The sequence below is a fragment of the Caballeronia sp. GAFFF2 genome (genome assembly GCF_023631485.1).
Lineage (GTDB): Bacteria > Pseudomonadota > Gammaproteobacteria > Burkholderiales > Burkholderiaceae > Caballeronia.
The window spans coordinates 285012-342292 of record NZ_JALQDA010000030.1; the positions used below are offsets into that span (position 1 = coordinate 285012).

Here is a 57281-nt window from a genome sequence, read left to right on the forward strand (position 1 = left end):
GGTCGTAAGCGAGCGGTTCGGCAAGATAGCCGCGACGATGAACGCGGACGCCGCGCCGATAAGAATCTCCAGCACGCGATGCAGCGGCCGCTGAAACAAGGGCCCGCCGCCTGTCGGAATCAGCACGACAATGACAAGCGTGATGCATGCAAGCCGCAACGCGGGCCGCGCCGCAGCAAGCGTGGCGAGCGGCACGAGTTCGATGGCGAATACGGCGAGCGGCGCGGCGCCATGCTGGATGGCGATGAGCCCAATTACCCCCGCCACCGCGCCGATGCAAGCGCCGACGATCTGATCGCGCGCGGCTCCCAGCGCCTGCGTGAGGCTGGGCTGAGTGACCACGACGAGCGTGGTGATGAGCGCCCAATAACCTTCGGGAAGCGCGATCAGTTTTGCGGCGCCGTAACTAATCGCGCAGCCCAGGAGCGTACGTGCAAGCCGGCGCCCCTCGGGGACGCTGAACATGCCGCGAGGTCCGCGACGGATGAAGGTCAACGCGTTCATGCGGTCCCTGGACGACGATATTTTGTATGCATTATGCCAACGGAGCGCGACTGGTCGATTGATCTCGAGAGAGGATTCGAGCGCGTCAGCCGCCGCCCGCTGCGCTATTTTCGTGGACAGCCCGGTTCCGGCCTGCGCGTTTCGCACGGTAGAGCGCCGCATCCGCGTTGTTCAGCAACTTGAGCGCGTCATCGCTATGGCGCGGATGGGCCGTCGCGCAGCCAATGCTCACGGTAAGGAAGCCTCTCGGCGAACCGCTGTTCGGAATCTCGAGCGCTTCGACCATCATCCGAAGACGTTCAGCAAAGGTCACCGCGCCTTTCTCCGCCGCTGAAGGCAGCACGATCACGAATTCCTCACCGCCGTAGCGCGCGACGATATCGCCCGGTCGCTTGACTGAATGCTGTATGCAATCGGCCACGGCGACGAGCGCATCGTCGCCCATCGCATGGCCGTAGGTGTCGTTGTAGAGCTTGAAGTGGTCGACATCGACGAACAATGCGGAAAGCGGCTGATCCGCCCGCCGCGCACGTCGCCATTCCTCGTCGAGACGGCGATCCAGCGCACGCCGGTTAGCGAGACCGGTGAGTGAATCGGTCCCTGCGAGCCTTTGCAACTTTTCCTGAGCGATGGCGCGCGAACGCAGCGAGATCGCAAGCAGCCACGACAGAACGATGAAGCCAGCGCCGAACATGAGAGTCAGGCCGCCGATCATCGTGCTGCGTTCGCGCCAGCCTTGGAGTACATCGTCTTCCGCAGGCGCGACCGCCGCGATGAGTTGCGTGCCCGGCACATGCGCAAAGGTATAGATGCGGCGCACGCCGTCCAGGGGCGAAGTCGAAATATAAGAGCCGTTGAGTTGATCCGTCATCGACGAAAAGGTAGGCGAGCGAACCACGGTGCTGGAGGCGCCAGCGGGCAAGGGAGGCTTGCGGGCAAGCATCAGGCCGTCTGGCTGCACGATGAAAACGGAGCCCGCTCGGCCGACATTGACGCGCGAGAGTAATGCCTTGAGATAGTCGATATTGAGCGCGATCACCGCCACGCCCGCAAACGAGCCATCCGGTGCGTTAATGCGGCGGCTTAGCGCGAGCGAATATGCGCCGTTGCGCAAGCGCGATTGATACGGCTTTGAAATATAGAGCCCGACGTCGGCTCTTGCTGCGTGCGCCGTGAAATAGTCGCGGTCTTTAAAGCGCAATTCGTTAGGAACGGACGCATCGCGCTCGACTACGATACGTCCTTGCCCGTCCATCACGAATGCGCCGCCTATGTAATTCGTTGCGGTTGCGCCATCGAATAGGACGAGCTTGCGCAAGTCGTCGGACAAGGCCATCACGGCCGGATTTTCCATTCCACTTACGATGGTGCGCAAAGAAAGATCGATGGATTCGATATTGCGTGAAATATCGGCAGTGAGCGTCGCGACAACATTGGCGGACGCCTCATGTGCGTTCTGCAACGCCTGCGCACGGCCTTGCCAAAGCGCGGCAAAGGAAAGCACCGCCATGGAAATAGCGATAGCCGTGCCGATCAGGCCGGCAAGCAATGGAAAGCGCGAGAAGGCATCTGCCACGCGCATCGTGGCGCTGCTATTGCGTCGGACTAGCCGACGCCGGACCACACGGCCCGTTTTGCGCACGACGTCGAATCTCGGGGACATTCATCTCTCCGCATGAGACACGCTTCGCTCAGGCGACGCCATTAGCACGACGCTGCCAGCGTGAAACTTTCGAAAACCCCACAAAAACAGGGTTCAAATACGCGCTTGGAGAGCGGCGCGCTCGTCAACAGGATTGTAATCGGAAGAAGAAATTCGCTTAAGCTTTACCGCCGCGCTTAATGACGCGCTTGCGAATCTCTGAATCGAGTATGAGCCTGCCGCGAATTTTGCCCTTCATGCGTTTGACGTAGCGCGGCGCTTCCGTCATGTGTATCACCATCAGTTCGCGTACTTTTTCAGCGTCGCGCGCACGTGCTGCTTCGGTGATGGCCTTGTGAATCTTGACGTTTGCACGGCCGAAACGTTCGTGCTCCGCTTGCGGTGTATCGTTTCGAAATTCGATCAGTTGCCGGATCATCTCGTTGATCAGCTCGCAGCTAAACCGCAAGAACGGATTGGGATTGGCCGCAGCGAGAATGTCGTGGAAATTCACGTCTTCCTGACGTTGCCTGACGATATCCCGGCTCTCGTGCGCGCAAGCGGGTTCGTCGCAACTCGCTATATTTTCCTCGAGCGCGGCCAAATCCTCTTCCGTCAAATGCGGCACTGCCCCTGCAGCAAGTTCGGGTTCGAGCAACTGACGCACCGTATAGATGTCGTCGATGCTTACGTCCTTAAAGAACAAATAATTTTGCAAGAGCTGAAGGGTTCTATCCAGCGGCACTTCAACGATGGTGCCGCCGCCCGAAGGACCGGTCGTGACCTTGATAAGCCCTTGCACTTCGAGAGACTTGAGCGCTTCGCGAATCGTGCTCTTGCTAACGGAAAACAACTGCTGCAACTCGACTTCGCGCGGCAGCTTGTCGCCCGGCTTGAGATCCTTTTCCGTAATGAGCCGTTTGATTTCCTCAGCGACGAGGTCTGCGCGCTTGGGCTGCTTGATGGGCTTGGCAAGCGGCTGCCTTGAGACTTCCTGTTGAGTCGGGTCGACTCCGGCCGCCGCGCTGGCGCGCTTAGCACGGTCCATCACCATATCGATGCTCCTTTACACACCCCGGAATATTGCCTTATTGACACCCGAATTTATTGTACCTAGCATCGGATTCATCCTATTTATCATGATAAATAGGATGAAGCTAAACCGACGCATGAACGTACCACGAAAAAAACGCAAGGTGGCCGCGCAGGTCTTCTTCTCAAGGAGCGTCAATTTTGAATCGCCGAAATATGTTGAAGCTGGCCGCGCTGTCGGCCGTTCCCGGATCGTTAGAGGCGCTCGTGTCGCGCAGCGCGCTCGCTCAAGGTTCGCCGATTCAGTTTGCCTGCCCGGTGCCGATGTCCGGACCCTTTGCGGCAAACGGCAAATACGCCGATCTCGGCATGAAGCTCGCGATCGAACAGTATGGCAAGGTGCTCGGTCAGCCGCTCGCGTATACCACGCTCGATACTGAAGGCAAGCCCGCGACCGCGGTGCGTCGCGTTCAGGAAATAGCCCAACAGAAAAATGCGCGCTATTTTGCAGGCGGCATTCTTTCGTCCGAAGCGCTTGCAATGGGTAAGGAAGTGGAGAAGGCCGGCGGCATTTTCATTACTACGGCGGGCGCCGACGAGCTCACGGGGAAAGACTGCAATAGCGCGACGTTTCGGTGGTCGGTGCCGACCTTCGGCGCGATAGAGCAGACGGTTCGACCGCTCATTCAGACGTTCCCCAAGGCCAAGCGTTGGTACACCATCACGCCGCAATACGTCTTTGGCGATGGTCTTTTATCCGCTGCTAAAGCCATCTTCAAGGAAAAGGGCATCGAGCATGTGGGCAACAGCTATCACTCGCTAAACGAAAAAGAATTCAGCGGATATCTGACCAACGCTGTCGCGGCCAAGCCGGACGTCCTGCTTATTCTGAACTTTGGCTCACAGTCGTCGGATACGTTGCGACAAGCCGTGAGCTTCGGCATGAAGAACAACTGCACGATTCTCATGGCCTGGGCGTCCGGTCTGGAGCAGTTCGAAGCGCTGGGTCCGGACATCTGCGAAGGGGTGTATTTCGGCGCGCAGTACTGGCACGCAATTGATTCCCCGCTCAATCAGGATCTCGTCAAGCGCGCCAATTCGGCCTTCAAGGCGAACCCGAACTACAGTCTTGCGGGATCGTATATCTGTACCAAGATTTTGCTGGACGGCATCGTCAAGGCAGGTACGGCAGACCCCAAGAAAGTCATCGCGACGCTGGAAGGAATGAAGTATTCAGGTCTGACGGGCCCTGAGGAAATCCGCGCAGGCGACCATCAGGTGCTCAAGAATTATTATTTGCTCAAGGGTAAGCCCAAGAGCAAGATGAAAGACAAGGACGACTACGCCGATATCGTCAGTTCAGGACAATCGTTCCTTCCGCTCGACAAGACGCAATGCAAGATGGCTTGACAATGCTTAGGCACAAGCTGGAAGCGAATGCGCTTGAAGCGCGTTCGCGCCGTTTCTCTTTTGAGCCAAGGCCATGAACGTTTATCTGTTGCAGGTCGTGAACGGCATCGGCGTGGGGATGCTGTATTTTCTGCTCGCGGTCGGCTTGTCGATCGTATTCGGGCTCCTGCGCTTCGTGAATTTCGCGCACGGCGCGTTCTACCTTCTTGGTGCGTATTTTTGCTATCAGGCGATGCAGTGGTCAATGAGCTTCTGGATGGCGCTCATCGTCGTGCCGGTTGTAGTAGGCGTGCTTGCGTGGATAGTAGAAAAGATCGTATTGCGGCACGTCTATGCGCAGCAGCACGAGTTTCATATTCTCGCGACAGTGGGCCTCGCACTCGTGCTGCAGGAGTGCGCAATCATCCTATGGGGACCGCTCGGCGACAACGTAGCGGTGCCGGATGTGCTGAATGGCGTCGTGATCTGGGGCAGCTTCGTCTATCCGAAATACCGCCTTTTCGTGATCGGATTCACGGCTGTGCTCGCGGCCATTCTCTGGTGGGTACTCGAAGGCACGCGGCTCGGTAGCGCCGTTCGCGCGGGCAGTGAATCCAGTGAGATGGTGTCCTTGCTCGGTATCAATGTGACGCGGGTCTTCAGTCTCGTGTTCGCGCTCGGCGCGGGCACGGCAGCGCTTGCAGGCGTCCTTGCCGCACCCATACGCGGCGTCGATCCATTCATGGGTATCGAAGCTTTGGGCGTGGCCTTCGTGGTTGTCGTGGTGGGCGGCATGGGTAATTTCCTTGGCGCGCTTGTTGGCGGCTTGTTGGTCGGTATTGTTCAGAGCGTGATGAGCACGTTATGGCCCGAAGGCGCGCGGCTCATGATCTATGTCGCGATGGCCGCTGTCCTATTGCTGCGTCCGAACGGATTGCTCGGGAGGGCAGTTTGATTTCCAAACAGGATTCGAACGCGCTGGACGTCGACGCGCCGCAAAGCTCGTCGCCCCGGCAAGCGCTTCATCGCTATCGCTTCTTGCTGCTTGCCTTATTGGTCGTTTGCATATTACCCATGACGATACGTTCGGGTTCGCTTGCGACCGAAGTACTTGTCTACGCGCTTGCGGCCTTGGGGTGCAATCTGCTCCTGGGACACACAGGGTTGCTCTCTTTTGGACAAGGCATTTTCTTTGGACTAGGCAGCTATAGCGCGGGTCTCATCCTGACGAAATTCGGTCTACAGGCTCCCGTCGCCTTATTAGGGGCGGTGCTTGCCGGAGCGGTTGCCGCAGCCATCGTCGGATGGTTTTCCATCCGTCAGCGCGGTGCCTATTTCGTGATGTTGACGCTCGCATTCGGCCAGATGTTTTACTTTCTCGCCTACACGACGCCCGATCTAACTGGCGGTGACAACGGTCTTCTCGATATCCCCCGTCCCGCTTTGTCCATCTTCGGCAAGACGCTCTTTTCGATAACCTCACCCTGGCAGTATTACGCGTTCGTGGCGGTGCTTTTCTTGCTCGCATTCTGGCTGATGATGCGTGTCTCGCATTCGATATTCGGTCGCACATTGCTGGCTATTCGCGACAATGAAGCCCGAGCGGCCGCGGTTGGGTACGACGTCAGGCGCTTCAAGCTCGCGGCCTTTGTCATCTCCGGTGCGGTCACGGGTTTGGCGGGCGCGCTGCACGCCATGATGACCGGTATCGCGCCGCTGTCTAACATCGACTATCACACGAGCGAGATGATTCTCGTGATGACGGTGATCGGCGGTACGGGAAATCTGTTTTCATCGGTCCTCGGTGCGGCCTTCTATGTGCTGTTCGCTGATTGGTTGAGCACGCTTTGGCCGCGCTGGCTGCTCCTGCTTGGGCTCGTGTTGATCGCTGTAAGTCTTTTCATGCAGCGTGGCTTGTGGGGCCTTGGCGAACGCGTCTGGCGCGCCGTCAGGCGCAATCGGGGAGAGGCAACATGAGCACGGCCCTTCTCGAAGCAAGGAATGTCGTCAAGCGCTATGGGAAATTCGCCGCCTTGACCGAGGTGAACTTGCGTATAGCGAGCCATACGGTCCATTCGGTCATCGGTCCGAATGGCGCGGGCAAGACAACGCTATTCCACGTGCTCACGGGCACCGTGCCCATCACCGCAGGCAATATCGTTTTCGACGGACACGATGTCACACATGAGCCCGATCATCGGCGCGTGAAGCGTGGCATCGCGCGATCGTTCCAGGTAACGAGTCTCTTCGCCAATCTGACCGTGCGCGAGAATCTTCGCCTCGCGGCGCAAGGCGTGGACGCAAAGCGCGCGCTCAATGCGTGGACGCCGCCGCGTGGTGCGCTTGAGCATCGCGAGACGGTGGATGCCGTGCTTGAACGCCTTTCTTTGCAACGTTTCGCGTCGACGTTCGCAAGCGCGCTTTCGCATGGTCAGCAGCGGCGACTTGAAGTAGGCATGGCGCTCGCGGCTCGTCCCAAGGCAATTTTTCTCGATGAGCCGACTTCCGGGATGGGAATCGACGATCTCGACGACATGAAGCAACTGATCCGCAGTTTGCGCGACGACTATACCGTCGTTCTCATCGAGCACAACATGGATATCGTGATGGATATCTCCGACACGATCACGGTCATGCAGCAGGGGCGGGTACTGGTCGAAGGCAAGCCTGGCGATATTCGCGGCGACGAGCGCGTGCGTACCGCATATCTCGGCAACATGATTACCGGAGGCCGTGCCTGATGCTCGAAGCACAGAATATCCACGGATACTATGGGAAAAGTCACGTCTTGCAAGGCGTGACGCTTAGCGTTCGGGACGGCGAGACTGTCACTTTGCTTGGCCGCAATGGCGCGGGAAAGTCGACGACGTTAAAGAGTATTGCCGGCGTCGTAACCCCGCAACAGGGCAGTGTGAAATTCAAAGGCATTGAAGTAGCGAAAATGCAGCCGCACAAGATTGCCGCGCGCGGGATATGTTTTGTTCCGGAGCATCGCGGTATCTTCAAGCTGCTTTCAGTGGAAGAGAATCTTCGTCTTGGCGCCCGTAAGCAATCGCCTTGGCAGTTGACGGACATCTATCGCATCTTTCCTCGTCTGAAGGAACGCCGCACGAATGGCGGTGGTCAACTGTCGGGTGGTGAGCAGCAGATGCTGGCGATCGGCCGTGCGCTCATGAATCATCCGCGGCTTCTGATGCTCGATGAACCCGTCGAAGGCCTTGCCCCCGTGATCGTCGAAGAAATCGTGACGCAACTCAAGCTGATTCGGGAAGCGGGCGTGGCAATCCTGCTGGTCGAACAGAATCTCGAGGTCTGTACTCAGCTTGCGGATCGACATTACATCATCGAGCAAGGCCGTATCGTGTACGAAGCCAGCAACGACGTCTTCATTGCCGACGACTCCGTTAAAGACCGCTATCTAGGTGTCGGCGTCGTTTGAGTGCATCGAAGGCTAAAAATTTTCATCTGCAACTATCGAAGGAATTCCGATGCAAGTGCTCGATCTGCCAGCGCATGCTGGCTTGCGCGTCGACGGCGCGCGACTTTGGAACAGCCTGATGGAACTCGCGCGCATCGGCGCGACGCATAAAGGTGGCGTGTGTCGTCTGGCGCTAACCGAACTCGACAAGAAAGGGCGCGATCTCTTCGTCGCTTGGGCGAAGGGAGTTGGATGTACGGTGCGCATCGATGCAATCGGCAACATCTTCGCGCGTCGTGCGGGCTTGCGTGACGACCGGCCTCCCGTTATGACCGGCAGTCATATCGACACACAACCGACAGGCGGAAAGTTCGATGGCAACTATGGCGTACTCGCCGGCCTCGAAGTCCTGCGCACCCTGAACGACAACGATGTACGCACTGTCGCGCCGCTCGAAGTCGCGGTCTGGACCAATGAGGAAGGGTCGCGCTTCGTTCCAGTCATGATGGGCTCAGGCGTCTTTGCTGGCGCGTTCACGCTCGATTATGCGCTGATGCAAAAGGATCGCGAAGGCATCTCCGTGCGCGATGCGCTCGCGTCGATCGGTTATGAGGGTGAACACGTCGCGGCGCATCGCGTCGGTGCTTATTTCGAAGCGCATATCGAGCAAGGGCCAGTGCTCGAAGCGAATGACAAAGTGATCGGCGTGGTGCAGGGAGCGCTCGGTCAACGATGGTACGACGTGACCATTGAGGGGATGGAGGCGCATGCAGGACCCACGCCGATGGAACTGCGCCGTGACGCGTTGCTCGTGGCAGCCGATCTTATCCGCGAGGTCAATCGCATTGCGATCTCGCATGCTCCGCATGGACGCGGTACGGTCGGTTGGGTGGACGTACATCCGAATTCGCGCAATGTGATCCCGGGCCGTGTGAAGCTAACCGTCGACTTCCGCGCTGCCGACGACGCCACGCTCGATGAGATGGATGCCGCCCTGCGTGACATGTGCGCCAAGTCGTCGTTGCCTGTAGCGGTAGACGAAGTGGTCTACTTTGCACCGCAACCGTTCGATGCATCGCTGGTCGATTCGGTGCGTGACAGCGCCAATGCACTAGCTTATACGTCGATGGATGCGATAAGCGGCGCGGGTCACGATGCGGTGTACCTTGCGCGCGTCGCTCCCGCTGCAATGATCTTCGTGCCGTGCAAGGATGGCATCAGCCACAATGAAATAGAGGATGCGCAGGCCGATCATCTCGAAGCAGGCTGTAACGTGCTGCTTCAAGTCATGCTGCGTGCCGCAAATGCACCGGTTCAAGAAGGAGCGCAAGCATGAAAATTCTGATCGCCCGGATGAATCACGAGACCAATACTTTCTCGCCTGTGGCGACACCGCTCGAAGCATTCGGGCGCGACGGCCCTTGCTATAACGAAGCCGCATATCAGGAAAACGCGGGTATGCGCACCGCGATGTCTGCTTTCATCGACGCCGCCGAACGCGTAAAGGCGGAGATCGTCACGCCTATCTCCGCATCGGCGAATCCTAGCGGCCCGGTCGCCGCAGCAGCTTACGACGCGATATGCGCATCTATCGTCCAAGCCGCGCAAGGATGCGACGCAGTGATGCTCGACCTGCACGGCGCCATGGTTGCGGAAAATTCGCCGGACGGCGAAGGCGATTTGCTCGAACGTGTACGCAAGGCGGTGCCGCACGCGCCCATTGCGGTCTCGCTCGATCTGCACGCGAACGTCACGCAGAAGATCATCGACAATGCAAATGTGATCGTGAGCTTCAAGACCTATCCGCACGTGGATATGTATGAAAGCGGCGAGCACGCGGCCCGCCTGCTTTTCAATCTCATCGATGAAAAGGTGACCCCGGTCATCGCGTGGGCGCAACCGCCGCTCCTCACGCATACGTTGAGAAGCGCGACGGCAAGCGGTGCGATGAAGCGCGCCATCGAAGCGGCACGCGCAGCGGAGGGAGAGGAAGGAGTGCTCGCAGTCTCGGTGCTGTCGGGCTTTTCTCTCGCGGATATCGCGTCGCCTTGCATTAGCGTAGTCGTGGTTACAAATGGCGACATCGACAAAGCGCAAAAAGTCGCGAACCAGATCGCGCAGCAGATCTGGAATGAACGCGAGGCCTTCGTTTATCGCAGCGCACCGCTTGCAGCATCTATCGCGGAAGGCGTGAAGCTGGCGCAAGAAGCCGACAAGCCCGTCTTGCTGCTCGATCACGGCGACAATTGCATGTCGGGCGGCACGTGCGACACCACCGACGCATTCGAAGAAGCCCTTGTACAAGGGCTCGATGGCATCGTCGTCGGCCCGCTATGCGACCCGCAAGCAGTGGCAACCTTATTCGATGCTGGCATCGGCGCGACGGTCACAGTCGGCATAGGCAACAAGCTCCCGAGCGTCGCATCGCGCGGCAAGCCTCCGCTCGAGGTGACAGGCGTGGTGCGTGCCCTGACGAATGGCGAGTACATCATCAGCGGTCCGACTTATACCGGCCAGCGCGCTTATATGGGCCGCGCCGCCGTCATCGAGACACCGGCCGCGCGCATTCTTGTCACCGAACGCACGCATGAGCCTTGGGATCTCGGTGTATTCGAGAGCGTCGGTATCGATCCGCGCGGTGCGCGCTTTCTTATCCTCAAGTCGCGCATGTATTGCCGGCCGGTGTTCGTGCCGGTTGCCGGTGGTCTGGTGGAGTGCGACAGCCGGGGCGTCACGAGCTCGGACTATGAGCTCTTCTCGTTCAGCAATCTCAAGCGGCCGGTTTTTCCATTGGATTCGAACGCGACGTTCGACGCTTGAGCGTTATTTCACGAGATTGAGCCGCTTGGTGACGATGGTTCCCGTCTTGCGATCGATGAGCCAGACGGCATCGACGCGACCATGCAGCGTGGATGTCCTACGCGTGATGTCGGTCGGCTCTTCATCCGTGGGGTCGTTATGTTCGACGCGGTCGATCAAATACGGCGGCTCTAGCGTGCAGATCAGCAGAATCGCAAAGTCGCCGTCGCCGTGCGTCTTATCGAAATCGGCCAGGATTGCACCGCCGCGCACGTTCGTTCTTGCGCGGCCTTCAACGCCAAGCTGTATCACGTCGAAAGTCTGGACGAAGCCTTTAGCCTTGGCCTCGGGCGCCACGACCAGTTTGCGACCGCTCTGGCCCTTCACCGTCTCCTTGAGCAGGATGGCGTCCGGTTGCGTGGGCGCGGCAAGGGAGACGTTCACACTAAGCAGCTTCTTTTTCGTCTGGTATCGGACGCCGTAAGACGCTGGAATAACGAATGCAAAAGTGGGATCGGCTTGCGCATTTGCCTGTGCTTGCGCCGCTGTCTGCGTCGCGGATGCGGATTGCGTGGACTTGCGCAAGCGTTGCAGCGGACGGTCCAGAAAGCCGCGCAGGCGGCTAGTAATGGAAGGCGGCTGGCTGGGCGACGGCTTGCCGCTAAGCGCGTCTCTGACGTGTTGAGGATCGTCGCCGGTGAAGTCGGCAGGGAGTGCGTCCGCCGACAAAATGCCCGCGCCGCTCGCAACGCCTGCATCGGCCGAAGCACTCCACGCGCAAGGTGCATGCAAAATAATGGATACACTCAGCAGCATGCCAGCCGCGCCGATAGCCGTCTTACTCTTTCTCTTCGATAAAAGCACTTCGCTTCCTCTGGCGCACGCGCTGAGTCTGATGAAGCGGCTATCTTAAAATAAAAGCCGCTCAGCTTCACATTCGCGCGGCCGCCGCATGCTCCCGTTCGCTCTTCGCCTTGCGGCTCAACATCAGCGTGATGACCGCCGACATGGCGAGCGTCGCGCCCACGACGTACAGGCCCGCGGCATAGCTACCGGTTGTATTCTTTAGCCAGCCGATGGCGAACGGTCCCACGAAGCCACCCAGGTTGCCGATGGAGTTGATCATCGCAATGCCTGCCGCCGCGCCTGCACCGGAAAGGAACATGCTCGGCATGGCCCAGAGCGGAGCCTTGGCGGCGCTGATGCCCACGTTGACTACGATGAGCGCGAGTACGATAAAGAGCGCCGTCGTCGCCTGACCTGCAAAGAAGAAGCCGACGCAAGCCAGCGCACACGGAATGACCACGTGCCACGTGCGTTCCTGCGTACGGTCCGAATGCCGGGCCCACAGGATCATCGCGATGACGGCGATCACGCTCGGAATGCCGTTGATGAGCCCCGTCTCAAGCGCGCTGAAACCGTACTGACGGATGATGAGCGGCGCCCACAATCCGAGCGTATAAAGACCCGCCGACGTGCCGAAATAAATGAGCGCTAGCGCCAGCACACGCGGATCGCGTAATGCATTCAAAGCGCCTTCCGTATGCCCCGCATTCGCTTGCTTCGCGTCGGCTTCGCTTTTCAGCCTTGCAATGAGCCATTCGCGCTCTTCGCTCGCGAGCCAATGTGCCTGGGCGGGCGTGTCGGTCAGATATTTGAGGACGACGAAGCCGAGCACGATAGCCGGAATCGCTTCGATGATGTAGAGCAACTGCCAGTCTGCGAGCCCAAAGATCGGCGGCATCTGCATGATCGCGCCAGACAACGGCGAGCCGATGGCGGTCGAGATCGGCGCGGCTGCCATGAACCATGCGGCGGCCACGGCGCGCTGCTTGGCCGGAAACCAGAGGCTGAGATAAAGAATCACGCCGGGGAAGAATCCGGCCTCCGCGACGCCGAGCAGGAAGCGCAGGACGTAGAAGCTCGTCGGACCTGCCACGAATGCGGATGCAACGGAGACGATGCCCCACGTGACCATCACGCGTGCAATCCAGATGCGCGCGCCGACTTTATGCAAAATTAGATTTGACGGAACTTCGAACAGAAAGTAGCCGATGAAAAACAATCCGCCGCCCAGTCCGAAGGCGGTGGGCGAGAGGCCGATGGCCTTGTTCATCGTCATGGCGGCAAAACCGACGTTGACGCGGTCGAGAAAGCTGATGAAGTAAAGCAGCATCACGAACGGAATGATGCGCAATGCCAGCTTGCGATTGACGCGGGCTTCCACGCCGGACTCGGATGGGGTATGCATGTGTCTCCTCCTTGGGAGGCGAGCGGTGCTCTTCTAAGGAACGGTGCGGAAAGACTCAGGCGTTAGGCGCGAGCGTCCTGTTGCCGCGATGTGCGTTGCATCGCGGTCAAGCGCCCCGGCACGCGGCCGGGGTCCATCGCATACAAAATGCGGATTCAGGCGGCTGCGGCTTCCACGCGTTCGACAAACGCGCACACGGCAGCCGTCACTTGCGCTGTCGTCGCCTTGCCGCCGAGATCGCCGGTATGCAGCGATTCATCGGCTGTCACGGCTTCGACGGCATCCATCACACGCTTGGCGGCTTCCGTTTCGCCCAGATGTTCGAGCAACATGACGAGCGACCAGAACGTGCCGATCGGGTTGGCAAGCCCCTTGCCCATGATGTCGAAAGCGGAACCGTGGATCGGCTCGAACATCGACGGATAACGGCGTTCCGGGTCGATGTTGCCGGTCGGCGCAATGCCGAGGCTGCCCGCGAGCGCGGCGGCCAGGTCGCTCAGGATGTCGGCATGCAGATTGGTCGCGACGATCGTATCGAGCGTGGCGGGACGGTTGACCATGCGCGCGGTGGCGGCATCGACCAGTTCCTTGTCCCACTTCACGTCCGGGAATTCCTTTGAAATCTGCAGCGCGATTTCGTCCCACATCACCATGGCATGGCGCTGCGCATTGCTCTTGGTGATGACCGTAAGCAGTTTGCGCGGCCGCGACTGCGCGAGTTTGAATGCAAAACGCATAATGCGTTCGACACCGGCACGCGTGAGGATGGAGACGTCGGTCGCCGCTTCGATCGGATGACCCTGATGCACGCGGCCACCCACACCCGCATATTCGCCCTCGGAGTTCTCGCGCACGATCACCCAGTTGAGGTCCTCGGGCTTGCAACGCTTGAGCGGCCCGTCGATGCCGGGAAGAATGCGCGTCGGGCGCACGTTGGCGTATTGATCGAAGCCCTGGCAGATCTTCAGGCGCAGGCCCCACAGCGTGATGTGATCGGGCACGCCGGGGTCGCCTGCCGAACCGAAGAGAATTGCGTCCTTGTCGCGGATGGCATCGAGGCCATCGGCGGGCATCATCGAACCGTGCTGACGGTAATAGTCCGCGCCCCAGTCGAAGCTCTCGAATTCGAATGCAAAATTACGCGACGTCTTGGCAAGCGCTTCGAGCACTTGCTGGCCAGCGGGGATGACTTCCTTGCCGATGCCGTCGCCGGGGATGGTTGCGATGCGATAAGTTTTCATGTCTCCGTTCCTCGATGTGGGTGTGTGAGATCACTCTACCCAACTTAAGGATAAGAAACCGGTGCTAAACTCAAAGCATCTTTAACTTTGATTCACAAGTGAGGGCGCATGGCCGAGACCGTTCAGCCGGCCGATCTGAGCTTTTTCTCGACGCTCGCGACATCGGGCAGCCTGAGCGCAGCGGCGCGGGAACTGGGCCTCACGGCAGCGGCAGTAAGCAAGCGCCTGACACAAATGGAGGCGCGGGCAGGCGTGCCACTCGTCAATCGCACGACGCGCCGCATGATGCTCACGCCCGAGGGCGAGCTTTATCTCGAGCGCGCGCGGCGCATTCTCGACGAAATCGACGAACTTGCGGAGCTGCTTGGCAGCGCGAAGAAGAGTCCAAAGGGCCTGCTTCGCGTGAATGCGACGCTCGGCTTCGGGCGCAGTCATGTGGCGCCCGCCATTTCTCGATTCGTTGCGCGGCACCGCCAAGTGTCGGTGCAATTGCAGTTGTCGGTCGCGCCGCCGCCGCTCACCGACGACACGTTCGACGTTTGCATTCGCTTTGGCGAGCCACCGGATACGCGTGTAGTCGCGCGGCGTCTCGCGTCGAATCGTCGGCTGCTATGCGCGGCGCCGGGCTATATCGCCACGCACGGTTTGCCTGCGACGCCGCACGATCTCACGCGGCATAACTGCATCGGCATCCGGCAGGGCGACGAAGCGTACGGCGTTTGGCGGCTGACGAGCGGGCGGGGTGCTGCGCAGAAGACGGAGGCGGTGCGCATCAAGGGCAATCTCACGACCAACGATGGCGAAATCGCCGTCAAATGGGCGCTCGAAGGACACGGCATTCTGATGCGAGCTGAATGGGACATTGCAGACTATCTGGCGGATGGCCGGCTCGTCGCCGTATTGCCCGATTACGAGACGCCCAATGCGGACATCTACGCCGTGTACTCCGGACGGCATCAGATGTCCGCGCGCATAAGGGCTTTCGTCGATCTCATTGCGCTCGATCTCAAGCATGCGCGCGGCACTTGAATTTCCGACTATGCGTTAAAGGCATGGCATTTTGTAGTCGGCATACCGCATGCAAAATTCCGTCGACCCAGTAAAGGCAATGAAAGCGGGCGGCCTGCGGGCGCTATACTGGTTGCCTGTCCATTGCATGACGACCCACGACCGGACAGCCGTCCCCAAGCGGCTCCAAGGTCACCCGCGGCGCGACTCCAGATAAATTGGCTGAACACGATTTAGACAAACTCAAGATCGACCGCAGTCCCGCTGCCGTCGTCCCGCGACGCAGGCGTCCGTGGCTTCGCTATGTGCTCGTCGCTGCGATCATTCTCGTACTCGTGGGCCTCGGCTTGCGCTTTGCCGGGCCGCAAACGGTGGAGACCGCTACGGTCACGTCGGTTTATCCATCGCAAAGCTATACGCTTCTCAACGCGACCGGCTACGTCGTGCCGCAACGCAAGGCGGCGGTCGCATCGAAGGGACAGGGCCGCGTGGAATGGCTTGGTGTACTCGAGGGTACGCCTGTAAAGGAAGGCCAGGTGATTGCGCGGCTCGAACGCGATGATGTGTCCGCTTCGCTTGCACAAGCCGAGGCGCAAGTTAAAGTCGCTCAAGCCAACCTCGAGTTGCAACGCGCCGAGTTGAGGGACGCAGAGATCAGTCTCAAGCGCTCCGATATCCTCGCTCCCCAAGGCGCGATTCCCGCGTCTCAGCACGACAGCGACCGCGCCCGCTTCGACAAGGCCAAGGCAGCCGTGAATAGCGACGCAGCCACGATCGTGTCGGCGCAAGCCAATGCGCTCGCGGCGCGCGTAGCCGTCGACCAGACCATCATTCGTGCGCCTTTCGATGGCGTCGTGCTCGAAAAGCATGCGACCGTGGGCGATAACATCACGCCGTTCTCGTCGGCATCGGACAGCAAGGGTGCGGTCGTGACGATTGCGGACATGAAGACGCTCGAAGTCGAGGCGGATGTCGCGGAGTCGAACATCGGCAAGATCATGGTCGATCAACCATGCGAAATGCAGCTCGACGCGCTGCCTGATGTTCGCTTCTCGGGACGTGTATCGCGCATCGTGCCAACGGTCGATCGTTCGAAGGCCACGGTCCTCGTGAAAGTGCGCTTCGTCGAACACGATCCACGCGTGCTGCCCGACATGAGCGCGAAGGTCGCGTTCCTTTCGAAGCCCGTACCGCCCGAACAGAAGAAGGCGCTGGTGGCCGTTCAGCCCGCAGCAGTGGTCACGCGCGATGGCAAGCAGGTCGTGTTCATCGTCGAGAACGACAAGGCGCTTCAGAGGCCCGTGACAACGGGTGAACATATCGGCGACCTGCTCGCGGTGCAAGGCGTCAAGCCAGGCGATACGCTGGTACTCGCGCCAAACGACAAGATCAAAGACGGCACCAGCGTTACGCTGGCGAAGAAGTAACGTGAGCACCGCACCTCTGGTCCAGATCAGTCACGTCGTAAAGTCATACCGGCGCGGCGTGCAGACGGTGCCCGTGCTGACCGACATCTCGTTGTCCATCGCCGAAGGGGACTTCGTCGCGTTGATGGGACCGTCCGGCTCGGGCAAGAGCACGTTGCTCAATCTGATCGCGGGCATCGACCGACCGGACAGCGGCGAGCTTCTTGTCGGCGGGCTCGATATCACGCGTTTGCCGGAGTCCGCGCTTGCCGACTGGCGCGCGGCTCATGTCGGCTTCATCTTCCAGTTCTATAACCTGATGCCGGTGCTCACCGCATTCGAGAACGTCGAATTGCCGCTGATGCTCACGCGCCTCTCGCGCGCCGAACGGCGTGAACGTGTCGCGATGGTGCTGGACATGGTCAACATGAGCGAGCGCACGACTCACTATCCGTCGGAGCTATCCGGCGGCCAGCAGCAGCGCGTGGCGATTGCACGCGCCTTGATTACCGACCCGAAGCTGATCGTCGCCGATGAACCCACGGGCGATCTCGACCGCACTTCTGCGGCCGAAGTCCTGACGATGCTGCAACGCCTGAATGAACGCGTTGGCAAGACCATCATCATGGTCACGCACGACGCGCATGCCGCCAATGCCGCGAAGGCGCTGGTGCATCTTGAGAAGGGCGAGTTGATCGACGGCGCGGTGCGCTGAATCATGTTCGTCTTCAAGCTCATTCTGCGCAATGCCACGCGTCACAAGCTCCGCACGGCGCTGACCGTGCTGGGCCTCACGATTGCGGTGCTTGCATACGGCCTGCTGCATACGGTCGTGGATGCGTGGTACGCGGGCGCGGCTGCGGCATCCAACGCGCGCCTGGTCACTCGCAATGCGATCTCGCTGGTGTTTCCGCTGCCTCTTGCATACGAGAATCGCATTCGCGGCGTGGATGGTGTGACGCTGGTTGCACGCTCGAACTGGTTCGGCGGCATCTATCGCGACCCCAAGAATTTTTTCGCGCAGTTCGCGGTATCGGACAACTATCTGGATCTCTATCCCGAGTACATCGTCACGCCGCAAGCGCGCTCCGATTACCAGCGCGATCGCAAGGGCGTGCTCATCGGGCGACAGCTTGCGACGCAATACGGCTTCAAAGTGGGCGACGTCATTCCTCTCAAGGGGACGATCTATCCAGGAACGTGGGACTTCGTGGTGCGCGGCATCATGGAAGGGCGCGACGAATCGACCATCACGCGGCAACTCATCTTTCACTGGGAATATCTCAACGAGACGATTCGCAAGACCACCAAGCGTCAAGTGGATCAGGTCGGCGTGTATGTCGTGGGCATCGGAAATCCGGATCAGGCGGCCACCGTATCGCGCAATGTCGATAACGTCTTCAAGAACTCGCTTGCGGAGACGCTTACCGAAACCGAGCAAGCGTTTCAGCTGGGCTTCGTCGCGATGTCTAATCAGATCATTGCGGCCATACGTGTCGTCTCTTATGTGGTGATTCTCATCATCATGGCCGTGATGGCCAATGCAATGGCCATGAGCGCACGCGAACGCACCGTCGAATACGCCACGCTCAAGGCGCTTGGATTCGGACCCACGTTTCTTAGCGTGCTCGTCTTCGGCGAGTCGCTGGCGATATGCACGATGGGCGGTGCAATCGGCATACTCGCGACACCGCCGGTCGCCGATTTCTTCAAGAATGCGACAGGCGGCGTGTTTCCGGTCTTTCGCGTCTCGCACGAAACGATGATGCTGCAAGCTGCCTGCGCGTTCGTCATCGCGCTGGCGGCGGCGATCGTACCGGCGGTGCAGGCGAGCCGCGTGAGGATCGTCGAAGGCTTGCGAGCGATCGGATAAGGCGAGCATATGGCCATTCCCGTTTCATACATCGCGCGCAACCTATGGGCTCGCCGTCTCACGACGATGTTGACCGCAGGCGGTCTCGCGCTCGTCGTCTTCGTGTTCTCAACCGTGCTCATGCTCGATGCGGGACTCAAGAAAACGCTCGTATCCACGGGCGAACGCGATAACGTCGTGGTCATTCGCAAAGGCGCGGAAACGGAGATTCAAAGCTCGATCGACCGCAGTCAGGCGAACGTGATGGAGATACATCCGTCTGTCGCGATGAATGGCGAGGGTGAGCCCTTCGCATCCAAAGAGACCGTGGTGCTCATCTCGCTCTATAAGCTCGGTTCGAATACGCCCGCGAATGTCGTGATACGCGGCGTATCGCCGACTGGCGTCGAACTGCGGCCGCAAGTGAGGCTTACGGCGGGGCGCATGTTCAGTCACGGGTCATCGGAGATCATCGTCGGCAGCAGTATCGCCAAGGGCTTTGCGGGCACGCGCATTGGCGATCATTTGCGCTTCGCTCAGCGCGACTGGACCGTGGTGGGCCACTTCGATGCAGGCGGCAGCGGCTTCGATTCGGAGATATGGGGCGATGTCGATCAACTCATGCAGTCGTTTCGCCGCACGAGTTATTCGTCGATGGTCGTGAGGCTTGCCCGCAGCGATGCCTTCGACCGCTTTCGCGCGGATATCGACGTCGATCCTCGTCTTGCCGATGAAGCCAAGCGCGAGCAAGTGTTCTACGGCGATCAGTCGAAGGCGCTATCCACGTTCATCAATATTCTCGGCATCACGCTTTCGATAATCTTTTCGATAGCAGCGATGATCGGCGCGATGATCACCATGTATGCCTCGGTCGCGAACCGGGTCGCGGAGATTGGAACGCTTCGCGCGTTAGGTTTCAAGCGCTTCGATGTGTTGATTGCGTTTCTGCTCGAAGCGCTGCTTTTGGGACTCGCCGGTGGACTCGTCGGCCTCGGCTGCGCGGCACTCATGCAGTTCGCTTCGTTTTCCACGACCAATTTTCAAACGTTCGCGGACCTGTCGTTCCGGTTCGTGCTCACGCCATCGGTCGTTATTCAAACGGTTTTATTCTCGATGATCATGGGGTTCGTCGGTGGCTTTCTGCCTGCCGTACGTGCTGCGAGGCTGAGTATCGTAGATGCGTTGCGAGCCCGATAATCGCGAGACTGCTCAACCGCGATACACCGCACCTTTCGATCCATTGACCGCGAACACATCGCCTTCAGGCGCCGCGCGAACATGTGCGCTTCGCGCGACGAGCGGCACGCGACGCGGCACGCCGGGCGCAAGATGGAACCAGTCGATGCTCGCGTAATAGTCCGGATCGACCACATGCACCCATCGTGCAAGCTGTGTCGTTGCAATGTCGAGAAACCAGCCTTTGTCATCCTGACCGATGGTCGCGTTCAATCCGACATCACGTCGCTCGCCAATGGAAGGATCGGGAAAATGGAAAGCTTCTGACAATACCGCGCCGGTATCCTGATCGCGCAGAAGCACATGCGTGACATCGTGCGCGCGAGGACCGAAGCGATATGCATAGGCGATGTCGAAGAACGCGCCCAGCAGCGAAGCCGATTTGACGCGCTGCACGCTGCGCGGCGAAAGCACGACATCGCTCGCGCCGCCTGCGACCTTCACCGCGCCATCGCGCAAGCACGACAGTTCCACGCGTGCGCGTATCTCGCGAGCCGTCTCGTTGACGAGATGCACATCGAGGCCGTCGAGGCCTTCGTCGGTAATCAGCGCCTGAATAGGCTGAAGCACGCGCGCAAGCCCATGCAGCGCGCTTTTGGGCTTGTGACGCGCATCGATCACACCCCAGCCCGCGCCCGGACGCAGATCCAGCAGATTCCATACGATACCGCCCGCGCAGGTCGACTCTTCGCGACGCCATTCGGAAAACACAGCGCCGATCACATCGGCGACGACGGCGCGAGACAGTTCGAGATAGCGCTCGGGGTCTTCATAACGCAGACGCGCCACGTCGACGCGATACAGTTCGCGCAGATAGTGCTCGCGCACATCGTCGAAGTCCCATGCGGAACCGGGATCGCGCGGCACACTTGTCTTCCAGCGTGGCTCATGCGCGCGCGCCGCATTGGGCACAGAGCGCAGCGTGACATCGTCGGGGACATTCGCGAACGCAAGGCATTCGGAAGCGAAACGTACTTGCGCACGACGCGCGTCGTCGAAGGGGCGCTGATATGCGCCGACGCCGTAGTAATGCGTGATGCCGCCGCGCGTGCCGAAGGGCATCGAGACGCTGTCGCCGGGCGCGGCGCTCGGTGAGTTCACGACATACGCCACATCGGCGCGATGCTTGGCGATGACTTCCGGAAGCAGTTGCGTGAAAAGGCCTTGTTGATAGGCATCGAATGGCAGACCCAGCATGGCCGCTTGCTGATGCACTTCGCTGCCGCCGCATAGCACTGCAAGCGATGCAAAACGCCGCGTGCGCGCAAGAAACTGTTCTGCTTCGAGTTGCACGCTTCGGTTGAATGCCTCGTCCGAGGGATAGTCGAAGTTGGCAAACGCAAAGTCTTGCCAGATCAGAATGCCGAATTCGTCCGCGAGTTCGTAAAAGGTATCGGATTCATAAAGCGTGATGCCGCTCACGCGAATGATGTTGAGCCCCGCATCGCGGCACAGGGTGAAGATGGCCGCGAGCTTGTCGCGCGATGCGTCGAGCGCGACGATATCGGCGGAAGTCCAGCATGCGCCGCGCGCGAACACCGGCATGCCGTTGACGATGATCTGAAAGCCCGTCTTGTCCGCACCGCGATCCACCTCGATATGTCGAAAACCGATTTGCCCAAGCGCGATACGACCAAGCGTTTCGCTCGTCAAGGTCACGGCGTAGAGCGATGGCGCGCCATGCGTATGCGGCCACCAGAGCCGCGCTTGCGGCACGCGCACTTGTCCCGCGAGCGTATGCGCGTCACGCCATTGCAGCGGCGCCGTGGCCTCGCCATCGCCACATTCGACATGCATTTCCTCCGGCTCTTGCGGATGATAGAAATGTACAGTGACGTCGAGCAGACCATCGGCACGATCGATTGAAGGCGCAAGCTCGATACGCTCGATGCCATTGCGCGCTTCGCCGATCAGTTCCACTGCGCGCCACGGACCGACTGGCTGAATCGGCGGGCACCATCCTGGCATATGTCCAAGCAGGGTCGTGCGTACGTTGCGCAGCGTCGCTGGCTGCGCGAGCTTCGGACGCCAGCGCGCACGGCCGCGTTTTGCGGCAAGTGCAGGCTGAATGGAACGAAAGCACAGATAAAGCGTCGCGTCGCCTTGCAGATTCAGATCGACATCGTGCGCGACGAACATAGAATCGGAGTCGAGCAGCTTGTCGTTATCGAGCCACACTTCGGCAATTGTCGCGAGGCCATTGAAGCGCACGCGCCGCTTGCCTTCACCCTGCAAGCGCACGCGATACCAGTGATCCGACATCGCGTAGGGCTGCGCGAGCGCATCTTCGCCAACGCCGTTTGCACGTTGCGCCGATGCAATCGTGCCGGGCACGGGCGCATCGATCCAATGCGCGCTTTCATCGAGCGATGCAGGCGTCGCACAAGCGCCCGCAGCCGTGCTCGTGCACGTCCACCCTTCGGAGAGGCGTTGCGGCAGGCAAGCGTTGGACATATCGGACATGGAATGCATGTTCCTTCCTTCTATGGGCGAAGATGAACATGATGAACGAAGCACGGGCCACGCGAGCAGCGTGGCCCCGGTGCTTCAAAGAAAACGCGCGGCGAGCGGTTCGATGACCTTCTCGTAAGATGCTTCGAGCGAATCGAGGCAGTCGGTACACGGGTCGAGCCGTGAACGCATGCGCGCCCGCGCAAGGCGGAACTGCATGACCATCGCTTCGTTCGCCATGGATTGCGCGCTCGTCTGGATTGCGTCAGGCACTTCGACGCCGTGCGCATTGAGCCACACCAGATACTTCGACAGCAACTCGAAGTTCGAACCGAGCTGGCGCATCACGTTGAACGTGTAGAGATGGTAGTAAGACACATCCCGTTCGAGCAATGCACGTAGATGCTCGGGAAACTCCGCGCGCCACTGCGAGACGGGGTTCGATGTCGGACGATCGAGCAAGCGCAGCTTGAGCAGATCGACCGAACGTTGCACCAGCGCCTGACCTTCGAGCGGCGCACGCGCGCGCTTGACGAACTCCACGTACGGAAAGAGCGCATGCACGTCGCTTGCAAGGTCTGGCATCAGGCGAAACACGCCGTCATAGTCCTCGCCCGATAACGCGAAATAGCCCGCGTTATGGAAGTACGTGATGCGCTTTGCCGCTGCATCGATGGAGTCGACTGCAATGGTCGTCTTCGAATGCGACTGCTTGTACGCGGTTGCACGCGTGTCGGGCAGATAGAACGCATCCACTTCGGCGACCACTACGTGACCGCGTTTGGTCTGCTCGCGCACGTGAGCTTCGAGCGTGTCGAAAATCGCGAGCTCCTGGGCCTGCAAGCCGTAAAGCCGCGAGATATCGTCGAGCGAGAACTTGGGGAACGTGAACTGATCGCCTTCGAACGCCTGCGTCACGGTGAAGCTCAATGCGGCGTGCGGATCGCAGCCGTAGTGGTGCAAGAGCTCGATCCACAGATCGACGTAACAGTTGGTCTCCAGCCAGACGCGCTCGCCGCGATGCAACGCATGGCGGCTCGCTTCGTCTTGAGCGGCAGACTGTTCGTTGGACGCGCCAGTCACGGCGTGCTCGGGCGAGCGTGCGTTCATGCGTCTTTGCCCAGTGTGCCGAGGCCATCGGCGACGAGCGGCGCCGCATTGCCCCACAGCAGTTCACGCACTGCGGCAGGCCACGCGTTCACGTCGAGACCGTGATGACGGAAGAGCGCAAGCGTCGTACGTTCCATGCCGAAGCCCACGCATGCGGTATGCGCCACTTCGCCATTGCCCTGACGGATGTTCCACAACTCGCCGAAGTGGTCCATGTGATAGTTGAACGACAAACATGCGGTCGGACGGTCGGGCGTTGCAACCGGCACGAGCAGTTCGAACTTGAGTTCTTGCGCACGCTGGCTGTCGGCCACGATCTTGCCGCCGCGTCCGAAGAACGGGTCGTTAGCCAGATCGATTTCGAACGGCAGTTGCAGCAGATTCACGAGCAGCGAGCCACGCTCGATCCACTTCTGACGGAATGCCATTACTTGCTCGGGGCTGCCCACGCGAATGTATTCGCGCATGCGGAACATCTGCATGCGGCCCGGATCGATGGACGGTTCGTGACGGAAGCAATACGAGAACGCATCGAAGATCGCGCCGTCTTCGGCGAGGTTGCCGCGCTTGGCAACGAGCGGATAGATCGGATAACAGGCCGCGGGCGTGAGCACGAGACGCGTCGGCTTTTGCTGATCCATCCAGTCATCGGAACGCTCTTCTTCTTCGCCGATATGCACGATCTTGTCGAGCGCTTCGAGCAGACGATGATGGCCGCGATCATTGCCCTGGAACGAGTGAATCGTGCCGGCAAGGTTCGGGAAGCTCTTCAGGTACTCACTGTCTTCGAAGTCGCGGCGGCGCATGGCCGGCGGAAAGCGCAACGATTCCGCGTGTTGGTCGGCGCCGAGCAACGTGATCGCGTTGTTGAGACGGTCCACCACATCCTCGAACACCGCGCTGCGGCCATAGAGGCCGTCTTCGCCCGTATCGATGAGAATGCCGGCGGCCATCAGCCGGTCGCGCAAGGTCAAATCCGATTTATCGTAGGGCACTTGACTGGTCTCGTTATGTGCTTGTTCTTCGGCCTGCATGAGCGCGGCCTGTTCGTTCGGCATGTTCATAATCGTTATAGGGTCCCGGTTGCGGAACGCTGCGCGAGCAGCAGATTCGCGGTGTTCAGTTCGATGCGGTCATTGCTGATCATGAGCGGCGCCGAGTGCAGATCGCGCAAGTGCCGCCCCACGCTGAAGGGCGTATCGTTCTTGTAACCCGCCATGCCGCAGATCATCAGCGTCTCTTGCACGACGTGCACGGCCGATTGCGAAATGGCGAGCTTCAGCATGTTCAGATCGGAAGCAATGCCGATGGACGCGGTCAACGGTGCGTCGCTGTCGTCGGTCTGCAATGCCTGTCTTGCGAGCCGTTCCGCTTGCGCAGCCTCGACCGAGGCGAGCGACTCGCGCAGACGCGCCTGCATCATGCGCACGAGCGTGACGGCTTGCGAAACACGCGCGGCCGAAGGCGGCAATGCGCCCGGCTTGCCACGCGCCTGATTACGGAAGAACTGATGCGCGCGATTCACGGCATCCGACGCAATACCGATCCACACCGCGGACCACAAGGTATGCGAAACCGGCAGCATGCTTTCATCGGCGATCTTCGAGAAAGGCGAGGGCAGAATCTGTTCGGCCTTGCCGCTTGCAGTGAGACGATGCCCCTGACTGCAGGTGCCGCGCATGCCGAGCGTGTCCCACGTACCGCGCGATTCGAGCGTGCACGTCGAACGAGGCGCGACGATCAGCACCTGATCGGACGGCGGCGCGTCGGGATGACGGCGTGCGGTTACGAGAATGCAATCGGCATATGTGCCATACGAAATCGTCGGCGCGAGCTTTTCGATGTTGAAGACGTCATCGGCAAGATCGACCGCACATGCGCTCGTGCGCATGTTGCCGCCGATATTTTCTTCCGATGTCGCCGATGCCAACAGCAGTTGCTCGTTCACCATGCGCGTGAGAAACGCGCGCTGCCAGGGCACATTCGCGCCGTGATCGACGATGCAGACGACCTGACTCTGATGCATGGCGTAGATCATCGCGGCGGATGCGCAGCCTTGCGCGAGCGTTTCGCACAAGCGGGCCACGCCCGTGAGCGAGAGCCCGTCGCCGCCGAAGCTTGCCGGCACCATTGCAGAGAAGAGACGCTCCGTACGCATTGCGGCCACGGCTTCAGCGGGGAAGCGTGCATCCTTGTCGACCGCTGCCGCATGCTTGCCGGCGATGGCCGAGACGCGACGCGCGGCTTCGAGCAGCTCGCTTTCGCTGCGCGGCGCGATCACGCCGTCGCCTTCAACGTGTCCTGCTGCTTCGAGTTCTTGCGTGGCGGCGTTCATGCGTCCGCCTGCGAACCTTGCAGCTCCTTGACGGCGGCCGCGAGCGAATCGACGCTCGAGAACAGACGTCGCGTAAGCATTTGATCCGGAATTTCGATGCCGAACTCGTCTTCGATCGCGAGCATGACGTGCACGGTTGCAAGCGAGGAGAGGCCGGCTGCGTACAGGTCGTCGCTGTCGGAGAGAGTGTCGATCGACACGTCGAGGCGTGCGGACTCGGCAAGGATGCGGCGCAATTCAGTTTTCATTTTCTCTGGTTTCCCTTGAACCATGGCCAACGGTGCAAACGGACTGAAGCGGGTATCAAACGAATATTCGATTTTTTGGACCGTGCTCAGTCCCGTTGCTAACGGGCGGTGGTGCACTCGGTGAATCGCTGGTCAAACGACTCAAGAGCACTCGCAACACCGTCGAATCTTGTTTGATCGTATTTAACGAATTACGGGGGGTGATCGTCCGTGCGATGGCGCACGGTGAGGCCCGGAAGACAACGCGTTGCGTGTGCGATATCGACCACGCTTGATGTCACGCAAATCGTTCAGACTGATACTTGTCGCGGCGTTACGACGGTATTCGTACTGCATAGCCTCGCCTTGCAAGTTTCATGCGCATGATGCAAGGTATTTGAAACCTTAAAACGACGGGAAACGTAATTGGATCTACTCTGCCTGCTGCTTGTCTTCGTCGCCTTGTTCATCGTGTGGCGCAAACGCCGCCTCGTGATCTTCCTCGTGGCCGGAACCGTGTTCTGGCTCTTCGGTAGCTGGCTTGCAGGGCCGATGATAAGCCTCGCGCAGATCGGCTATGGGTCGAAGCAGGCGCCCCGGCTCGCGGACCGTACGGCGATCATCGTGCTGGGCGGTGGGACCGAATACGATCGCAACAAACATCTCGTTCCACTGGCCGATTCCATCTATCGCGTCGACCTTGCTGCCGCCCTGTACAAAACCTGTGTCGAAACGGACAAGCAGTGTCAGGTCATCATGAGCGGCGGAAATCCGCAGCATCACGAACAAACCGAAGCGCAACTATACGGCGGTCTGCTCGTGGATCGTGGCGTGAAGCCTGCGGATCTCATCCTCGAAGATCAGAGTCTCGACACTTACGAGAACGCGCGCAATACGTACAAAATCCTACGCTCGCGTCAATACGACACGACCATCCTCATCACGTCCTCACTGCACATGCGTCGCGCGTTGCTCGCATTCGATGCTTTCGACCTACACCCGCAGCCTGCGGTTGCATTCGTGCGCAATCCAAAGTCATGGCTCGTGCCGCATCCGGAAGGATGGATCGATTCCGACAGCGGATTGCACGAGATGCTCGGCACGTTGAAGTTTCACGTGTGGCGCTGGCTAGGCTTGTATTGATTGCTCAGGTCAATGCGTCTTGCAGATAAGGCGCCGTGCGGCTAGCGGCCAGCGTCGCCACACTCGCAGGCACGCCGGCCGCGACTATCTTGCCGCCATCTTCTCCCGCGCCCGGACCGATATCGATGACCCAGTCGCTCTGGGCCGCGACGCGCATGTCGTGTTCGACGACCACGACCGTATTGCCTGCGTCGACGAGTCCTTGAAGTTGCGCCATCAGACGATCGACATCGGCGGGATGTAGTCCGGTTGTGGGCTCGTCGAGGATATAGAGCGTGTCGCCGCGATGCGCGCGCTGCAGTTCGGTTGCCAGCTTGATGCGCTGCGCTTCGCCGCCCGAGAGTTCGGTGGCAGGCTGACCGAGCCGCAGATATCCGAGGCCGATATCGCGCAGCACGGCAAGCGCGCGCATCACATTGGCCTCATCCGCGAAGAAGAGACAGGCGTCATCGACGCTCATCGCCAGCACCTCGGCTATGTTTTTGCCATTCCACGTGACTTCGAGTGTCTCGGCGTTATAACGCGAACCGTGACACGTCGAACATGACGTGTACACGCTCGGCAAAAATAGCAGTTCGACGCTCACGAAGCCTTCGCCTTCGCAAGTCGGGCAACGCCCCTGCGCGACATTGAAGGAAAATCGGCCGGCACTGTAACGGCGTTTGCGCGCGAGCGGCGTATCGGCGTAGTGCTTGCGCACGTGATCGAAAAGTCCCGTGTAAGTCGCAAGATTCGAACGTGGGGTGCGGCCAATCGGCTTCTGATCGACGCGCACGAGGCGCCGTATGGCGTCCATGCCTTCGACGATGGAGCCTTCCGCAGGCGCTTCGACGACCGTGAAGAGCGGGTCGGCTTCGTCTTCGTCGGGCTCATCGAGCGCTCTTCCCAGATGCTGCGCCACGAGTTCGGGCAATGCCTGACTGACGAGACTCGACTTGCCCGAGCCCGATATACCCGTCACCGCCGTGAAGCAACCGAGCGGAAACGCAGCGTCGATCTCATGCAGATTGTTTCGCGTGATGCCCGCGAGCTTCAGCCAGCCGCGCGGCGTGCGTGGCGCGCGGTCTGTGTTCGAGTGCGACGCGAACAGATGCAGACGCGTTTGTGACGCCTCCACCGATGCGAGACCCGCGGGCGGTCCGCTATAAAGCACATGTCCACCGGCTTCGCCCGCAGCGGGACCGACATCGACGAGCCAGTCTGCGCGACGCATCGTCTCCATGTCATGCTCGATCACGAAGAGCGAATTGCCGGCAGCCTTGAGCCGTTGCAGCGCGTCAAAGAGCGCTTCGTTGTCAGCGGGATGCAAACCGGCGGAGGGTTCATCGAGCACATACACCACGCCAAAGAGTTGCGAGGCTAGTTGCGTGGCTAGCCGCAAGCGCTGCAATTCGCCTGACGACAAGGTGGGCGTCGCGCGATCCAAAGCAAGATAGCCGAGGCCGAGATCGATCAACGTGGCAAGACGTTCTTCGAGATCGGCTGCTATGCGCTCGGCGGCGGCGCGCTTCTCATTGGACAAGTTGGGCGTGCGCCGTACATCGGGCGATGCTTTATGCGCCGATCCACCCGCCGCGACACGCTTCGCAATCGCCGCCTGCCGCACGTCCCTGGCAAGCACGTCTTGCTCGCGTGCTTCTTCATGATCGGGCCATTCGCCGCGCGCAATGGGCGCGAGCATCTGCGCAAGCCGCGTAAGCGGCAGACGCGAGAACTCCGCGATATCCAGTCCCGCGAAGGTCACCGATAACGCTTCCTGCTTCAGTCGCTTGCCGTGACACGACGAACAGTCGCTGCCGACCATATAGCGCGACACGCGCTTCTTCATGAGCGCGCTTTGCGTGTGGGCGAAGGTATGAAGCACATAACGGCGCGCGCCCGTAAAGGTGCCTTGATAACTCGGCTCCGCGCGACGCTTGAGTGCGGCACGTGTCTCGGCGGGTGTGAGGCCCGCATAGACCGGCACGGTGGGCGTATCGTCGGTGAAGAGAATCCAGTCGCGGTCTTTCTTCGGCAGATCGCGCCAGGGCGTGTCGACGTCGTAGCCCAGCGTGACGAGTATGTCGCGCAGATTCTGACCGTGCCACGCTGGCGGCCATGCGGCGATGGCGCGTTCGCGGATGGTGAGTGAGTCGTCGGGGACCATCGACTTCTCGGTCACTTCGTAGACGCGGCCGAGACCATGGCAGACGGGGCACGCGCCCTGAACCGTGTTGGGAGAAAAGTCTTCCGCGTAGAGCATGGGCTGCTTCGGCGGATAGCTGCCCGTGCGTGAATACAGCATGCGAACGAGACTGGAAAGCGTGGTCACGCTTCCCACCGACGAACGTGCGTTGGGCGTGCCGCGCTGCTGCTGCAGGGCGACGGCGGGCGGCAATCCTTCGATGGAATCGACTTCCGGTACGCCGACCTGCTCGATCAGACGCCGCGCGTAGGGCGCGACGGATTCAAAATACCGCCGCTGCGCTTCTGCATACAAAGTTCCGAATGCAAGTGACGACTTTCCCGATCCGGACACGCCTGTGAAGACGACCAGCGCATCGCGCGGGACGTCTACATCGACATTTTTGAGGTTATGCTCCCGCGCGCCGCGAACGCGCACGAAACCTGCTGAAGAGACAGTCGGCGTTTCGGCTTTATTGCGCCGAGGCGGCTTGGCTGGGCTTTTGACTTTGGGCGCATCCATCTTATGGCTTTTGGCTTTTTGCAGGCGAATACGTCTGGCGAGCAGGTCTCATGCCAAGCCGCTCGCCGATTGCATTCGGCATTCAAAAGCCTGCACGGTGAATACACACTCGACTGACTCTACGCAAAAAGGAACGACATGAAGACGAATGGATTGGCAGCACTCATCGCCCTCACTGCGGGTTTGATGCTGGGCGCGTCGGGCGCGGCGATGGCGCAAGGTGGCAACGGTAATGGCGGCGCTGGCGGCGGCAACGCGCATGGCGCAGCGACGGCCGCGCCGACGGCAGGCGGTGACAATACCTCTGCTGCTACCGGTACGAGCAAGGGTTTTCACTTCAAGCACAAGAAGAAAGCGAAGCCCGTGACCACACCAGCGCAGTAATCTAGCAAACGTTTATTGCATACAAACGATTGAATGCAATCGCGGCGGGTCAGGCCGCCGCGACTTCCGCGTCGATATCGTCAGTGCCCAGGCGCGAGAAGATATCGCATACGGCGCGCATTTCGGCTTCGTCGCGAATGCTGACGAATACTCGGGTTATACCGTATGCAGCGGATTCATCGTTATCGAAGCCAGGTAGGATGTCATCGCTGCCGGTCGATGCAATCCCATACCCGCCGTCGGTGGCGGCTAGATCGGCATAGCCTGCAAATTCGGCGGTGATCCACTGCGTCGGTGAACTGGCGCTCAGTTCCATGCTGGCGGTGAAATCGGCGAATCCGGACATGCTCGCGACGCGAACGCGGTCGCTCGTGATGCCCTCCGCCTTGAGGTCTTCCAGTGCTTCGTCCAACTTGCGGGAGCCAAAAAAAGCTCCGGTCACTTCACGCATCATTGCTTGTCTCCTTGCTGCCCACGTGGTGCCGCGCTCCACGAAGGCGTTCGCACGAACGCAACTTGGAGGCTCTAAGCACACCGGTTGGCCGCGTAATCGGAGAGTGAGAGGCGCGACGCGGTAAGCCGGTGAACCGCTTCAGGGAGGCTCGCGAGTGCGCGAGGTGATGGCGAATCCAACGGATGCGGACGAGGATTCGCGAGCCTTCGATCGGAAGTCGACCTCTTGAAAGCGAGGCGCGCGCCTTGAATGCTTACATGCCTTGCAAAACATGACACACGCGCTTTGACTTCAAGCGGTACTTGAACTTTACGCTCGGTGAAATGGTTGATCAACAGTTTGTTACATTTTTAGTTGCCTGAACCATAACGGTTTTTTGTGTTTTGCATTGAGGGCTTAAGGCATTTTGTATTCGATCAGGCATCAGTCGTCGTACAAGCAAGTCTGCGCCCCTATAATGACTCGTCTACCTTTTTCAATCGCCCTATGTCACCAGCTCTCGCAGCCGGCGGTCTTCGCCGCTCTCGCAATCTGACCGAGGAAGTTGTCGCCGAACTTTCGGAACGGATTCGCAGCGGCGCGCTTCAGCCTGGCGACAAGCTTCCGACCGAATCGGAGATCATGGCGCAACTGGGCGTTAGCCGTACGGTCGTACGAGAATCGATATCGCGCCTTCAAGCGGGGCGCCTGGTTCAAACGCGTCATGGCATTGGCACTTTTGTACTCGAAGCGACCGATAACGATCGCTTCCAGATCGAAGCTGCGGGCGATCTCACCGTGCGCGACGTCATGGCCATCCTCGAACTGCGCATCAGTCTCGAAGCCGAGGCCGCAGGTCTCGCGGCAATGCGGCGAAGCGAAGAGAATCTGAAGCACATGCGTCATGCTCTGGACGAGTTCGAGCGGCACATTGCAGAAGGCACGGGCAACGCGGTTGCCGCAGACGTCGCATTTCACCTCGAGCTTGCCAAGGCTACGGGCAACCGTTATTTCCACAGCATCCTTAGCCAATTGGGCAACACGATCATTCCACGCACGCGTGTAAATTCCGCGGCGCTTGCGCATAACGATCCCGGCAGTTACCTCGATCGCGTGAACCGCGAACACGAGGATATCTACGACGCCATCGAGCGGCGTGATCCGGAAGCTGCCCGCGCAGCCATGCGCATGCATTTGTCGAACAGCCGCGAACGCTTGCGGCGGTCACAAGAAACAGCGGTTAAGCCTGCGGAGGCTTGAGCCGCATTTCGTCCTTCGGGCGAATTGTTTGTTCAAGCAGTCAGCCCCTAAGGGTTTGCTCGCTCGAGACGAACAACGTCGATTTGACCGCAATAAAAGATGCATTGGACCGACTGCGATCGTCTGCCCAAAACGCGCGGCACGGTCACTTAATCGCCGTGCGGGCTTGCGCGATGGCATCATGGCGCAGACGGCCTGTCGGTTGATCGCTCGGCTTCACGGCAGAGACGAGCGGGTAACGAAATCTGCAATTGCATCATTGACCGCCTGAGTGGCATCCCTATGCGGTGAATGTCCGCAAGCCGCTAGCTTGACGAGATGAGTGTGGCTCACGGACGCCTTGATCTTGTCGATCTGAAGCATCGACGCGTATTCATCGTCGTGGCCTTGTATCGCGAGCAATGGCCGTTTGATCGAGCGAATTGCATCTGTGATGTTCCAACGCAGAAATTCCGGATTGAGCCATGCGTCGTTCCAGCCATAAAAGGCGGAGTCTGCGTCCTCATGGTAGCCAGCGAGCTTTGCTCGCAACGCACCGTGCTCATAGGCGCTTCGCACTTCCTTTATGGCTTTGACTGTGATCGCTTCCACGAACACATGTGGTGCAAGCACGATCAGTCCGGCAAGCGCTTTGGGAAAAGTGCTCGCGTAAAGCAGTGCGATTGTCCCGCCGTCGCTATGGCCTACGAGCCACATGCGAGAACGTTCGAACGCATTTATCTTGAGCGCATCTAGAAGCGCAAGCAATATCTTCGTCGCCTGACGATGCATGAAGGTCACAGGCCACTTTTCATGCGGAGGGCGCGGCGTCGACCGTCCATAGCCAGGACGCGAATAGACGAGACCACGGCAGTTCATTCGGTCGCATAGCCGCTGCGGCCAGTCTTTCCACAATGCGACTGAACCCAACCCCTCATGCAGAAATACCGCGATTGGAGCATCGATGCGCGAAGGATTGATCCACTTATATTCGATGCGCAACGGATACGGTCCGCAGTTCAGTTCGACGAAGGCTTCGTTCATGCGTTTGGTAGCAGGATTGATCTGCGTGGAAGATTAACAGACGATCCACGCATCAATGCGATGAAACGTAGCCCGAACCCGGTCCGGGATCTGGCAGCGCGAAACTGTCTTTGAGACGCTGGGCTTCATCGACGGGACTGCGCCCAAACAAACGCTTGAATTCGCGGCTGAATTGCGAAGCACTTTCGTAGCCCACTTGCGCCGATGCGACGGCTGCGGTGACATCGTTCCGCACCATGAGCAGCCGCGCCTGATGCAGCCGGGTCGACTTCAGATATTGCATTGGTGACGTATTGGTCACGGTCTTGAAATGCAAATGGAACGCGGGCACGCTCATGTTGGCTTCGCTTGCAAGCAGCGCAACATCGAGCGGCTCATCGAAACTTTGATGGATCTTGCGCAATGCTCGCGCGACTTTCCCGAACTGACCTTGCCGTGTCAAAGCCGCGCGCACCGAAGGACCTTGTTCGCCCGTCAACACTCGAAAATAAATCTCGCGCACGAGAGCCGGCCCAAGAACCGGACCTTCGAGCGGGTCACTCATGGTTTCGAGAAAGCGCAGAACCGTCGCGCCGAGTTGTTTGTCCAGCGGCGTTGAGATCATGCCGTGAGGTTCGGACGTTACGGTTGCGCCGTGTTCATCGAGTTGCATGATCAACTCTGCTGCAACGTTGAGATCGAGCCGGAAATAGATGGCAAGCAAAGGTTTTTGCGCGCTGGCATCCGTCTCCATGGAAAAGGGTACGGGCACCGACACGGCCAGGTAATGCTGCTCATCGTATAGATAAACTTGCTCGCCGAAATAGCCACGCTTGCGGCCCTGACAGACGATAACGATGCCCGGGTCATAAAGTACCGGCGTGCGACGCAGTGGTCTGTTCGAACGCAGAAAACGCACGTCTGGCAATGCTGTGAGGTTATAGCCTTCCAAAGGGGCAAGCCGCATCAGCAGCTCGATCATGCGGCGTCTGGTTTCGGTGGCTAGTGTTCGGCGGGTGATCACGGTGGCTCCGGCAAGATGTGTCGACAGCCCTTAATTTGCCAGCTTTGCAGCCGCGAATCCATACGCCAATAGCTTTAGGCAAACATGCGAGAAGAACCGGCGTATCAAGAACGATGCGCGCTCTCTAATATTGGACAGGTGTTGCGGCATGGTGCGCGCGACGAGTCGGATAGGAGAGTTCACATGGAAAACACAAACGGCAAGACGTTTATCATCACCGGCGTGAGTTCGGGTTTTGGACGCGCTTTCGCGCAAAGCGCGCTGGATGCAGGACACACGGTTATCGGCACGGTTCGCAATGGTGACGCCCTCAAGGAATTCGAGGCTATCAAGCCCCGATCGGCACATGGAGTCGTGCTCGACGTGACGGCGTTCGACCGCATAGGCCCTGTTGTCGAGGAAGTAATGCGCACATACGGCCCGATCGATGTGCTCGTCAATAACGCAGGCTATGGCCACGAAGGCACACTTGAAGAATCGCCGCTGGAAGAAATGCGCCGGCAATTCGATGTCAACGTATTCGGTGCGGTCGCCATGATCAAAGCCGTATTGCCTTCCATGCGGGAGCGCCGTGCCGGCCACATCATCAATATCACGTCCATGGGCGGCTTCATCACGATGCCGGGCATTGCGTACTATTGCGGCAGCAAATTCGCGCTGGAAGGCATTTCAGAGACGTTGGCCAAAGAGGTCAAGGACTTCAACGTTAGGGTAACGGCCGTTGCGCCCGGATCGTTTCGTACCGATTGGGCTGGGCGCTCGATGGTCAGAACGGAGCGCAGCATCGCAGACTATGACGCGCTATTCGACCCGATCCGCGCGGCACGTGAGGCCAAGAGCGGCAAGCAATTGGGCGATCCAGCCAAGGCCGGCCAAGCCTTGCTAAGCCTCATCGAAGCCCATGATCCACCTGCGCATCTTCTTCTTGGGAGCGATGCAATCTCTCTTGTCAAAACGAAGCTAGTGGCGCTCAACGAAGAAATCGACAAGTGGGAGCATTTGTCGCGCTCGACCGATTTTTCTTGAGCGTGTCTTAGCGTCGTCCAAGGAAAATCTCAAGAGAAATAAATAGCGAGGCGAATTATTTTCTCTTGGACGGCGCTGAACTTTCTCGGCGAAAGTGATTCGTAAGGATTCGCTGCACTGCAACGCGGGTGCAATCCATCGAATGCTCGTCATGAGAACGCCATGAATCGACCGAAACGCATGCTTCTAGAAAACATTGCCTGGGCTCGCGAAACCGCGCAGGCGGACACGCAATTTTTCCCACGCCTTGCAGAGGGGCAAAACCCCAAGGTGTTGTGGATCGGGTGTTCCGATAGTCGCGTGCCTGCCGAAACGATCACGAACGCTAACCCCGGCGATCTTTTCGTTCATCGCAACATCGCGAACTTGTTCTCGCCGTCGGACGACAACACTGTGAGCGTCCTTGAATATGCGGTGCGAGTGCTGAAGGTCGATCATGTGATCGTATGCGGACATTATGGATGCGGCGGTGTGCGAGCATCGTTGTTGCCGCTCTTGAATGAAATACCGCACGTCAATCGCCGTATTGCCCCGGTGTGCGCTTTAGGCGAGCGGCATCGACGTGAACTCGACGACTTGGAAGAGTTCGATGCGCGCGCTGATCGCCTTGCGGAACTCAATGTGCTCGAACAAGTGCGGCTTCTGCGTCAGACGCGGATCGTAATCGATCGCGACGAGCCGCCGCTCGTGCACGGCTGGATTTTCGGCCTGCACGACGGGCTTATCAAAGTGCTTGCCTCCGGCTATGACGCGCCCCGTATGGTGCCGTTGTACGCGGAAGTCGTCGAAGCCGCCGGACGCTGATTCGATCGTCGCTCATTTCATGCTGCGTGAATTCGTTAAACGTAGCAGGCACCCACATGGCTAAATCCTTATGAACCTTAGCAATCGTCTAAGCCAGTTCCCGCGCGACCTGTTCGCCGGCACAGTCGTATTTCTCGTAGCGATGCCTCTGTGTCTTGGCATTGCCAATGCGTCGGGCGTGGAGCCCTTTGCGGGGCTTTTGTCCGGAATCATAGGCGGCATTGTCGTGGCATTGCTTAGCGGCTCGCAATTGAGCGTAAGCGGGCCGGCAGCGGGGCTTATCGTCATCGTGGTCGATGGCATCGCGGGACTAGGCAGTTTTTCTGCATTTCTACTCGCGGTGCTTTTGTCGGGCGCAATTCAATTCGGCTTTGGCTTGCTTAAGGCGGGACGTTTTGCAGCGTATGTGCCGTCGTCGGTGATCAAGGGCATGCTTGCGGCCATTGGCTTATTGCTCGTCATCAAGCAGATACCCCTGGCCGCGGGCTTCGCCAATGCAGGCGCACCAGCCGCGAGCGGACCGGGCTTGCTCGATACGCCTTTCGGTCCGGTATCTTTCGCTGCTTGTGCCGTGGCCGTGATGTCCCTTGTCATGCTCGCTGGCTGGGAAACGCGCGCCATGCGACGTTTTGCCGTGGTGCGCGCCGTGCCCGCGCCGCTTGCCGTGGTGGCGTTCGGTATCAGCGTAATGCTTTTACTCGACATGTTCGCGCCGGGCTTGGCTCCGCCCGCGCAACATCGCGTGGCATTGCCTTCGCTTGAAACGTTCGCAGCATTCACGAATGCGCTTGAATTGCCCAACTTCTCGCAATTCGTCAACCCGGATGTCTGGCGTCTCGCATTCACGCTTGCCATCGTCGCGAGCCTTGAAACATTGTTGAGCCTGGAGGCGGTCGAGCAACTCGATCCCAAGAAACGTAGTGCACATCCCGATCGCGAATTGAAAGCGCAAGGCATTGGCAACATGATGGCGGGCGCTATCGGCGCATTGCCAATTACATCGGTCATCGTGCGTAGCTCGGCCAACGTTCACGCCGGCGCGCAAAGTCGCTGGTCTTCATTCGTACATGGTGTCTTGCTGCTTGCAAGCGTCTTTGCGTTGACGAGCGTGATCAACCTCATTCCGCTTGCATGTCTGGCTGCGATATTGATTTTTACCGGGCTCAAGCTTGCCAAGCCGTCGCTGTTTGTCGCCATCGCCAGACAAGGCTTCGAGCGATTTGCACCCTTCGTCGTGACAATTGTTGGCGTGTTGCTGACCGATCTGCTCATGGGTATTGTGCTTGGCATCGCATGTAGTCTCGTGCTTGCCGTGCGCGCAAATCTCAAGCGGCCGATCACGATGACGCAGCACGACGATCATTACCTGCTCTCGTTTCGAAAGGACGTGTCGTTTCTCGGCAAGGTCGCGCTAAAGCATCTTCTGCGCTCCATTCCTGACAACGCGACTGTCATTCTCGATGCTTCTCGTGCGGACCATATCGACCCGGACGTACGCGAGATCATCGATGACTTCGTGAGCGAAGCACCCGCCAGAGGCATGCATGTCGAGTGCAGGCAAATGCCGCTTGCAGAAGCGCGGCTTGCCATGCCGCGCATGCGTTCCCGCTGGCAGCAGTGGAGAAGGCGCCCGGCTTGAGCTTCTAATAAAGCTTGCTAGCTCGTTACGATGGACAGCGAGAATCCGTCCCATCCCTTGCTGCCCACCGTTTGCACGGCGGTGGAGGAGAGCCGTGGATCGGTTGCGAGCATGTCGAAAAAGGCGCGCAATCCGATCACATCGGGCTCGGTGCTGTCAGCATCGGCGATACGGCCACGACGGATGATGTTGTCGCCAACGATCGCCGTGCCCGGCTTGCTAAGGCTCAACGCGAGACGCAGATATTCGGGATAGCTTTTCTTGTCGGCATCGATGAATATGAAGTCGAAAGGGCGCATGCCTTCGCGCACGAACCCTTCAAGCGATGCGGCCGCCGCGCCGACCACGACTGTTGCAACCGAAGCAAGTCCAGCGCGTTCGAGATTCTTGCGCGCCACCTCGGCGTAGTCGGGATTGGCCTCAAGCGAAAGCAGCGTGCCGTCAGGCGGCAGGGCGCGTGCGAGCCAGATGGTGCTGTAGCCGCCTAGCGTGCCTATTTCAAGGATATAGCGTGCGCTACGCAGGCGTGCGAGCAGGTTCAGCAGCTTGCCCTGATTCGGTGCGACATTGATGGGGGGCAGTCCCGACGCATTGCTCGCCGCGAGCGCTGCTTCGAGTACCTCGTCGTGTGCCTGGGTTTGCTGGCACAGGTAGGCGTCCATCGCATCCCATTGCTGCTGGTCCATCCGAAATCCTCGTCTTGAGCGAACTGCCACGATACTCTGCCCGCCGATATGCATGCAAAAAACCACGCGGTGGCATTCAAAATTTTAAACACGATGCGTTGTGCCGGTCTCCTTCCGCGCCGTTTCACGCCGCAATGTATGGCCGACCTCGTCCACCGTCAGCCGAATGGCGTCGATCAGCGCTCGGGCAGCTGGCGAGGGAGTGCTACCGGCGCGCAAGGTCAGACCGATATCGCGTTTTGTATTTTGCATCGCTATGTCGAGCACCATGAGCTGGCCCGACTCGCATTCATAATGCAATTGCTGCGCTGAGACCGCCGCGAGCATGTCGGTGTTCATCAGCAAACCGCGAATGACCGCGAGGTCGGCGGTTTCGACGGTCGGCATGGGCGGCTTCATTTTCCATCGCTTGAACTGCGCCTCGAACATGCCACGCGCGGGGGCGTGGCTGCGCGGCAAAATCCATTGTGCCGAGACGAGTTCCTTAAGAGTGAGTCCGTCGATTTCGGCAAGCGGATGACCACGCCGCCCGATCACGACCATGTCCTCCGACATGAAACGTTCGTTAGTCAAACCGCTCGATGCATCGTTCTGCCGAAGCGCGCCGAGCACGAAATCGATATCGCCCGCCCGCAAGCCGGCAACGAGCGTCTCATAGGCGCTTTCGTCGGTGATGATGCGCACGCCCGGATATTGCGCGGCCACTCTCGCTATCGCGCCCGGCAGGATCAACGTACGCCCGAGCGGCAGCGAACCGACCGTGACGAAGCCCTGAATCGTCCCGCGTAATGCAGCGATATCGTCGGGAATATGGCGCAGTTCGTTAAGCGCGCGACGCACGTGCAAGACAAAAGTTTCGCCTTCGCTCGTGAGCAGCAAGCCGCGCGGGCTGCGATAAAAAAGCTGCATGCCCGCGCCCGTTTCCATTATGCGAATGGCGCTAGACACCGCGGGCTGACTAAGGCCGAGCGTCTGCGCCGCGCTCGGCATATGTCGATGACGCGCCAGCGCGGAAAACAACTGGAGGCGCCGCGTGTTCAGCAGAAACGCCGGCAGGCCGTCGCCGCTGCTGGCGCGGCGCCGTGACTGGCGCGCTGCACACCACTGTGCAAGAGTTTCCAGCTCCGTGAAGATGCGTTCGCAACGCAGAAGAACGGCGCGGCCGGCCGGCGTAGGAAGCATGCCCGATGACCGGCGTTCGAGCAGCGTCTCGCCAACGGAGGCTTCGAGTTCCTGTAGCGAGCGCGTGACCGCTGACTGAGCGCGGAACAAAGCGACGGCGGCGCGCGTGGCGCTGCCCGTCTGCGCAACGAGCCGGAAAGCACGCAGATAGGCGAGATTGAGCAGTTCGCGATGGTCCATTCGAGCCGCAATGAGGGTAGAAGCCTATCAGTTTAATTTATCGCCCCGACGTGGTGCATTCAGAATGCAATCTCCTCACTGTTTGCTAATTCTTGACGACGATGATGACGACATGCACCAACCAACAAACGTATCGACAGGAGCTAGCGCCATGTACCAACATATTCTCGTCGCCGTGGGTCCTGGCTTCAGCGAAGCCGCGTTGTCCGTCGCGATCGCGCGTTCACGTGAATGCAATGCCCGGCTGACCATGCTGCATGTCATCGACAGCGCTCCGTGGTGGACGGCATCGCAAGCGGATGTGATTTGCTGCGATACGGTCGATCTCGTCAACCAGCTTGCGCTCGTCGTCTATCGCAGTAGCACCAAGATGCTGGAGGAGGCAGGGGTCGAAGCTCACTGGGAGACGCGCAGAACGCCTGTCGATGGTCACAACGTCGGACGTATCATCGCAGAGGCTGCAGACGAGCTCGAAGCGGATCTCATCGTGCTCGGTGGCGGCAAGCGCAGTCTCTTTGGCATCGGCGTGCGACGCGTAAGCCATGTGGTGTGCCGTCATACCGACCGTGAAGTGCTGATTGCGTCGGAGCGCGCGAATGAGCGGGCTTGCACTGAAACTCTGTCACGCACGGTGTGGGAAGCAAGTCACGCGTAATCGGTCTCACACGTCGAGAATCCGGTAGCGTTGCAGGGCTTCGATCTGCGTTTGAAGGCTCCGTGCGCGATGTTCACGGCAAAGCATTTCGGCATTCGTGGCATCGCCTTTTCGCAACGCGGTGATGACATCGCGCAGGACGCTGGTGCTTGCGTCGTCAAGCTTGATGAGCTTTAGCGTGAGTTCGCGCACGCGGCGCACCTGATCGGCACATTCACCGACTATTTGCGCCAGCCTCGGGTTGTCGCTCATTTCGACGAGGTGTGCATAGAAAAGCTCGCATGCCGCCGCCCACGCATCGCGATCGTCTTTAGCAAAAGCGCGCTCCATATCCGCGCAGGATTTTTCGAGTGGTTTGATATCGCGCGCGCTTGGTTTGCGCGAAGCTACTGCTGCCACCGCAGTTGCTTCGAGACTTGTCTGCACCTGGAAAACTTCTTCGAGATCCGCCATCGACACATTGCGCACGCGCACACCGTGACGTGGAATGATCTGTACGAGATGTTCGTTTTGCAGTCTGATGAGCGCCTCGCGAACGGGTGTGCGGCTTACGCCGAACATTTCTACCAGTTCTTGCTCGAGCAATTGCGTACCCGGGCGCAGCTCGTTGCGCAGGATCATCTCGCGAATTCTCTGATAGACCGTAGCGGTCGATTTTTCTCGCGGCTTGCTGATCGCTTCGGCGGTCCGGGCTTCAGCCATGATGGGCATTCCAGATGCGTTATCGCCCGGGCATGGACGAAAATCCGCCTTGGAAGACGGACGGAATGCCTTACATTATAAGAGAAGAAGCGCCTTGTATCGCTCAACGTATACGTTATGCCGCGGCGAAAAGGCGGATGATTTGCTTAACATCAGACTAAAAAAAGCCGCCCTAGGCGGGCGGCTGAATGGGCCTGCTCGCTTCCGTCTTGGCCTGAAATTATCTGTCCCAGACTTCGTCCGGCAAAGGCAGGCCCCCGAGGTCGTCCGCGCTCAAGGGTCGGTCCACAGTGACTCCTTCGCTTTCAAGCATGAGCATTACCTGCCGGGTGTGTTGCGCGCTATGCCATGCAGTGCGTTCAAGCACTTCGTGCATTGAGCGGCGGCCGTAGTAAGTCGGCACGTCATAGGCAAGCGTGCGATCGGTTTCCTGTTCCCACCACTTTAGTAGTTCGACGCGCACGCTTTCTCCCCAACGCGCGATGTCTTCTGCGGTCCAATTGTCAGGCGGCACATCGTCAAAGCCCTCGAAGCGCAATTCAATCTGATGCGCGGCTTGCACACCCATTTCGGCGACGCGGAATACGTGAAACGTCAAACCAGCCGGCGTGCGATTGCGATTACGGAACGGCTGTCGAAAATGCTCAAGACCGAACTGCCTCGCATAGCGCGCGTTCGACTCGAGTACGTGCGCGAGCTTTGCGATGAGCTGTTCGGGAGGCAACGGCGGCGCTGCCGTGGTCTTGAGATCGAGAAAACGGATGACGTCGTTGATGGATTGGCAAAACGTGTATTTCTGCCCGAGCGCGACCACCGGAACGCTACGTGCACCAAGCGCCAAGAGCGCCGCGCGGCCTTCCGGATCGTTATGCACGTCAATCGATTCGTATTCGATGCCTTGACGCGTGAGAAATTCCTTGGTCCGCAGACACGACGAACATCCCGGTTGCCAGAACACGCGAATACGCGTGGCTTGAGCGACTTCGGCTTCCATTTTCATGCTCCTAAGGTCAAGGCCTTCAACGACGTCCTGGAGCTAATTCTGTTTGATGCGGTGAGTGTCGCAAAGCAACGCTTCGTCATGCCGCCATCGCGATATGCGATGACGAGTCAATTTTCAGTACACTGCGATTGCCGCTCTTAACGATCATCAACGGCCTGAACAAGCCCTATGCATTCGATCGATCCGCTTTCGCTGAGACTCTTCGTCGCGGTCGCCGAGGCAGGCACCATTGCCGCCGCGGCTGAACGTGAACACATTGCGGCAGCTGCGGTAAGTCGACGTATCAGCGAGATTGAAGCCATGTTCGGCGTGCCTTTATTGCATCGCACGAATAAGGGCGTAGTGCCGACCGAAGCGGGTGAACGACTCGCTGCTTTGGCGCTTAGCGCGCTGCATCATTTCGACGATATTGCCCTGCAAATGCGCGACTTCACCAATGGCCTTAGTGGTATGGTGCGCATCGCGGCGAACAACTCGTCCATCGTGCAATTCCTGCCTCAGGATATTCAGTCTTTCGCGGCCAGTCATCCCAATGTTCGCTTGCAAGTGGACGAAAAGCCCAGTACGCAAGTCGTGCGCGCGATCGCCGATAACGCGGCCGACATAGGCGTCTTTACAGCCGTGCCGCATGGTCGTGCTATTCAGACCCTTCCTTATCGTACCGACAATCTCGTGCTCGTCACGCCGCCGGGTCACGCGCTTTCGCTAAGAAATTCGATAGCTTTCGCCGAAGCACTAGACTTCGAATTCGTCGTCTTGCCAGCCGATACCGCTATAAGCCAATGTCTTACGCGAGCCGCGAACGAAGATGGCCGCGCCGTCAACGTGCGCATTCAGGTGACAGGCTACGATGCCCAATGTCTGATGATCGGTGCAGGCCTTGGTCTTGGTGTCATGCCCGATGCAGTCGCACGCCAACATGCAAGGTCCTCGGGACTCTGCGTCATCGCTTTAACGGATAAATGGGCCGCGCGTGAACTCTTGATAGGAATGCGCTCGCTCGATGCCCTGCCCGAAGCCTGCAGAAAACTCGTCGCGCATCTGGCAGCCGTATAACGTCATTTGCCGGTGCTAACATCGGCTAAGGAGACGCAAATCATGAGCGCCACGCGCGTAAAGATCGTGCAGGACGAGCCACCGGTCGCAACCGCTAACGGAACGAAACCCGTCAAGCGCAACACGACCGAGCTTGCATATGCCGAATTGCGCCGCAGAATCATCGAAAGCGAATTGACGCCTGGTTCCTACATGCTCGAACAGGAACTCGGTTTGATGCTGGGCTTCAGCCGCACGCCGATTCGCGAAGCCGCAATTCGTCTGCAGGGCGAGGGACTCGTGCAGATCGTGCCTAGGCATGGCATTCGTATCGTGCCAAATTCCATCTCCGACATCAGGAACATCTACCAGGTCCTCATCAGCCTGGAATCGACGGCTGCCAGCCTTATTGCGTCGAAGAAGGGCGTGGACATCACACCCCTTGTCACCGCGTGCGAGGCGATGAGCGCGGCATACGAACGCGGCGACATGTTGGCTTGGGCTGCCGCGGACGAAGTCTTTCACGAAACGCTCGTTGCGCTTAGCGGGAATACCCGCTTGCAAAGCGTGGTCATGAATTGTCGCGATCAAGTGCATCGCGTGCGACGCTTTACGCAAATGGTCAAACCGCATCCGCAACCCGTGAAATCCGTGCAGGAGCATTACGGCATCATCGACGCGATTCAATGCGGCGATGCGGCAAAGGCAAGCGCGCTATATCGTGCACATCGAGAGCGTGGCTGGCGCGACCAAACGAGCGTACTGCAACAATTCGGCATTCAACAGGCTTGAGGCAGCGCCTTCCTAAGGCGCGCGACAAGAGTCGAGCCAGCTCGAGCACGGGTATGTCCGCCCCCGGCATTTCTGGACTTCAGAGAATTTAATGCATACATTAACTTGCACGGTTAAGCCTCCCGTGCGAGTTCGATTTGCCGCGCGGCTCAATAGCCCGCTCAGTCAAGAAGCCTAAAACATAGTGCGGCCGCATGCGCCAAGCACGATGCGAGACCGCCCAACATGGATGGAGACGCCTACATGTCTGGAATACGGAGAATCGCCCGTAGTGTTCTTTTAATGTCTCTCGCTGCCGCGTCCATTTGCGCGACGCATGTGCAGGCCGCGCCGCTTACCGTGACGCATTGGGGTGACGGCATGTATGGCGTGCCTTTTGCGGTCGCCATGGAAAAAGGCTTCTTTAAGGAAGCCAACGTGGACGTAACAGGCTTCATCACATCGGAAGGCGGCGGCACCACCGTGCGCAATGCGATGGCTTCCGAAATTCCTTATGGCGAGGTCGCCCTGCCGGCCGCTATTTCCGCAGTCAAACAAGGTGTCGACCTGACAATTGTGCATGGCGGCGTGCAGAGTCTCGCCGACCTTGTCTGGGTGGAACTAAAGAACGGCACCATCACCAACATCAAACAAATGAAGGGCAAGACTATCGGCTATAGCAGCCCGAAGTCGACTACGGATACGGTCGTGACGATTGCGTTAGACCGTGCAGGTCTCGCAGGCCAAGTGCAGCGCAAGCCGGTCGGTAGTTCTAGCGGTATGCTGACTTCGCTGCAACAAGGCGCTGTCGATGTCGCTTACATGACGGAGCCTTCCTATAGCGGGAAAAAAGATCAGTTGCGCATAGCTTTTCGCTCTTCCGATATCGTGCCTAACGAGACACAGACCGTGGGCATCGTGCGCACCGACTATCTCAAGTCGCATCCCGAGGTGATACGCGGAATTATCAATGCGCGTCGCAAGGCGGTGCAGTACATTGCCGCGCACCGTGAAGAATCGGCGCAGATTCTGGCGAAGCAATACAAGATGGACCCCGCTGTCGCGACGTCGGCGGTCAATAACGTGCTCGAGTCCGATCCGAAATACTGGAGCGAAGGAAGCTTCGATCGCAAAGGCATGGAAGAAGTGCTCAAGGGCCTGATACTCGTCAAGGCCATTCCGGAAGGCCCGTTCGATTGGTCGAAGATCGTCGACGAGTCTCTGCTTCCCGCCGATCTGCAAACGAAAAAGTGAGGCACGCGATGAGCGTATTGTCACGTCGCACGCGAATTTCCGTTGTTTCCACAGACGCTGCGACACAGGCGGGGGATCGTGTGCAAGCGCGCGTGACCGATGTCACGCGCATTTATCCCGGCATTGCAGGCAAGCCTCCTTTTCATGCGCTCGGCCCCGTAAGTTTGGAATTGCGCGCGGGTGAATTCTTTTCGGTTGTCGGCCCTTCCGGTTGCGGTAAGTCCACTTTGCTGGATGTGCTCGCAGGCCTTAATCCCGCAAGCGGCGGCACTGTCGAATTCGAAGGGCATGCAGTGGGACGCGAGGTTCCGGATGGCGTGGCCGTCGTGTTTCAGGAAGACGCGAGCTTTCCATGGCTCAACGTCTTTGACAACGCAGCCTTTGCGGCGCGTCGCGCAGGCGTGGCAGAGAACGAAGTAAAGGCGCGCGTCGATCATGCATTGTCTTTCATGGGTCTCAAGTCTTTCGCGCGTGTTTATCCCGCGCAACTCTCAGGCGGAATGCGGCAACGCGTTTGCATTGCGCGCGCCATGGTCGTGCGTCCGCGTCTCATGTTGCTCGACGAACCATTCGGCGCATTAGATCAGCAGACACGTCTCCTCATGGGCGATGAAATGCTCAAGCTTTGGCGCGATACGGGCGCGACCATCATGCTCATTACGCATTCGATCGACGAAGCGGTGCTGCTGTCCGATCGCATTGGTGTGATGTCGGCGTGTCCGGGACGCTTCATATCGACCATTGAAACCGGCTGGCCGCGTCTTCGCGACAGCAAGATCGCACTCGATGCGCGCTTCGGCGAACTGACCGCGCAAGTGTGGGGGCTGTTGCGCGAAGAGGCCATGAAAGCGCTAGGGAGCCAGTCATGAGCGTTGCCGCACGCTGGCGCGTGGGAATAGTCATCGGCTTCATTTTGTTGCTGGAGATAGCGACTCGTTTTGCATGGATCAATCCTGTCTCATTCATTCCGCCTTCGCGTATGGCGGTGAGCGCCTGGGACATTCTCGCGTCAGGGCAATACACCGTGGATATCGTGCAGACGCTTAGCAGCGCATTGCTGGCTGTCGCGCTTGCGGTGGTAGTGGGCTTTATCGGCGGCGTGTTGCTGTTCAGATTGCCGCGCGCAAGGCGTGTGCTGGACCCCTTGCTGCTTTCCTACTATGCGGTGCCCGTCTTCGTGCTGTATCCGATCTTGATCGTGATCTTCGGCTTGAACCGCTGGCCTCTGGTTGGCATCGGGTTTCTCTTTGCGGTCGTCGCCATGGCCGTAAATACTTTGAATGGTCTTGAACGTGTGCCTCGTGTGCTGTTGCGCACGGCGCGCGTATGCCGCTTAAATACGCTAGACGAGGTGCGCCTCATCACCTTGCCCGCGAGTCTTCCGTTCGTATTTACAGGCATCAAGCTCACCGTGGTCTACGCGTTCATCGCGGTGGTAGCGGGTGAATTCGTGTTGTCCGGGTCGGGCTTCGGTTATCAAATCGCATTCGCCTACAACGCGTTCGACAATTCGACGATGTACGGCCTCATGCTCCTGATGCTGATCTTCGTTGCCACGCTCAACGCCCTTTTACGCACAGCGGAAACGCGTCTCTATCGGCGCATCAGAAGGGAGGCCGCATGAGCACTGTCGTCGTCACGCATACGGCAAGGCCGCGACACACGCGGCGATGGATGGACGCGCTCGTGCTCGTCGTGGTGCTGGTCGGGCTTTGGCAAGGCGCAAGCGGGTGGCTTGGCCCCGATGTGCTGACCACGCCGCTGCATACCGTCCAACGTGCAATGCATATAGTCAGCGACCCGGATTTTCCGGAAAGCCTCTATGTCACATCGCTTGCCTTTGCTTCGGCGTTCGCCATCTCTGCCGTAGCAGGCGTTTTTCTCGGTCTGTTTCTTGGCGTGCGACGCTTGGCCGGTGAGGTGATGGAGCCGCTAATGATGGGCTTTTATTCCATTCCCAAGGTCACGCTTTATCCGGTCGTGCTGCTCGCTTGCGGTCTCGGGTTATGGGCCAAGATCGTATTCGGTGTGATACACGGGATCGTTCCGATTACGCTCTTCACCATGAATGCGGTAAAGAATATGCCGCCTATCTACGCACGCGCGGCCCGCACTTACCGCATGAACCCGATGGATTTCGCGCGTCATGTGTTGCTGCCCGCATGCGTGCCTGAAGTCGTAGCGGGACTGCGCATCGGCTTTTCGCTTACCTTGCTTGGCACGCTTATCGGCGAGATGTTCGCGTCGCAAAGCGGTATCGGCCGCATGTTGATGATCGCCATGAACCGCAACGAAACGAGCACGATCATGGCGCTTGCGCTCATGCTTTTCGTGTTCGCCACACTGGTAAATCTCATGTTCCTAAAATGGCAGCGTCATCTCACGCATAGCGATTGATCATGCATACGCTCTTCGACAAGTTGTGGGACAGTCATACCATTGCTCATCTCGCAGGTGGCGCCGATCTGCTGCACGTGGATCGTCATCTGATGCACGAGCTCACCGGCGTGGAAGCGGTCCGCGTGCTTGAAAAGCGCGGCCTTGGCGTGGATAGTCCCGCGCTTACCTTCGCCACCGTCGATCATGTGATTTCGACGGCCCCAGGACGCCGCGCAGGCGATGCCGACTGGAGCACCGAGATGGTCGAATCGATGCGCACGCAGATGACGCATCACGCGATTCCCATCTTCGACATAGGCCAGGCAGGCCTTCAGGGCATCGTGCATGTGATCGGACCGGAGCTCGGCCTTTCTTTGCCAGGAACGTCCATCGTTTGCGCGGATAGTCATACATGCACGCATGGTGCAATGGGCGCGCTTGCCTTCGGTATCGGTTCGACGGAGGTCGTGCATGTGCTTGCGACGCAAACCATTCGACAGAAGCGCCCAAAGACGATGCGTGTGCGCTTCAATGGCAAGCTGCGCGAAGGCGTGACCGCAAAGGACATGATTCTGTATCTCATCGGAAAGATCGGCGCGGCTGGCGGCACGGGCTATGCCGTCGAATACGCGGGCGATGCGGTCGAAGCATTGAGCATGGAAGGCCGCCTCACACTGTGCAATCTAAGCATCGAGCTGGGGTCCAAGTTTGGCCTCGTCGCGCCCGATAAAATTACGTTCGCTTATCTGCGCGACAAGCCTTATGCACCGCAAGGCGAGCAGTTCGACCAGGCTGTCGCCGACTGGAGGATGCTTGCAAGCGATTCGGAGGCACAGTTCGATCGCGAGATCGGTATCGATGCGTCGTCCATCGGCGTACAGGTCACGTGGGGCACGAGTCCCGAACACGTGATTGCGCTGGACGATGTCATACCCGACCCCGCATCGCTCGATGATGAATCGCGCCGTCATGCCGCCGAAAATGCGATCGACTACATGGGCGTGCGTGCCGGACAGCATCTGGATGAACTAAGCGTGGACCGCGTATTCATAGGCTCGTGTACGAATAGCCGCATCGAAGACTTGCGTGCGGCAGCACATGTGGTCCATGGTCAGCATGTCGCCAGCAACGTGAAGGCTTGGGTCGTGCCGGGATCGCTCACGGTGGCGCGTCAAGCCGAGCAGGAAGGGCTCGATGCGATCTTCCGTGCCGCTGGCTTCGAATGGCGCGAGCCGGGCTGTTCGATGTGCGTGGGCGCAAATGGCGACGTGGTTGGGCGTGGCGAACGTTGCGTATCGACCTCGAATCGCAATTTCATTGGCAGGCAAGGTCCCGGTGCGCGTACGCATCTGGCTAGCCCTGCAGTTGCCGCAGCTAGCGCCATTGCGGGGCATATCGCCGCGCCACGTGTGCGTCAAACGGAAGGGGCGTCGCAATGAAAGCGGTGACGATCATCTCCGGAGCAGCGGCTCCGCTCATGCGAGATAACGTCGATACGGATCTCATCATCCGCATCGAAAGAATTTCGCAACTCGTGCGCGGACAGTTGGGACCCTATCTGCTCGAGACTTTGCGTTATCGCGGCGACGGTCCGCAAAGTGGTGAACGTGAGGACTTCGTTCTCAATCAGCCCGCATTCAGAAGTGCATGCACAGTCCTCGGTGGTAGCAACTTCGGTTGTGGCAGCTCGCGCGAAATGGCGGTGTGGGCGCTGGAGGAAGCGGGTATTCGATGCGTCATCGCTTCATCGTTCGGCGACATCTTCTATAACAACTGTCTTCAGAACGGACTGCTTCCTGTGCGACTCGACGCTGCCGAGATCGAGCGCATAGCGGTTGCTGCTAGCGATGGAACGCCCATCGAGGTCGATCTCGGTGTGCTCGAAATTCGCGCCCATGGGTTGGAAACGATTCACTTCGAATTCGATCCGGCACAGCAGCGAGGGCTTCTGGAAGGACTCGACGAGATCGATCAGACGCGCCTTCTTAAAGACGATATTGCGCGCTTTCTTTTGAGGGATCGAAAAGCGCGCAGTTGGGCTTACTTCGCTTGACACATCGACATCATTCAACTTGCCGGAGAATCATCTTGACCCGTTCAGCCCGTTTTCGCGAATTATTTAAAGAGGGCCCATTCGTCTGCATGGGCGCGCACGATGCGTTGACCGCGATGCTGGCGGAACAGGCCGGCGCCAAGTCGCTATACGTTAGCGGTTTCGTTGCATCCGGCGTGATTGCAGGGCAGGCGGATATCGGCGTACTCTCGCAGACGGAAATGTTCGAGCATATCCGCCGCATTTGCCGCGTGACGACAGTGCCCATATTCGCGGATGCCGATACGGGCTACGGCGGCATCCTAGACGTGCAGCGCACGATCCGTCTATGGGAAGAAGCGGGCGCATCGGTGCTGCATCTCGAAGATCAAGCATTGCCCAAGAAATGTGGACACTATGCGGGCAAGCAGCTCGTATCGAAGGACGAGATGGTGCTCAAGTTGCGCGCAATGATCGAGGCGCGCACCGATCCGGACTTCTTCATCGTGGCCCGTACGGATGCGATTGCAGTAACCGGAATCGACGATGCGATCGCGCGGCTCGAAGCCTACGCCGAAGCAGGCGCGGATGGCCTCTATGCCGATGCGCCCGAAAGCCTCGAACACATGCGCGAGCTCACGCGTCGTCTCAAGCCGTTAGGCAAGCCGATTCTTTTCAATCAGGCGCGAACGGGAAAGAGTCCGTTCGTCTCGATGAAAGAGGCCTACGAAATAGGCTTCGATTACACCCTCGCCCCAATCGAGTCGATGCTTGCCATGCATAAAGCTGTCAAGGAAGTCATGATCGACTTCATGCGCGAAGGCACGACAGATGCCATTGCAGACCGGCTCACGACCTTCGAGGAATACAACCGCTTTGTCGGGCTCGACAAAGCGATGGAAGTCGAGAAGCACTTTGCGACCTCGTAAAGATTAAAGACATCGCTAGTTGAGCAGCGCCCACAAGGCGAGGGTCAGCACGAGTCCGACGACCGACACGATGGTCTGCAAGACCGACCAAACGGCTACGGTGCGCTTGAGCGTTAAGCCGAAATATTCGCGCACCATCCAGAAGCCCGCGTCGTTGACGTGACAGAAGAACACGGAGCCGGCGCCGATGGCAAGCGCCATCAACGAGTTGTGCGTGGCAGACAAGCCGCTAACCACGGGCGCCACGATACCGGCTGTCGTCGTCGTGGCGACTGTTGCCGATCCGGTGGCTTGCCTTAGCGCCACTGCGATCAGCCACGCAAGCAAGACCAGCGGCAGATGCGCGCCCACGGCGATCTTGCCGATCGTCGTGCTGATACCCGCGGCGACGAGTGTCTGCTTGAGTCCACCGCCTGCGCCGATGGTGAGCAGAAGCGCCGCGATTGGCGGCAGGCTATTGCGCAAGATGCCGCCTACGCGATCGCGCGCCATGCCGCGCGACCAACCGAGCATCACGATGGCGAAGAGTACCGTTAGAGCAAGCGCAATCAACGGTTCGCCTACGAAGTCGAGCGTGTCGTAAAGCAGCGTGTCCTTGGTAAGCGCGAGCTTGGCGATCGTGCGGCCGAGCATCATCACGACGGGTAGGAGTATCGTGATAAGCGAGATTGCGAAGCCCGGTGTCGCTGCGCCATCCGCATGCTCGGTAAAGAGTTTGCCCATCTCTTCTGGCTCTTCGACATGCATGCGCTTCGAAAGCCAAATGCCGTAGAGCGGACCCGCCAGAATCACGGCCGGCAGCGCAACGATCAAACCGAGCCCGAGGGTCAGTCCCAGATCTGCATGCAATGCGCTCACGGCAATGAGCGGCCCTGGATGCGGCGGTAATAATGCATGCAAAGTCGTCATGCCGGCGAGCGCGGGGATCGCGATGCGCAGGATCGGCTGCTTGGAGCGCCGTGCCATCACGAAGATGATCGGCACCATCATTACAAGGCCCACTTCGAAGAAGAGCGGCAGGCCCACGATGATCGCGACGAGCGCCATCATCCACGGCAGACTGCGGGGCGTGGAAAGATCGAGCAGGGTCGTCACCAACCGATCCGCTGCCCCCGACTCGGCCATCAGCGCACCGAGCATGGCGCCGAGCGCGATGATGATGCCGACATCGCCGAGCAACGCCCCCGCACCCTTGCTAAAGGCCTGCGCAATGGCTTCCAACGGTTGATGCGCAGCGAAACCGGCAACGAATGTACCCACTAGGATAGACAGGAACGGCGCGAGCTTGAGAACGCCGATTGAGAGGATGATGACCGCAAGGCCGAGCGCGCAGGCGATCAGAAGCTGAGTATCGTGGGCTGACCACGAAGCAAGAGTTGTCGTTGGGTTCACAGTGACTTTGTGCTGGCGCGCGGCGGCGGCATGCCGGAGCGCTTACGGTTTGCTTTCGTCCGCTCTTGAGCAGACGCGAGGCCTCGTCGTAATAGCATTTTTTTTCGCGATGGTCAAAATATGGCGTCGTCACGTTTTGCATTCGGTGTCTTGCATGATGCATGCAATCGACAGAATGCAGTTTCATTCAACGCGCTTTGGCCATACTGCGAACAGTCTTACGCGGTAGAACCAAGCGCAGGGAGCTGTGGCCTTGCTAGACTAGCTTTGAGAACTAAAGCCAACGGAGAAGTCTCGTGACCCAGCCCTTAGTAAAGGCTTTCGTATTCGACGTTTTCGGTACCGTGGTGGACTGGCGCGGCGGCATAGCGCGGGAAGCTGCGTCGTTTCTAAACGCTCTCGGTCAAGCGAACGCATCGCCGGAAGCGTTTGCCGATGCATGGCGCAGTCGCTATGCACCCGCAATGCAGAAAGTCCGCAGTGGCGAAAGACCGTTCGTAAGGCTGGATGTCTTGCATCGAGAAAATCTGGACGACGTGTTGCCCGAATTCGGCATCGACAAAGATGCCGTTCCAACGCATGTGCTCGATGAGTTGAATCTCGCGTGGCATCGTCTGGACCCTTGGCCCGATTCCGTAAAAGGACTTGCGCGCCTCAAGACGCGCTACATCATTGCGCCGTTATCGAACGGCAATATCAAGTTAATGGTGGACATGGCGAAACACGGTGGTCTGCCATGGGATGCGATTCTCGGCGCGGAAACAGCGCAGGCTTATAAGCCAACGCCGCAGGCTTATCTGCGTGCGGTCGATGCGCTCATGCTCAAGCCTGAAGAGGTGTGCATGGCGGCGGCCCATAATAGCGATCTCGTCGCGGCAAGAGCGTGCGGCCTGAAGACTGCGTTTATCGCTCGGCCTTATGAGCACGGTGCGGGACAAACCACAGACCTCAAAGCAGAAAGCGATTGGGACTTCATCGTGAACGACTTGAACGAACTGGCTGATGCAGCCGGCGCTTGAATGGCGACTCAAGGCGATGACGAGGGGACGTCATCGCCTTTCGAACAAAGCGCAGGACGTTATTCAACGCCTTCGACAATGCGGAAATCACGCTCCACTGAATCGCCTAACGTAACGAGCGCGTCCTGATAGGTCTTGCTGTCGTAAGCGGCTTTAGCAGCATCGAGTGAGTCGAACTCGATGATTACCGTGCGTTCCTTAACGCCATCGCCCTGAATGAACGACGCCACGCCGCGCGCGAGAGGGCGTCCGCCGCCTTCCTTGATCGCAACCGTCGCCTGCTTCGCGTACTCCGCGGCCTGATCAGCGTTGATGATCTTGCGGTATGCGCTGACCCAATATCCCTTTGCCATCTCTATCTCCGTTTTGTTACCTGAGTGATTGAGCGCCGGACTTCGTCACGTGCGACTCGTCCGGTTCGAAGGCAGCATAGCAAACTCTCGCTTGAGGCATGCGAGCGCTAAGAGCAGCCTTTAATCGGCTGCGTATTTGCGGTCCAGCTCGTCGTACAGCGGCTTGTTCACGAGCCGCTGACGTTCCGAAAAAGGTGCAACTATGCCTGGATCTTCATCGAGACGGCCTTGTGTCTTTAGTGCCGACAACGCCGTCTGCATACCACGCACGGCGCCTTGCAACGCGGCGTTGGCATAAAGGACGAGGCTAAAGCCAAGGCGCTCGAGGTCCTCTCGCGCTGTTACCGGCGTCTTTCCGCCGATGACGAGATTGATGAGTTGCGGCGCTTCGACGAGTTCGGTTAGCGAGGCAATTTGCTCTGGCGTCTCGATGGCCTCGATGAAAAGAATGTCGGCCCCGGCTTCGACAAATGCGCGCGCCCGCTCTATGGCGCGGTCGAAGCCTTCCACCGCGCAGGCATCCGTGCGTGCAATGATCTGGAAATTCGCGTCCTCGCGTGCGTCGACCGCGGCGTGGATCTTGCCGACCATTTCGCTGGTCGAGACCACGTTCTTACCCGCGAAATGGCCGCATTTCTTAGGCATCACCTGATCTTCGAGTTGAATGGCGTCCGCGCCAGCGCGCTCGAGCGTGCGTACGGTGTGGCGCACATTGAGTGCATTGCCGAAGCCGGTATCCGCATCGACGATGAGCGGAACATCGACGGCATCGCGAATACGAGAGGTATGTTCCGCGACTTCCGCGAGGCTGATGAAACCAAGATCGGGCAGTCCTAGCGACATATTCGTAACGCCTGCGCCGGTTATATAAATTGCTTCGAAGCCGAGGTCGACGGCCACGCGTGCGCTCATCGCGTTGAAAGCGCCCGGTAACAGCAGTGCGCGGCGCGCGTTGACCAATTCGCGAAAGGCGGCGCGGCGGCGAGAGGATGACGTGGTCATGGCTTGATTCCGTAAGTAAGAGATTTTTGCGTTTCGTTCATGTTAAAGCGTGCAGCGGTTTGGCGCTTGGCGTCAAGCGCGTCGTCGCTTAACCGGGGACACGCGCATCGGGAATGGCGCGGCCTAGGCGCTGCGCATTCTTATAAACTGCCTGCATGAATAGAACCGCGTTGCGCGATGGCGGCGCAAAGCGCGAATAAACGAAGCTTGCCGTCAAATGTATGTGTTCGCGTAGCGGGCGTATGGTGAGAGCTGTGCCTGCCGTGGCGAAATCATCGACGATGGTCACGCCGAGCCCGCCTTCGACGAGCGCCAGTGCCTGATCGGCGCGCATCACGTCGATTGTCGACTTGAGTTCGACGCCCGCTTGCTGGCACGTCTGTGCGATCACGGTTCCAAACGGAATGTCTCGCTTGAACAGCACCACGGGTTCGCTTACCAGATCGGCAAGCGACACGACCGATGCCGCTTCAAGTCTGTGCCCCCTTGGCAAGGCGCAAACCATGCTGCCGTACATGAACGAAACGTTTTCCAGATGTTCGTGCGTGACCGGCATTGCGGCAACGGCGACCTCTGCTTCCTTGCTCAAGATTTCCATCGGCATGTCCGCCATTAGTGTGGTCTGCCAGCCTACGGTCAGTGCAGGCAGCTTGGCCTTGATATCGACGAGCGCGGGAGCCACGACGCTCATTGCGAGCGATGCACTGCAAGTGACGCGCAACAGGCTCGACGGCCCTAGCGAAAGCGCGCGCGCGAATTCATCCACGCGCACGGCAGCCTGATAAACCTGCTCGATTTCCCTGAATAACGCATGTGCCTCGGCCGTGGGAATGAGGCGGCTCTTGGAGCGCTCGAATAGGCGCAGGTCCAGTGTCGTCTCGATGTGAGACACGAGCTTGCTCACTGCAGGCTGCGATACGTAGAGCAACTTGGCTGCCGCGTTGATGGAGCCTGTGAGCATGACCGCGCGAAAGACTTCCATATGGCGGAGTTTGAAGCGCATCGGTTCGCCGTACAGCTTAACTAAAAGTTATAGCTTAAAGGAAATTCAGCATACGACAAAGCCAGCGTTTGTCCTTAGTATCGGTTCGAGTGATTTCTATCGCAAAGGGACCATGAACAAACTGGATTTGCAGGACCGTGTATGTGTCATCACCGGCGGCTCTGGTGGTATCGGATATGCGATTGCTGAGCGCTTCGTTGCGTCGGGTGCGAAGGTCGTGCTTTGGGATATCGACAGCGAGGCTGCCTTTTCCAAGGCCGAGCAGGCTCACGCGGCGTTCGCTTCTCATGTAGATGTGACGAATGCCGCCAGTGTAGCCAACGCGGCGCAGGAAGCCCACAAGCGCTTCGGATCGATCGATGTGTTGATCAACGCTGCGGGTATCAATGGAGATATCGGTCCAGTAGAGACATATTCGATCGACGCATGGCGGCGCGTACTCGACATCAATCTCACGGGCGTTTTTATTTGTTGCCGCGAAGTGCTTCCTTACCTGCGTCGCGCGCGGCATGGACGTATCGTGAGCCTGTCGTCGGTCGGGGGCAAGGAGGGCAACCCGAACCAGGGTGCTTATGGCGCGTCGAAGGCAGGCGTGATCGCATTGACGAAGTCGCTTGGCAAGGAGCTCGCGGATACCGAGATTCGCGTCAACTGCGTGACGCCCGCGGCAATCGAATCCGACATGCTGCGCGGCATGACCGAGAATGCACGCAACTTCGTGCTTGCCAAGATTCCGCTAGGACGCGCAGGTCGTCCAGACGAAGTTGCGTCGATGGTGACATGGCTCGCCACGGAGGAATGCTCGTTTTCCACCGGCGCGGCGTTCGATTTGACGGGTGGAAGGGCAACGTATTGATGAAACCTCTATCGCTCGCTCATCTCACGGTACTGGACGTAGGCCCGCCAGATCTTATCGAATTGGCGGCGAGCGCTGGCTTTCGAGCGATCAGCATTCGTCTTTGCTCACCCGTGCACGGCGGTATCGAGTATCCATTGCTTGCGAGGTCGCCTGAATTGCGTTCGACCAAGCGCTTGCTGCATGAGCTCGACGTGAAGGTGACCGATATCGAAGTGATTACTCTTGCGGCCAACACTTCCGTTGGTGACTATGAAGGCACATTCGAGGCAGGCGCGGAACTTGGAGCACACCGTGCATGCGTGAATATCGACGATACCGACCGCGCACGCGTCATCGATCGCTTCAGCGCATTATGCGATCTCGCGGCGCCATTCGGTTTGTCGCTCGATGTCGAGTTCATGCTATGGCGTCCTGTCGCGCGTCTAGCCGATGCTGTGAATATCGTGCTGTCCTCTGGCAAGCCCAATGCGTTTGTTCTGATCGACGCGCTTCATCTCATTCGTTCAGGCGGAACGGTGGAAGAGGTTGCGGCGCTTGATCCGCAGATCATCGGCAGCGTTCAGCTTTGTGATGCGCCAATGGCGTCTCCCGCTGACATCGTTGCAGAGGCACGTGGAGATCGGTTGTTGCCCGGGGAAGGGGAGTTGCCCTTACGCGCGCTGCTTGCCGTGTTGCCCGATAACCTTCCGCTAGCAGTCGAAGTGCCGCTTAAGCGCGAAACCAATCCGCTTAAACGCGCGATACTCGTACAACATGCTAGTCAAAGCCTTCTTGAGACGAGCGCTCGCGTAACACGATAGAAGCTTCGACTTCCATAAAAAAACACGGAGACAATATGACGACAGAAACGATTGGTCGAACCTCGGAGACGACATCATCGAGCGTGCCAGGCGGCAAGCATGCCAGAAAGGCCGCAATCGCGGCGTGGATCGGCAGCGCGCTCGAATACTACGACTTCTTTATCTACGGCACTGTCGCCGCGCTCGTCTTTCCAAAGATATTCTTCCCGCCCGGCGACATGACCGCCGCGACGCTTGCATCGATGGCGACCTTTGGCGTGGCTTATGCCGCACGTCCTTTAGGCTCGTTCCTCATGGGCCACTACGGTGACAGGCTCGGCAGAAAGGTCGTGATGGTCGGCACCTTGCTCTTGATGGGGCTCTCGACGTTCTTAGTGGGATGCTTGCCGACTTATCAGACCGCGGGACTGCTCTCACCTGCGCTACTCGTGTTGATGCGAATCTTGCAGGGCATCTCCGCAGCAGGGGAACAAGCCGGAGCGAATTCAATGTCGTTCGAGCACGCGCCAGCGCATCGTCGGGGTTATTACACGAGTTGGACTTTAAGCGGGACGCAGGGCGGTCAGGTGCTTGCGCCCGCTGTAGTCTTGCCGCTTGCGGCTTTGTTACCCGAAGATCAATTGCTGTCGTGGGGCTGGCGCTTGCCTTTCTGGTTGAGTGTGGCGGTGGTGATCGTCGGCTTTATCGTGCGTAGCCGACTCGAAGAGACGCCCGCCTTCGAAAGCGAAGCCTCGCATGGCGAG

The 57281-nt window shown here is 59.1% G+C and carries 55 protein-coding genes (2 of these 55 cut by a window edge); 32 read left to right on the forward strand and 23 right to left on the reverse strand.

Translation table 11 applies throughout. The annotated features are described in order from the left end of the window. The 3 genes from NCT04_RS23485 to NCT04_RS23495 all read right to left on the reverse strand — a co-directional run. A protein-coding gene (locus tag NCT04_RS23485; RefSeq protein ID WP_250467935.1) for an FUSC family protein crosses the window boundary here: on the reverse strand, positions 1-465 show its 5' end (the start). The gene continues 546 nt to the left of window position 1, outside the view; only the first 465 of its 1011 coding nucleotides appear in the window; its start codon is at positions 463-465; its stop codon lies off the left edge, out of view. Between the two features lie 124 nt (positions 466-589). Then, entirely contained in the window at positions 590-2167 is a 1578-nt protein-coding gene (locus NCT04_RS23490) for a sensor domain-containing diguanylate cyclase (protein ID WP_250467936.1), read from the reverse strand. A 157-nt stretch (positions 2168-2324) separates the two neighbouring features. Then, positions 2325-3200 carry a FadR/GntR family transcriptional regulator gene (locus NCT04_RS23495; RefSeq protein WP_250467937.1) on the reverse strand — a complete coding sequence of 292 codons (876 nt, stop codon included), beginning with the start codon at positions 3198-3200 and terminating at the stop codon, positions 2325-2327. 179 nt (positions 3201-3379) lie between these two features. On the opposite strand from NCT04_RS23495, the gene NCT04_RS23500 reads away from it, so the two are divergent. From NCT04_RS23500 to NCT04_RS23530, 7 genes are all read left to right on the forward strand, one after another. Continuing rightward, complete coding sequence (locus NCT04_RS23500; protein ID WP_250467938.1) at positions 3380-4588, forward strand: ABC transporter substrate-binding protein; 1209 nt, start codon at positions 3380-3382, stop codon at positions 4586-4588. Positions 4589-4661: 73 nt separating this feature from the next. Continuing rightward, positions 4662-5522, forward strand: a complete 861-nt coding sequence (locus NCT04_RS23505) for a branched-chain amino acid ABC transporter permease (protein WP_244831266.1) — start codon at positions 4662-4664, stop codon at positions 5520-5522. Next, on the forward strand, positions 5432-6544 hold the full coding sequence (locus tag NCT04_RS23510) for a branched-chain amino acid ABC transporter permease (RefSeq protein ID WP_502800699.1): 1113 nt from the start codon (positions 5432-5434) through the stop codon (positions 6542-6544). Before NCT04_RS23505 ends, NCT04_RS23510 begins: the two co-directional genes overlap by 91 nt. Continuing rightward, entirely contained in the window at positions 6541-7308 is a 768-nt protein-coding gene (locus tag NCT04_RS23515) for an ABC transporter ATP-binding protein (protein ID WP_250467939.1), read from the forward strand. Before NCT04_RS23510 ends, NCT04_RS23515 begins: the two co-directional genes overlap by 4 nt. Beyond that, positions 7308-8006 (forward strand): ABC transporter ATP-binding protein, encoded by a 699-nt coding sequence (locus NCT04_RS23520; RefSeq protein ID WP_502800700.1) that lies wholly within the window; start codon positions 7308-7310, stop codon positions 8004-8006. The genes NCT04_RS23515 and NCT04_RS23520 overlap by 1 nt, the downstream gene beginning before the upstream one ends. A 49-nt stretch (positions 8007-8055) precedes the next feature. After that, the gene (locus NCT04_RS23525) at positions 8056-9321 is read left to right on the forward strand and encodes a Zn-dependent hydrolase (protein WP_250467940.1); all 1266 of its coding nucleotides are present in this window, start codon (positions 8056-8058) and stop codon (positions 9319-9321) included. Beyond that, positions 9318-10805 (forward strand): M81 family metallopeptidase, encoded by a 1488-nt coding sequence (locus tag NCT04_RS23530; RefSeq protein ID WP_250467941.1) that lies wholly within the window; start codon positions 9318-9320, stop codon positions 10803-10805. The genes NCT04_RS23525 and NCT04_RS23530 overlap by 4 nt, the downstream gene beginning before the upstream one ends. Before the next feature lie 3 nt (positions 10806-10808). On the opposite strand, the gene NCT04_RS23535 is transcribed toward NCT04_RS23530, so the two are convergent. The 3 genes from NCT04_RS23535 to NCT04_RS23545 all read right to left on the reverse strand — a co-directional run bounded on the left by NCT04_RS23535 (position 10809) and on the right by NCT04_RS23545 (position 14276). Beyond that, positions 10809-11648, reverse strand: coding sequence for a hypothetical protein (locus NCT04_RS23535; RefSeq protein WP_250467942.1), 840 nt, complete (start codon positions 11646-11648; stop codon positions 10809-10811). Between the two features lie 67 nt (positions 11649-11715). Further along, positions 11716-13035, reverse strand: a complete 1320-nt coding sequence (locus NCT04_RS23540; RefSeq protein ID WP_250467943.1) for an MFS transporter — start codon at positions 13033-13035, stop codon at positions 11716-11718. Between the two features lie 155 nt (positions 13036-13190). Continuing rightward, the gene (locus tag NCT04_RS23545) at positions 13191-14276 is read right to left on the reverse strand and encodes a tartrate dehydrogenase (protein ID WP_244831272.1); all 1086 of its coding nucleotides are present in this window, start codon (positions 14274-14276) and stop codon (positions 13191-13193) included. Between the two features lie 108 nt (positions 14277-14384). Between NCT04_RS23545 and NCT04_RS23550 the strand changes: the two genes are divergently transcribed. From NCT04_RS23550 to NCT04_RS23570, 5 genes are all read left to right on the forward strand, one after another. Continuing rightward, positions 14385-15305, forward strand: a complete 921-nt coding sequence (locus tag NCT04_RS23550; RefSeq protein WP_250467944.1) for a LysR family transcriptional regulator — start codon at positions 14385-14387, stop codon at positions 15303-15305. A 197-nt stretch (positions 15306-15502) separates the two neighbouring features. Beyond that, positions 15503-16711, forward strand: coding sequence for an efflux RND transporter periplasmic adaptor subunit (locus NCT04_RS23555; protein ID WP_250467945.1), 1209 nt, complete (start codon positions 15503-15505; stop codon positions 16709-16711). A 1-nt stretch (position 16712) separates the two neighbouring features. Next, a complete protein-coding gene (locus tag NCT04_RS23560; protein ID WP_244831275.1) occupies positions 16713-17405 on the forward strand; it encodes an ABC transporter ATP-binding protein in 693 nt (230 codons plus the stop codon). Between the two features lie 3 nt (positions 17406-17408). Then, positions 17409-18563 carry an ABC transporter permease gene (locus NCT04_RS23565; RefSeq protein WP_244831276.1) on the forward strand — a complete coding sequence of 385 codons (1155 nt, stop codon included), beginning with the start codon at positions 17409-17411 and terminating at the stop codon, positions 18561-18563. 9 nt (positions 18564-18572) lie between these two features. Beyond that, positions 18573-19739, forward strand: coding sequence for an ABC transporter permease (locus NCT04_RS23570; RefSeq protein ID WP_250467946.1), 1167 nt, complete (start codon positions 18573-18575; stop codon positions 19737-19739). A gap of 12 nt (positions 19740-19751) precedes the next feature. Here NCT04_RS23570 and NCT04_RS23575 read toward each other — a convergent pair whose 3' ends face one another. The 5 genes from NCT04_RS23575 to NCT04_RS23595 form a co-directional block, all read right to left on the reverse strand. Continuing rightward, positions 19752-22250: a glycosyl hydrolase 2 galactose-binding domain-containing protein gene (locus NCT04_RS23575; protein WP_250467947.1), complete on the reverse strand. Its 2499-nt coding sequence runs from the start codon at positions 22248-22250 to the stop codon at positions 19752-19754. Positions 22251-22325: 75 nt separating this feature from the next. Next, positions 22326-23339: a DUF1839 family protein gene (locus NCT04_RS23580; RefSeq protein WP_250467948.1), complete on the reverse strand. Its 1014-nt coding sequence runs from the start codon at positions 23337-23339 to the stop codon at positions 22326-22328. Further along, positions 23336-24403: an amino acid--[acyl-carrier-protein] ligase gene (locus tag NCT04_RS23585; protein ID WP_370652278.1), complete on the reverse strand. Its 1068-nt coding sequence runs from the start codon at positions 24401-24403 to the stop codon at positions 23336-23338. The genes NCT04_RS23580 and NCT04_RS23585 overlap by 4 nt, the downstream gene beginning before the upstream one ends. Positions 24404-24408: 5 nt before the next feature. Then, entirely contained in the window at positions 24409-25674 is a 1266-nt protein-coding gene (locus NCT04_RS23590; RefSeq protein ID WP_250467949.1) for an acyl-CoA dehydrogenase family protein, read from the reverse strand. Beyond that, positions 25671-25922 (reverse strand): acyl carrier protein, encoded by a 252-nt coding sequence (locus NCT04_RS23595; RefSeq protein ID WP_244831941.1) that lies wholly within the window; start codon positions 25920-25922, stop codon positions 25671-25673. The genes NCT04_RS23590 and NCT04_RS23595 overlap by 4 nt, the downstream gene beginning before the upstream one ends. A gap of 405 nt (positions 25923-26327) precedes the next feature. Between NCT04_RS23595 and NCT04_RS23600 the strand changes: the two genes are divergently transcribed. Beyond that, positions 26328-27044 carry a YdcF family protein gene (locus tag NCT04_RS23600; RefSeq protein WP_244831281.1) on the forward strand — a complete coding sequence of 239 codons (717 nt, stop codon included), beginning with the start codon at positions 26328-26330 and terminating at the stop codon, positions 27042-27044. 4 nt (positions 27045-27048) lie between these two features. Here NCT04_RS23600 and NCT04_RS23605 read toward each other — a convergent pair whose 3' ends face one another. Then, complete coding sequence (locus NCT04_RS23605) at positions 27049-29730, reverse strand: excinuclease ABC subunit UvrA (RefSeq protein ID WP_250467950.1); 2682 nt, start codon at positions 29728-29730, stop codon at positions 27049-27051. Positions 29731-29868: 138 nt separating this feature from the next. Here NCT04_RS23605 and NCT04_RS23610 point away from each other — a divergent pair, with 138 nt between their 5' ends. Beyond that, on the forward strand, positions 29869-30114 hold the full coding sequence (locus tag NCT04_RS23610; protein ID WP_250467951.1) for a hypothetical protein: 246 nt from the start codon (positions 29869-29871) through the stop codon (positions 30112-30114). A gap of 49 nt (positions 30115-30163) precedes the next feature. On the opposite strand, the gene NCT04_RS23615 is transcribed toward NCT04_RS23610, so the two are convergent. Continuing rightward, positions 30164-30607, reverse strand: a complete 444-nt coding sequence (locus NCT04_RS23615) for a hypothetical protein (RefSeq protein ID WP_250467952.1) — start codon at positions 30605-30607, stop codon at positions 30164-30166. Positions 30608-31054: 447 nt separating this feature from the next. Here NCT04_RS23615 and NCT04_RS23620 point away from each other — a divergent pair, with 447 nt between their 5' ends. Then, a complete protein-coding gene (locus NCT04_RS23620) occupies positions 31055-31807 on the forward strand; it encodes a FadR/GntR family transcriptional regulator (RefSeq protein ID WP_250468046.1) in 753 nt (250 codons plus the stop codon). A gap of 216 nt (positions 31808-32023) precedes the next feature. On the opposite strand, the gene NCT04_RS23625 is transcribed toward NCT04_RS23620, so the two are convergent. Continuing rightward, the gene (locus NCT04_RS23625) at positions 32024-32830 is read right to left on the reverse strand and encodes an alpha/beta fold hydrolase (RefSeq protein ID WP_250467953.1); all 807 of its coding nucleotides are present in this window, start codon (positions 32828-32830) and stop codon (positions 32024-32026) included. 52 nt (positions 32831-32882) lie between these two features. Then, a complete protein-coding gene (locus NCT04_RS23630) occupies positions 32883-33791 on the reverse strand; it encodes an AraC family transcriptional regulator (protein WP_244831287.1) in 909 nt (302 codons plus the stop codon). 225 nt (positions 33792-34016) lie between these two features. On the opposite strand from NCT04_RS23630, the gene NCT04_RS23635 reads away from it, so the two are divergent. The 3 genes from NCT04_RS23635 to NCT04_RS23645 all read left to right on the forward strand — a co-directional run bounded on the left by NCT04_RS23635 (position 34017) and on the right by NCT04_RS23645 (position 37302). Continuing rightward, the gene (locus NCT04_RS23635; protein ID WP_250467954.1) at positions 34017-34859 is read left to right on the forward strand and encodes an oxidoreductase; all 843 of its coding nucleotides are present in this window, start codon (positions 34017-34019) and stop codon (positions 34857-34859) included. Between the two features lie 162 nt (positions 34860-35021). After that, positions 35022-35663: a carbonic anhydrase gene (locus NCT04_RS23640; RefSeq protein WP_244831288.1), complete on the forward strand. Its 642-nt coding sequence runs from the start codon at positions 35022-35024 to the stop codon at positions 35661-35663. A gap of 70 nt (positions 35664-35733) precedes the next feature. Continuing rightward, positions 35734-37302, forward strand: a complete 1569-nt coding sequence (locus tag NCT04_RS23645; RefSeq protein ID WP_250467955.1) for a SulP family inorganic anion transporter — start codon at positions 35734-35736, stop codon at positions 37300-37302. 17 nt (positions 37303-37319) lie between these two features. On the opposite strand, the gene NCT04_RS23650 is transcribed toward NCT04_RS23645, so the two are convergent. Together NCT04_RS23650 and NCT04_RS23655 are read right to left on the reverse strand one after the other, a co-directional pair. Further along, positions 37320-37988, reverse strand: coding sequence for an O-methyltransferase (locus tag NCT04_RS23650; protein WP_250467956.1), 669 nt, complete (start codon positions 37986-37988; stop codon positions 37320-37322). 84 nt (positions 37989-38072) lie between these two features. Next, the gene (locus NCT04_RS23655; RefSeq protein ID WP_250467957.1) at positions 38073-39350 is read right to left on the reverse strand and encodes a LysR family transcriptional regulator; all 1278 of its coding nucleotides are present in this window, start codon (positions 39348-39350) and stop codon (positions 38073-38075) included. Between the two features lie 151 nt (positions 39351-39501). Here NCT04_RS23655 and NCT04_RS23660 point away from each other — a divergent pair, with 151 nt between their 5' ends. Continuing rightward, entirely contained in the window at positions 39502-40005 is a 504-nt protein-coding gene (locus tag NCT04_RS23660; RefSeq protein WP_250467958.1) for a universal stress protein, read from the forward strand. Between the two features lie 6 nt (positions 40006-40011). On the opposite strand, the gene NCT04_RS23665 is transcribed toward NCT04_RS23660, so the two are convergent. Together NCT04_RS23665 and NCT04_RS23670 are read right to left on the reverse strand one after the other, a co-directional pair. Then, entirely contained in the window at positions 40012-40716 is a 705-nt protein-coding gene (locus NCT04_RS23665; RefSeq protein ID WP_350030036.1) for a GntR family transcriptional regulator, read from the reverse strand. A 211-nt stretch (positions 40717-40927) separates the two neighbouring features. Continuing rightward, positions 40928-41701, reverse strand: a complete 774-nt coding sequence (locus NCT04_RS23670) for a glutaredoxin domain-containing protein (RefSeq protein WP_250467960.1) — start codon at positions 41699-41701, stop codon at positions 40928-40930. A gap of 177 nt (positions 41702-41878) precedes the next feature. On the opposite strand from NCT04_RS23670, the gene NCT04_RS23675 reads away from it, so the two are divergent. The 9 genes from NCT04_RS23675 to NCT04_RS23715 all read left to right on the forward strand — a co-directional run bounded on the left by NCT04_RS23675 (position 41879) and on the right by NCT04_RS23715 (position 50110). Beyond that, complete coding sequence (locus NCT04_RS23675; RefSeq protein WP_250467961.1) at positions 41879-42766, forward strand: LysR family transcriptional regulator; 888 nt, start codon at positions 41879-41881, stop codon at positions 42764-42766. A gap of 42 nt (positions 42767-42808) precedes the next feature. After that, positions 42809-43537: a GntR family transcriptional regulator gene (locus NCT04_RS23680; protein ID WP_250467962.1), complete on the forward strand. Its 729-nt coding sequence runs from the start codon at positions 42809-42811 to the stop codon at positions 43535-43537. A 225-nt stretch (positions 43538-43762) separates the two neighbouring features. Then, positions 43763-44770 carry an ABC transporter substrate-binding protein gene (locus NCT04_RS23685; RefSeq protein WP_250467963.1) on the forward strand — a complete coding sequence of 336 codons (1008 nt, stop codon included), beginning with the start codon at positions 43763-43765 and terminating at the stop codon, positions 44768-44770. A gap of 92 nt (positions 44771-44862) precedes the next feature. Next, on the forward strand, positions 44863-45639 hold the full coding sequence (locus NCT04_RS23690) for an ABC transporter ATP-binding protein (protein ID WP_250467964.1): 777 nt from the start codon (positions 44863-44865) through the stop codon (positions 45637-45639). Continuing rightward, positions 45636-46394 (forward strand): ABC transporter permease, encoded by a 759-nt coding sequence (locus tag NCT04_RS23695; protein ID WP_250467965.1) that lies wholly within the window; start codon positions 45636-45638, stop codon positions 46392-46394. The genes NCT04_RS23690 and NCT04_RS23695 overlap by 4 nt, the downstream gene beginning before the upstream one ends. Then, entirely contained in the window at positions 46391-47167 is a 777-nt protein-coding gene (locus NCT04_RS23700; RefSeq protein WP_244831300.1) for an ABC transporter permease, read from the forward strand. The genes NCT04_RS23695 and NCT04_RS23700 overlap by 4 nt, the downstream gene beginning before the upstream one ends. 2 nt (positions 47168-47169) lie before the next feature. Beyond that, a complete protein-coding gene (gene leuC, locus NCT04_RS23705; protein WP_250467966.1) occupies positions 47170-48588 on the forward strand; it encodes a 3-isopropylmalate dehydratase large subunit in 1419 nt (472 codons plus the stop codon). Beyond that, on the forward strand, positions 48585-49202 hold the full coding sequence (leuD, locus tag NCT04_RS23710) for a 3-isopropylmalate dehydratase small subunit (protein ID WP_250467967.1): 618 nt from the start codon (positions 48585-48587) through the stop codon (positions 49200-49202). The genes leuC and leuD overlap by 4 nt, the downstream gene beginning before the upstream one ends. Positions 49203-49237: 35 nt before the next feature. Beyond that, a complete protein-coding gene (locus NCT04_RS23715) occupies positions 49238-50110 on the forward strand; it encodes an isocitrate lyase/PEP mutase family protein (RefSeq protein WP_244831303.1) in 873 nt (290 codons plus the stop codon). Between the two features lie 15 nt (positions 50111-50125). On the opposite strand, the gene NCT04_RS23720 is transcribed toward NCT04_RS23715, so the two are convergent. Continuing rightward, entirely contained in the window at positions 50126-51502 is a 1377-nt protein-coding gene (locus NCT04_RS23720) for a GntT/GntP/DsdX family permease (RefSeq protein ID WP_250467968.1), read from the reverse strand. Positions 51503-51798: 296 nt separating this feature from the next. On the opposite strand from NCT04_RS23720, the gene NCT04_RS23725 reads away from it, so the two are divergent. Next, a complete protein-coding gene (locus tag NCT04_RS23725; RefSeq protein WP_250467969.1) occupies positions 51799-52521 on the forward strand; it encodes a haloacid dehalogenase type II in 723 nt (240 codons plus the stop codon). 59 nt (positions 52522-52580) lie between these two features. Here the strand turns inward: NCT04_RS23725 and NCT04_RS23730 are convergent, their stop codons facing one another. From NCT04_RS23730 to NCT04_RS23740, 3 genes are all read right to left on the reverse strand, one after another. Continuing rightward, positions 52581-52874, reverse strand: a complete 294-nt coding sequence (locus NCT04_RS23730; RefSeq protein WP_244831306.1) for a DUF1330 domain-containing protein — start codon at positions 52872-52874, stop codon at positions 52581-52583. 120 nt (positions 52875-52994) lie between these two features. Next, positions 52995-53876, reverse strand: a complete 882-nt coding sequence (locus tag NCT04_RS23735; protein ID WP_250467970.1) for an isocitrate lyase/PEP mutase family protein — start codon at positions 53874-53876, stop codon at positions 52995-52997. Positions 53877-53964: 88 nt separating this feature from the next. Beyond that, on the reverse strand, positions 53965-54879 hold the full coding sequence (locus NCT04_RS23740) for a LysR family transcriptional regulator (RefSeq protein ID WP_250467971.1): 915 nt from the start codon (positions 54877-54879) through the stop codon (positions 53965-53967). A 112-nt stretch (positions 54880-54991) separates the two neighbouring features. Between NCT04_RS23740 and NCT04_RS23745 the strand changes: the two genes are divergently transcribed. The 3 genes in view from NCT04_RS23745 to NCT04_RS23755 are tightly spaced (at most 35 nt apart) and all read left to right on the forward strand, a layout consistent with a single transcriptional unit that may run on beyond the window. Beyond that, positions 54992-55735 carry an SDR family NAD(P)-dependent oxidoreductase gene (locus NCT04_RS23745; protein WP_250468047.1) on the forward strand — a complete coding sequence of 248 codons (744 nt, stop codon included), beginning with the start codon at positions 54992-54994 and terminating at the stop codon, positions 55733-55735. Continuing rightward, a complete protein-coding gene (locus tag NCT04_RS23750) occupies positions 55735-56538 on the forward strand; it encodes a sugar phosphate isomerase/epimerase family protein (protein WP_250467972.1) in 804 nt (267 codons plus the stop codon). The genes NCT04_RS23745 and NCT04_RS23750 overlap by 1 nt, the downstream gene beginning before the upstream one ends. Positions 56539-56573: 35 nt before the next feature. Beyond that, positions 56574-57281 carry the 5' portion of an MFS transporter gene (locus NCT04_RS23755; RefSeq protein WP_250467973.1) on the forward strand. 648 nt of this gene lie beyond the right edge of the window, so 708 of the gene's 1356 nt are visible here — the first part of the coding sequence; it begins with the start codon at positions 56574-56576; its stop codon lies off the right edge, out of view.

Coding starts and splice junctions, on each gene's coding strand:
- NCT04_RS23505 (WP_244831266.1), top strand. CDS start 4,662: ATGAACGTTTATCTGTTGCAGGTCGTGAACGGCATCGGCGTGGGGATG.
- NCT04_RS23530 (WP_250467941.1), top strand. CDS start 9,318: ATGAAAATTCTGATCGCCCGGATGAATCACGAGACCAATACTTTCTCG.
- NCT04_RS23660 (WP_250467958.1), top strand. CDS start 39,502: ATGTACCAACATATTCTCGTCGCCGTGGGTCCTGGCTTCAGCGAAGCC.
- NCT04_RS23550 (WP_250467944.1), top strand. CDS start 14,385: ATGGCCGAGACCGTTCAGCCGGCCGATCTGAGCTTTTTCTCGACGCTC.
- NCT04_RS23570 (WP_250467946.1), top strand. CDS start 18,573: ATGGCCATTCCCGTTTCATACATCGCGCGCAACCTATGGGCTCGCCGT.
- NCT04_RS23515 (WP_250467939.1), top strand. CDS start 6,541: ATGAGCACGGCCCTTCTCGAAGCAAGGAATGTCGTCAAGCGCTATGGG.
- NCT04_RS23675 (WP_250467961.1), top strand. CDS start 41,879: ATGCATTCGATCGATCCGCTTTCGCTGAGACTCTTCGTCGCGGTCGCC.
- NCT04_RS23745 (WP_250468047.1), top strand. CDS start 54,992: ATGAACAAACTGGATTTGCAGGACCGTGTATGTGTCATCACCGGCGGC.
- NCT04_RS23495 (WP_250467937.1), bottom strand. CDS start 3,200: ATGGTGATGGACCGTGCTAAGCGCGCCAGCGCGGCGGCCGGAGTCGAC.
- NCT04_RS23520 (WP_502800700.1), top strand. CDS start 7,308: ATGCTCGAAGCACAGAATATCCACGGATACTATGGGAAAAGTCACGTC.
- NCT04_RS23735 (WP_250467970.1), bottom strand. CDS start 53,876: ATGACCACGTCATCCTCTCGCCGCCGCGCCGCCTTTCGCGAATTGGTC.
- NCT04_RS23595 (WP_244831941.1), bottom strand. CDS start 25,922: ATGAAAACTGAATTGCGCCGCATCCTTGCCGAGTCCGCACGCCTCGAC.
- NCT04_RS23585 (WP_370652278.1), bottom strand. CDS start 24,403: ATGAACATGCCGAACGAACAGGCCGCGCTCATGCAGGCCGAAGAACAA.
- NCT04_RS23605 (WP_250467950.1), bottom strand. CDS start 29,730: ATGGATGCGCCCAAAGTCAAAAGCCCAGCCAAGCCGCCTCGGCGCAAT.
- NCT04_RS23750 (WP_250467972.1), top strand. CDS start 55,735: ATGAAACCTCTATCGCTCGCTCATCTCACGGTACTGGACGTAGGCCCG.
- NCT04_RS23580 (WP_250467948.1), bottom strand. CDS start 23,339: ATGAACGCACGCTCGCCCGAGCACGCCGTGACTGGCGCGTCCAACGAA.
- NCT04_RS23625 (WP_250467953.1), bottom strand. CDS start 32,830: ATGAACGAAGCCTTCGTCGAACTGAACTGCGGACCGTATCCGTTGCGC.
- NCT04_RS23490 (WP_250467936.1), bottom strand. CDS start 2,167: ATGTCCCCGAGATTCGACGTCGTGCGCAAAACGGGCCGTGTGGTCCGG.
- NCT04_RS23565 (WP_244831276.1), top strand. CDS start 17,409: ATGTTCGTCTTCAAGCTCATTCTGCGCAATGCCACGCGTCACAAGCTC.
- NCT04_RS23695 (WP_250467965.1), top strand. CDS start 45,636: ATGAGCGTTGCCGCACGCTGGCGCGTGGGAATAGTCATCGGCTTCATT.
- NCT04_RS23540 (WP_250467943.1), bottom strand. CDS start 13,035: ATGCATACCCCATCCGAGTCCGGCGTGGAAGCCCGCGTCAATCGCAAG.
- NCT04_RS23685 (WP_250467963.1), top strand. CDS start 43,763: ATGGATGGAGACGCCTACATGTCTGGAATACGGAGAATCGCCCGTAGT.
- NCT04_RS23525 (WP_250467940.1), top strand. CDS start 8,056: ATGCAAGTGCTCGATCTGCCAGCGCATGCTGGCTTGCGCGTCGACGGC.
- NCT04_RS23645 (WP_250467955.1), top strand. CDS start 35,734: ATGAACCTTAGCAATCGTCTAAGCCAGTTCCCGCGCGACCTGTTCGCC.
- leuD (WP_250467967.1), top strand. CDS start 48,585: ATGAAAGCGGTGACGATCATCTCCGGAGCAGCGGCTCCGCTCATGCGA.
- NCT04_RS23610 (WP_250467951.1), top strand. CDS start 29,869: ATGAAGACGAATGGATTGGCAGCACTCATCGCCCTCACTGCGGGTTTG.
- NCT04_RS23730 (WP_244831306.1), bottom strand. CDS start 52,874: ATGGCAAAGGGATATTGGGTCAGCGCATACCGCAAGATCATCAACGCT.
- NCT04_RS23630 (WP_244831287.1), bottom strand. CDS start 33,791: ATGATCGAGCTGCTGATGCGGCTTGCCCCTTTGGAAGGCTATAACCTC.
- NCT04_RS23665 (WP_350030036.1), bottom strand. CDS start 40,716: ATGCCCATCATGGCTGAAGCCCGGACCGCCGAAGCGATCAGCAAGCCG.
- NCT04_RS23620 (WP_250468046.1), top strand. CDS start 31,055: ATGTCACCAGCTCTCGCAGCCGGCGGTCTTCGCCGCTCTCGCAATCTG.
- NCT04_RS23635 (WP_250467954.1), top strand. CDS start 34,017: ATGGAAAACACAAACGGCAAGACGTTTATCATCACCGGCGTGAGTTCG.
- NCT04_RS23640 (WP_244831288.1), top strand. CDS start 35,022: ATGAATCGACCGAAACGCATGCTTCTAGAAAACATTGCCTGGGCTCGC.
- NCT04_RS23575 (WP_250467947.1), bottom strand. CDS start 22,250: ATGCATTCCATGTCCGATATGTCCAACGCTTGCCTGCCGCAACGCCTC.
- leuC (WP_250467966.1), top strand. CDS start 47,170: ATGCATACGCTCTTCGACAAGTTGTGGGACAGTCATACCATTGCTCAT.
- NCT04_RS23510 (WP_502800699.1), top strand. CDS start 5,432: ATGGCCCGAAGGCGCGCGGCTCATGATCTATGTCGCGATGGCCGCTGT.
- NCT04_RS23650 (WP_250467956.1), bottom strand. CDS start 37,988: ATGGACCAGCAGCAATGGGATGCGATGGACGCCTACCTGTGCCAGCAA.
- NCT04_RS23700 (WP_244831300.1), top strand. CDS start 46,391: ATGAGCACTGTCGTCGTCACGCATACGGCAAGGCCGCGACACACGCGG.
- NCT04_RS23545 (WP_244831272.1), bottom strand. CDS start 14,276: ATGAAAACTTATCGCATCGCAACCATCCCCGGCGACGGCATCGGCAAG.
- NCT04_RS23655 (WP_250467957.1), bottom strand. CDS start 39,350: ATGGACCATCGCGAACTGCTCAATCTCGCCTATCTGCGTGCTTTCCGG.
- NCT04_RS23590 (WP_250467949.1), bottom strand. CDS start 25,674: ATGAACGCCGCCACGCAAGAACTCGAAGCAGCAGGACACGTTGAAGGC.
- NCT04_RS23680 (WP_250467962.1), top strand. CDS start 42,809: ATGAGCGCCACGCGCGTAAAGATCGTGCAGGACGAGCCACCGGTCGCA.
- NCT04_RS23740 (WP_250467971.1), bottom strand. CDS start 54,879: ATGCGCTTCAAACTCCGCCATATGGAAGTCTTTCGCGCGGTCATGCTC.
- NCT04_RS23670 (WP_250467960.1), bottom strand. CDS start 41,701: ATGGAAGCCGAAGTCGCTCAAGCCACGCGTATTCGCGTGTTCTGGCAA.